Source organism: Pseudomonas sp. GD03903 (assembly GCF_029840045.1).
Classification (GTDB): domain Bacteria; phylum Pseudomonadota; class Gammaproteobacteria; order Pseudomonadales; family Pseudomonadaceae; genus Pseudomonas; species Pseudomonas pseudonitroreducens.
In genome coordinates, this window is sequence record NZ_JAOCBT010000015.1 from 1 (window position 1) to 54036 (window position 54036).

Genomic DNA, 54036 nt, shown 5'->3' on the forward strand with positions numbered 1-54036 from the left:
GCCGGCACTGCCGGGAAGGGTTTGGACTCGTTCTGCAGTGCGTCACTGCATGGAACAAAGATTAATTTCGACACCCTTGATCAACTAGACGGCAAAATTCACCTCTAGCGTTGCATTTTCAGAACGATAGAACGGATGCGCTCGCCAATCTGCGAGTCCCTGGAGCTGCAGCCCCGATCGAATACCGCGAGAGCGCCCCACTCCATGCACCACCCCAGCGCCTTTCGATTTCGCTTCCTTCAGAAATCCGCCTACCGATGGTCACGCAGGTCTTTACAAGAAATACTGTATTTACATACAGTATTTTCCACCCACCCAGTGACCAGATATGGAGGCATCCCATGCACGCCGCACCCTACGATCAGCTGTCCGCCCGCGTGACCGCCCTGCTGGCAGACCCGACCACCCTGAAAAACCTCGGCATCACCCTGCGCCGCGAACCCAGCGACGACTCCGCCGCCTGGAGCCAACTGGTCACCGATCTGCGCCAGGCCCCGAACCTCACACTGCTGCCCCTGCAGGACGGCGCGATTCGCCTGGCGTGGCATAGCTGGCTGGATTGAGCAGCAGATTCGGGCAACTGAAATATTTGTGGATTGCGTAGTAGCCGCTTGCCATATCCCCAGGCAGAATCCCGCGCAACCAACCAGGATTTCAGGGACGAAACTCCATGGCACAACCCGTCATGCAGCGGCTCCACGCGCAGGCCCGCTCACGCGGCGCAACATGGCGAAAGCCCTGTCCCCCTGCAGCCTTCCAGCCCTCCCCTGAGTTCTCCCAACGGCGCCCACTGTCGGCGCTGAACCCTCATCGATGAACGAACGACCTCGCCCCTGTGCGGGGCTTTTTCGTTAGTCGGCCGGACCTTGTTGAACCAGACGCGGCACTGGATGAATGCCGCCACCCTCAAACCTGTAGAACGGAGTCTGCCCATGCACCTGCGCACCACCTTGCTCACCCTCGGCCTGGCCCTGACCGGCAGTGCCCACGCCCTCGAACTGAATGAAGCGCAATCCCGCTATCAGGGCGCCGTCACCTGCATCGATCGCCTGTTCTATGACGGCGGCTACGACGAAGGCGATGCCCAGCGCATTGCCCTGATCAACGAGTTCCTCAGCCACAACAAACTCCCTGCGTACGACCAGGCAGCCTATGACCAGGCCCAGCAGAAAGGCACGCAGATCAACACCACGGCCTTCATGGCGGGCTATGAACTCTGCAATGAAGTGGACTACGTGACGGCGCTGGGCAAGCGTCACGGGCGGGAGCTGCCGGAGGAGTAACCGCGCCATTCGCTCCGCCGCAGAAGCCGGCGGAGCGGACCGCTCGTTGAATCTTGAAGCTCACGCGTGGCGCAGGTATGGCCTAGGTCCGGCAACCCCTCTCCCCGCCCCGGGCGAGGGACGGTTCGGTGCAGGAAGAATCCTCGGCATCAGCCAGCACGCCCTCTCCCAGAGGAATGCACCGGCACGGAGATCCCCGAAGAACAGTGGCTCCCACAAGGGAAAAATTGAAAGCCGCCAGGATGGACCACAAACTCCCCATCCCGACAGAACCTACGGCGCCCCCATCCGCGCCGTATCGGCGATGGCATTGCAGGTTTCCGGGTTGAGGCAGTAGGTGATGTAGGTCGCCTGCTTGTTACAGCCGCGCACGCCGATGGTGTACTCGGTGCGCTCCATGGCGCGGCGCACGCTGGTGACCTTGCTCGACAGCACGCTGCTGGTCACCGCCTCGCAGTTCATCTCGAACTTGGCCCGCGACTCGGTGGCCTTGATCGCCGCCTGCTGGTTGGAGGCGAGGAACTCTTCATTACTCATGCAACCGGACAACGCGGCAACCGCAGCCAGCACCGGCAGGGATATCGGTAGACGGTTCATGGTGACGCTCTCCGTGTGGTTCCCCCGGATATGGTCAGCCTCTGGAGTCTAGATCGCGGCAGGAAAATTGGCGGATGACCGGCCACCCTGCTCCCGCAAACATGCCCTTCGCTCTGCCAGCTTTTTGTAGGAGCGAGGGGGACGCCTAGTTCTTGCTCGCGAACCGCCCCACGCCGAGGCCGCCGGAAACTCCGTTCGCGAGCGAGCTCGCTCCTACAGTAGAGCCAGAGCGCCGCTACGTTCTCGCGGATGACAGGTTCTCCGCCACTCCCTACCATGCAGGCACTCAGCCATTACCCTGCAAGGATGCCCATGGAAAAGTGGAGTGACCGGCCCGAACCTGAACAGGATTCCATCGATAGAGCGATGGCTATCAGCTCAACGCTCTTCGAGAAACACGCAACACAAGTAGCCAAATTTGCTCCACCAGCTGCGGGATTCGCTCTGTTTCTTCTGTACTTCCATACGAACCATTTCTACCCAAGCTTCGACCTTCTGCAATTCATGTCCTTGCTGCTAGGCGCAGGAATGGTCGGCTTCGCCATCATCGCCATTCTATGGATTGGCCTGTTGCTCCCTGGCTTATGGATATTCAAAGGATTCGTAAACCAAAAGCGGATCAAAGAGCGTGTCGTTGACTGGATGAACGCTGACGAGCGCAGCAAACCAAGAAAAGTGCTCATCCTGATTTTCCTGCTGTACGCCGGCCCGTACTGCACCTCCACCCTGGGATTGACTCATCTGGTTCTTATCCAGTTTGGCTCGCCAATCATTACCACCGGAGGGATAAGCCTTATCACTGCCCTGCTCTTCGGAGTGTTGTTGCAACTGCTGATCGGTCTGCCGAAGTTCAGCTTCCTGCGCTATGTCTACAACAGCTGGGTGCCCATCATTGCCATGAATGGTTTGGCGCTTTCAGTGATGGTTGACTCCGCTGAGCTGATCAACAAGCTGGAGGGCAACCAACTCCAGCAGACTGCGATCTACCTGGTTACCGCAGGCGCCTGCGTGGTGGCAGCCGTCAGTGCCATGGGCTGCTTCGGTGGGCTCAAGTATTCCCTGCACTTCTCGCTGTTCTTCGCACTGATGATTGCGCTGTACAGCGGGGTGCTTGCCGGCATGCCCGAGCGAGTAATCCAGAAGCTCGGGCTGGGAAACTACCTGGCGCAAAGCATCCTCCTTGAGGCGGATTACTGCACAGGCCATGAACTGAAGGAATTGCCAATCACGGATGGTTGCACACTGAAGAACGTAAAGGTGGTGTGGTCGCTCGGCGAGACGATGACATTGAGGTTTGGCAGTGACACGGAAGCACGCCAAGTTCAGCTTCCCAGCCGCTTCGTCAAAGCCATTATTCGGAGTGAGAAATGACCCTCGTTGCTCCGCCAGTGCTCAGCTGCTAGAAAGCGGTATCGCATTCAGAATCCCGATACCGCCATGAGCGACAGTGACAAACCAAATACCCGTCTCTTCGACCTCGATCTGCTGCGCGCCATCGTCACGGTGGCCGATTGCGGCAGCTTCACCACGGCGGCGACGCGGCTGCATTCGACTCAGTCGACGGTGAGCCAGAAGATCCGCCGGCTGGAAGAGATGGCCGGGCATCGCCTGCTCGAGCGTGGCAATCGCGATGTGCTGCCCACCGATGCCGGCGATACGTTGCTCGGTTATGCGCGGCGGCTGCTGGCATTGAATGACGAGATGGTCGAGGCGCTGTCCGGGGCGACGGTGGCGCTGACGGTACGCATCGGCGTGCCGGACGACTTCGCCACCGGGCGAACGACCGAGCAGTTGGCGGCCTTCAACCGGGCCTATCCGCAGGTGAAGCTGGAAGTCACCAGCGGGCTGAGCCGCGACCTGTCCGCCAGCTACGACCGCGGCGAGCTTGACCTGGTGCTGCTCAAGCAGCGCCAGAACGCCCGCGAGGCGGTGGCCTGCTGGCCGGAGAAGACGCGTTGGGTGGACAGCGCGAAGAATGCCTGCATCGAACTGGACCCGCTGCCCATCGTGACCTTCCCGCCGCGCGGGGTGTACCGCGACGAGATGATCGCCGCGCTGGAATCCATCGGCCGGCGCTGGCATATCAGCTTCACCAGCTCCAGTCTCTCCGGCATCCAGTCGGCCATTGCCGATGGCATGGGCATCGGCCTGCTGCCGCAGCGCGCGGTGACGGCGGAACACGCGGTGCTGCCGAAGAATATCGGGCTACCCTCGGTGGACGTGTTCGAGGTGGCGATGCTGCACCGGCCAGCGGTCGACCCGATGGTGAAGGAGCTGGCGCGGGTGCTGTCGCGGGTATTGGCGCAGGATACGAAGGGCTGATCAGCATTTGAAAAACGAATACAGCGGATTCCAACATTTAATTTGTGCATGAACACGCCGCTGGATATGGTGATCCCCAGCGACGGCCAGCGCACCGACCAGCGCGCCGCTCTGCACCAATTGCTCACCACGGCGCCGCACGCGCCGGGCAGCAAGACAACAATGAGGAACCAACCCATGGCCAAATCCACCTATTACGCGCCGCACGGCGGGCACCCGGCACAGACCGAGCTGCTCACCGACCGCGCCATGTTCACCGAAGCCTATGCCGTGATCCCCAAGGGCGTGATGCGTGACATCGTCACCAGCCACCTGCCCTTCTGGGACAACATGCGCATGTGGGTCATCGCCCGCCCGCTGTCGGGCTTTGCCGAGACCTTCTCGCAGTACATCGTCGAGCTGGCGCCCCAGGGCGGCAGCGACAAGCCCGAGCAGGACGTCAACGCCGAGGCGGTGCTGTTCATCGTCGAAGGCGAGCTGAGCCTGACCCTGCAGGGTGAAGTGCACACCATGAAGCCGGGCGGCTATGCATTCATTCCGCCGGGCGCCGACTACAAGGTGCGCAACACCAGCGGCCAGCACACGCGCTTCCACTGGATTCGCAAGCACTACCAGAAAGTCGACGGCGTACCGCTGCCCGAAGCCTTCGTCACCAACGAGCAGGACATCGAGCCGAAGGTGATGCCGGATACCGAAGGCCGCTGGAGCACCACCCGCTTCGTCGACATGGCCGACATGCGCCATGACATGCACGTGAACATCGTCAACTTCGAGCCGGGCGGCGTGATTCCGTTCGCCGAGACCCACGTGATGGAACACGGCCTGTATGTGCTGGAAGGCAAGGCGGTGTATCGCCTGAACCAGGACTGGGTCGAGGTGGAAGCCGGCGACTTCATGTGGCTGCGCGCCTTCTGCCCGCAGGCCTGCTACTCCGGTGGCCCGGGTCGCTTCCGCTACCTGCTGTACAAGGATGTGAACCGCCAGATGCGCCTGACCCTGAACCAGGCTCACTGACAGCCAGGTTCAGCGGGGAGGTCTTTGCCTACCCCGCGCATCACACGAGAAACCGGCGCCCAGGCGCCGGTTTTTCTTTGGGCGATTCGCTCGGCGTCGTGACCGGGCTCGCATGGCAGGTGCCGTCCAGTCTGCTAAAACGTCTGGCTGAAGGACGTTTCGCAGTCGCCCAGGAGAAAACACATGGATGTCCGGTTCCTGTCACAGACCGAGTTCGACAAAGTCCACTTCTATCGCGCCATGACCCTGCTGCTTCTGCTGGCCATGACTGCCTTCACGTTGATCAATATCTTCAGCGGCAAGGTCGCCCTGCTTTCCGGCCTGTCTCTATTCTTGTTGGTCATGGATGCGCGCTTTGCGCTGGAGTGGTTGCGAGTGGCACGGGCTGAACCGGCTTTCATTGACAAGGGCGAGCTGGTGCTGTGCGGCAAGAACCGTCACCGGCAGATTCCGCTGGAAAGAATCCAATCGCTACGCAGCCGCCACAGCCTATTCATGGTGCGGCGCTACCGCTCCTGGTCGGAGCATCTGGCTTTCGTAGAGTTCACCCTCAAAAACGGTGAGCGTGTCTACACGCTGGCCGAGAGCCACACGTTCGAGCGCCCGGCGGCATCAGGCACGCTGGCGGCGGTCGAAACGGCCATCCTCGAGGCCAAGGTGAAGCGCCAGGCGGCCGAGCCGGGCGCCATCGGCGGCGCTCGATGAGGGCTCAGGGCGAGCCGAACATCGCCGTCCAGTAGATGCCCGCGTCGCTTTTCGGATCCGCCGCGTAGGCCGCGCCCAGTTCGCTGTATTGCGGGTTCATCAGGTTGGCGCAATGGCCCGGGCTGGCCAGCCAGCTGTCCACTACCTTCTGCGCGTTGCCCTGGCCGGCGGCGATGTTCTCGCCGATGCGCTGGCCGGCGTAGCCGTTCAGTTCCGCGCGGTCGCCGGGCGTGCTGCCGTCGCGGCCCTTGTGGTCGAAGTAGTTGTTGTTGGCCATGTCGCGGCTGTGGGCTTCGGCGATGCCGCCCAGGGTGGCGTTCCAGCTCAACGCGCCGGCCGCACCGAAGGCTTGCCCGCCGCATTGGCGGCCCTTGCCGCGCGCGGCGTTGACCGCCTGCAGCAGTTGTTGCCCTTCGGCTTCCCAGGTGCCCAGCTTGCCCTGCAACAGCGGGCGGCCGAGCAGCACGCGCCAGTCATCGCCCTCACGAACGATGCCGACATCGACGAACTGCGGGTCCAGCAGCACCTGGCAGAAACTCTCCTGCAGCGCCTTCATGGCGGCCGTCACATCGCGTGGGCCGGTAAGGCTGAGCATGCGTACGCTGCTCATCGGGTAGCCGGCCTGGTTCAGCGCGGCCTTCCACTCTCCCGCCGAGGCCGGCAGCGCCAGGCGCGAATCCGGCGACAGCGGCGGCAGCACCTGTGAGGCCTGGCCAGCGCAGGACTGCACGTCCCCGCGGTAGGCGTTGATGGCTTCGAGCAGCTGATCCTGATCGCTCGCGCTGGCGGCAGCGGCGGCACACAGGCCGAGCGACAACAGCAGGCTGCGCAGAAGGAACGACTGGCTGGGCATGGACGGCTCCGATGATCGAAAAGGGCTCAATGATGCGTGATTTATCGACGTTTGGCTGCGGCTGCCGCGTTGGAGTTCCGTTGGCGGAAAAACCCGGAAAAGGTTGCGGTTCGCCGCGCACGGAAAATTGCCAGGCGGCCTGACATGGGGCAAGGGGGCTTCGAACTGCCGTTGTATGCCGCCCGACATATCGGACAATTGAGGAACCTGAACATCGACCGAGCCATGCAGGAGGTACGCCGTGCTCAAACCGATTCGCGTCTTCTGCCTGACCTTCCTGCTGGCGGTGCTCGCCTCGCTGCTGGCCGGCTGGCACATGCTGCAGATGAAGCAGGATGCCCTGGCCTACGCCCACGCCAGTGGCAAGAACACCCTGTTGCTGGTGGAGCGCGAGTTCCACCGTGACCTGGATGTGCATGCACAGACGCTGCTGACGCTCTCCAACGTCATCACCGGCCCGACAACGCCGGACCTCTCGCAGCAGGTGCTGCAGGAACTGGTCGAAGGCCACGCTGCCGGCTCGATGCACGCCGGCACCCTGGTGGTGACCGATGCCCAGGGCCAACTGCTGGTGGACTTGAACCACGCTGGCGAGTCGAGCCGCGACCTGTCCATGCGCGACTACTTCACGATGGCGCGCGACAACCCCGGCCGGTTGTTCCTCAGCCATCCCTTCATGCCGTCCTATCCGCGCTCCTCGACCAGCACCGCGCTCAGCCGCGCGGTGATCGACAAGGATGGCCAGTTCGTCGGCGTGGTCGCCGCGATCAAGGAACTGCAGCACCTGGAGTCCTTCGTGCGCGGCCTCGACCTGGGCAAGCACGGGGTGGTCTCGATCCGCCTGCTAGACGGCACGGTGCTCGCCCAATGGCCGCCGGAGCTACCGCGTTCGAGCGAAGACGAGATCGGCACCTTCCGCGAGTTCGTCGACAGCGGCCGCAACGACTACTTCCGCCAGCAGGGCGGCACCTCGGATGCCTACTGGCGCGGCTACCGGCGCATCGGCGACTACCCGGCAGTGGTCTCGGTGGAGCTGTGTCGTGAAGCGATCCTGAACACCTGGACCGCACGTACCTGGATCACCAGCGGGCTGCTGCTGGCGATCAACGCCGCGACGCTGTTCTTCGCCTATCGCCTGACCCGACACCTGCGCCGCCGCGACGCCAAGGAGGACCGCCTGCGCAACGAAGCCGGCACCGACCCGCTGACCGGCCTGCACAACCGCCGCTGGTTCGACGCCAAGGCCCGGGCGGAGTGGCAGCGCCGCCGTGGCGGCGATGGCGCCCTGGCGGTGCTGATGATGGATATCGACCAGTTCAAGGCCTACAACGACCACTACGGTCACCCGCGCGGCGACCTTGCACTGATCAATGTCGCGCATCTGGTCGGCCAGGGCTGCCAGCGCGAAGACGATGGCGCCGCGCGCTACGGCGGCGAGGAGTTCGTGGCGATCCTGCCGGGCTGCGATACCGCTGCCGCCACCCAGGTGGCCGAGTCCATCCGGCGCGCCGTGGAGGAAACCGCGCTGCCCCACGAAAAGAGCACGCGCGGCATCGTGACCATCAGTGTCGGCGTGGCCAGCACTGCCGACACAGAGGCAGACAGCATTGAGGCGCTGATCGCCGCGGCGGACGCCAACCTCTACAAGGCCAAGGAAGGCGGACGCAACAGGGTGGTGGCCTGAGCGACCCTCAGCGCGGGCCCATCACTTCCACTTCCTGGATGGCGAAATCGCGGCTCAGGTACTCCATGCGCCGCTCGTGAAACTCGCGCATGTGCGGCAATGCAGTGTGAACGGCCAGGTGCTCGCGGCTCTGCCAGACCTCGAAGAAGGTGAACAGGCTGGGGTCCTGGGCATCGCGCAGCATGTGGTACTGCACGCAGCCGTCTTCGGCACGACTGGGTGTCAGGTAGGCACGGAACAGGTCCTCGAAATCCTGGGATCGTTCGGGGCGGGTGTGGGCCTGGAGGATGAAGGCGTACATCGGATCAGCGTTCCTGGTGAGTGGATGGATTGCCTAATCCTGACGCAAATCAATCCTTTCCATTTTTGATTCTCACGCACGGATCATTTGTCCGGAAGCGGGTTTTTCTGCCCCGGAGCTGTCGATATTCTGCGTCCATCGACTTTCTCACCCTTCAGAATTCCGGAGCCCACTCCATGAAAAAAATCCTGCTGATCAACGGCGGCAAACAGTTCGCCCACTCCGACGGCCGCTACAACGCCACCCTGCACGAAGCTGCCATCGCCCACCTGGACCACGCCGGTTTCGACGTGAAGGAAACCTTCATCGACGGCGGCTACGACATCCAGGAAGAAGTGCAGAAGATGCTCTGGGCCGATGTCATCGTGTACCAGATGCCCGGCTGGTGGATGGGTGCGCCCTGGACGGTGAAACAGTACATCGACGAAGTCTTCACCGCCGGCCACGGCAGCCTCTACGCCAACGACGGCCGCACCCGTTCCGATGCCTCGCAGAAGTACGGCAGCGGTGGCCTGCTGCACGGCAAGCAATACATGATCTCGGCCACCTGGAACGCACCGCAACAGGCCTTCGACGACCCGAGCGACTTCTTCGAGGGCAAGGGCGTGGATGCGGTGTACTTCCCCTTCCACAAGGCCAACCAGTTCCTCGGCATGAGCCCGCTGCCGACCTTCCTCTGCGTGGACGTGATGAAGCGCCCGAACATCGAAGGCGACGTGCAGCGTTACCAGCAGCACCTGAGCGAAGTGTTCGGCGGCTGAGGCAGACATTCACGTAGGAGCGGACTGCGTCCGCGATGTCTTCCCGGCGGAGCCAACGTTGGGCGGTTCGCGAGCAAGCTCGCTCCTACAGGGAGCGCTGGTGAGGGGTTCGGCGCCTGAGGCGGGTATTTGCGTAGGAGCGGACTGCGTCCGCGATGACTTCCCGGCTGCTCCGACGTCGGGCGGTTCGCGAGCAAGTTCGCGCCTACAGGGAGCGCTGGCGAAGTGTTCGGTGCCGGAGGCAAACAGTTACGCAGGGGCAACCGTCTTCTCTGGATAGCCCGTCGCTGCGTCTTCCCCCTCACCCCAACCCTCTCCCAAGGGGAGAGGGGGCAGTCCGAGTCGACTGACGCGAAGGTTTCATCCTGCACCGAACGGTCCCCTCTCCCCTTGGGAGAGGGCTAGGGTGAGGGATGGCCCAAGCGCAGAGGTATCTCGCAGGAGCGGACTGCGTCCGCGATGACTTCCCGGCTGCTCCGGTGTCGGGCGGTTCGCGAGCAAGCTCGCTCCTACAGGGAGCGCTAGCGAGGTGTTCGGCACCTGAAGCAGACATTTACGTAGGAGCGGACTCTGTCCGCGATTGGCCTCAGCCGGCACGAATCAGCCGGAGCACACCATTCGATGGGTATCGCTGCGCTCCACGCCATCCTACGAAGGCGGGCAAACCATCCGCCGCCTGGCATTGGGTTCGCCTGCGGAATCCGCTAGGCTTCGCTTTTTCCTACTGCCTGTTCAGGAGTTATCCCATGGCCCGTGCATCTGCCCGTCACATCCTGGTTTCCAGCGAAGACAAGTGCAACGAACTCAAGACCCAGATCGAGAACGGTGCGGACTTCGCCGCCGTCGCCCGCGACAACTCCACCTGCCCGTCCGGCCGCAGCGGCGGCGACCTGGGCAGCTTCCGCCCGGGCCAGATGGTCCGTGAATTCGATCAGGTCGTGTTCAGCGCGCCGCTGAACGTCGTCCAGGGTCCGGTGAAGACCCAGTTCGGCTACCACCTGGTGGAAGTGACCAGCCGCGAGGACTGATCCGCTTCGCCCGCGCCGCGCCCGAGTCAGGGAGCGGCGCTGCCCTTCCCTCCCCGCGTCACACCGGCCCGCCGCGGGCCACCAGCATCACCCCCAGCCCCACCAGAATCGAACCGCACACCCGTGGCATCACCCGCTGCCCACGCCCCTGTCCCAGCGCACCGAGCAGCAGCGAGGCGAACAGCACGGCAAGCACGTCGGCGGTGGAGAACACCAGGTTGACGATCATCCCCAGGATGAAGAACTGCAGGCCCACCGGCAGGCTCGCGGTCGGGTCGACGAACTGCGGCAGGAAGGTGAGGAAGAACAGCGCCGTCTTGGGGTTGAGTATCTCCACCACCATGCTGTCGCGCAGCACCTTCGGGCGAGCCTCCACAGAATCTCCATGGTCGGACCGGCGTCGGCCGAAGATCATCGAGCCGCCGAGCCAGATCAGGTAGGCAGCACCCGCCAGCTTCAGCGCGAGATACAGGTTCGGTGCGTGGTGCAGCAGTGCGGCGAGCCCGGCGCTGGCGGCAAAGATGTGCACGTAGCACCCCAGGTGGATGCCCAGGGCGGCATGCAGACCGGCGCGGCGGCCGTGGGCGAGGGTCTGCGAGGTCATGTAGAGAATGGCCGGGCCGGGCATGCAGGCAAAGGCCAGCGTCGCCACGGCGAACGAGGCCCAATAGGCAGGCAGTGTCATGGGGTGATCCTTCCCTTGATCGGGTATCGGCCGGCGCCTATCGAAGCGGCGCACGGTCCGTGCAGAGAAGGTTAGGGAGCGAGGCCTGCCCGGCACATACGGCAGTTGCCGTATTTTTTCCCCCAGCGTGCGGAGCTAGTCTCTAGCGGACCACTCACCGACAGGACCCGCGACATGCGCACGCAGGCAAGGCGACAGGCCGACTCAGGCGCTGGGTACGCCCAGGCGCACGGCGTAGGCCGTCAGTTCCGCGGTGCTGTGCAGATCGAGCTTGCGCATGAGGTTCTCGCGGTGCTTGCGCACGGTCAGCGGGCTGATACTGAAGTGTTCGGCGATCTCGCGCGCGCTGCGGCCCTGGGCGGCCAGGGTGAGAATCTGCCGTTCGCGTCGGGTCAGCTCCACCGCCGACAGCAGGTCGGCCTCCCCCGTCGGGCGCGCGTGCGGGCTGTCCAGCAGCATGCGCAGGCTCCGCGCCAGGTAATGCCGGCCACTGCGCAGGGCGGCGATGGCTTCGAGCAGCTCGCCGGTGTCCTCGCCCTTGCTCAGGTAGCCGTGTACGCCGGCGTCGAGCACCGAGCGCACGGTGGCGGTTTCCGTGTTGGCGGTGAGCACCAGGATCTTCAGCCGGGGGTGGCGCTGGCGCAGCTCCTGAATGAGCTGCAACCGGTTGAGGCCGGGCATGTTCAGGTCGAGCAGAAGCAGATCGGCGTGCCGCTCTGCCAGCAGGGTCGGCAGGCGCAGGCCGTCCGCCGCCTCGCCGACCACCTCGACGCCTTCCAGGGTCGTCAGCAGCAGGCGCAGACCGTCGCGTACGATGCCGTGGTCGTCGGCGATGAACACCCTCAGTTCGCGCATCCCTTCCATCACTCGTCTCCCTGAGGCACTTCGAACATGCACAACAGCCCGCAGCAGCGCGACCTGGTCGATCTCTTGTTCCGCCAGTCGTACGCCGTGCTCTTCGCCAACCTGGTGATTCCCCTGCCGGTGCTGTTCATCTTCCGCAACGCCCTGTCGCCGACGGCGATGGTGTGCTGGCTGGCGGCGCTCTACGCGCTTACGCTAGGCCGGATTGTCCTGGCACGCACGTACTTCCGGCAAGCCCCGGCGCGCGCGCAGGGACGCAACTGGCTGTGGAGCGCCACACTGCTGTCCTGGGCCAGCAGCCTGCTGTGGGGCTGGCTGGGCTGGGCCGGCTTCGTGCACGGCGACCCGCAGCTGTTCGCCTTCACCTGCATCGTGCTCACCGGCCTGGTCTGCGGCGCGGTGCCCTCGCTTTCGGCGTATCCACCGGCCTACATCGGCTCGCTGCTGGCGATGCTGCTGCCGGTGTTGCTGCTGTGCCTGGGCGGCGCCGACGAACAGCACACCACCTACAGCTTCTTCATCGTCTGCCTGGCCGGGGTCAACCTGTACTACAGCCGGGTAACCTACCGCAGCCTGTGCGAGACCATCCGCCTGCGCCAGGAGAACTCCGAACTGGTCCAGGACCTGCGCGCACAGCGCGATCGCGCCCGCGCCGCCGACCAGGCCAAGTCGCGCTTCCTTGCCGCCGCCAGCCACGACCTGCGCCAGCCGATCCACGCCCTCGGGCTGTTCGTCGGCGCCCTCTCCGCCCTCGCCGAACGCGGGCCGGTGGACGAGCGCCAGGCGCGGGATATCGCCACGCGCCTGCGGGCGATGCTCGGCAACCTGGGCGACCTGCTCAACGGCCTGCTCGACATCTCGCGCCTGGACGCGGGCGTGGTGCCGGTTGCCCGCGAGCCGATCGCGCTGCAGAAGCTGTTCGCCGACCTGCAGGAAGAATTCGCCGGCACCGCCAGCGAACGCCACCTCAGCTGGCGCGTGCGCGGCAGCCGGCTGTGGGTCGACAGCGATCCGCTGCTGCTCCGCCGCGTCCTCGACAACCTGCTCAGCAACGCCTTCCGCTATACACAGAAGGGCGGCGTACTGCTGGGCTGCCGGCGCCGCGGCGGCGAGCTGGAGATCCAGGTGATCGACACCGGTGTCGGCATCCACGCCAGCCAGCAGGAGGTGATCTTCGACGAGTTCGTCCAGCTGCATAACCCCGAACGCGACCGCAAGCAGGGGCTCGGCCTGGGCCTGGCCATCGTGCGGCACACCGCAAGGTTGCTCGGTCACGCCCTGACGCTGAGCTCTCGGCCCGGCCGTGGCACCTGTTTCAGCCTGCGCGTGCCGCTGGCCGAGGCACCGCTGCAAGCCCCGCCGATGCCGCTGCCAGAAAGCGAACGCGGGCCCGGCCTGGGGATCATGGTGGTGGAAGACGAGCTCGATGTGCTGCAGGGGCTGTGCAGCCTGCTGGAGGTCTGGGGCCATCGCGTCTACCCCGGCGCCAGCGCGCTGCTTGCCTGCCAGCGGCACATCGAGGCCAGCCACAGCGGCCGCGCCCCCGTGGACCTGATCCTCACCGATTACCGCCTGGGCGAAGGCCAGACCGGTGCCGACGCCGTGCGCCGGATTCGCAGCTACCTCTCGCGCAAGGTGCCGGCGCTGATCATTACCGGCGACACCTCCCCGGAGCGTCTCCGCGAGGCCGCCGCCAGCGGCAGCCACCTGCTGCACAAGCCGCTGGATACCGACCAGCTGCGCCACGCCATCGCCGCCAGCCAGGCGTCCGTGGAAACTGCCTGAAAAATGGCGCCAGGCCTTGCGCCATGCGGGCTAAGCCGGCCAATCCGGGGCTAAAGTCGCGGCGTGATCGGCCGATGCAATGGGTGAAACGAATCGGCAGCAGCCTTCGTGCCTCACCACTAGAGAAAGCCCACGAATGTTCAACTCGCGTCTGAAGCAGGAACTGGCCGCCCTGCGTGAAGAACTCGCCTCCGTCGAGGAGATCCGCGCCAGCCTCGATGAGGAGATGCTCGTGCTGTTCCTCGACCCCCGGGGGCGCATCGAGTCGGTGAATGCCAACTTCGAGAAGGAGCTGCTCCACCGCGGCGATCAGCTCAAGGGCCGCCCCTTGCTGGAGCTGATTCCCGACCACGTGCGCGGGCTGGACTTCCACCTCAAGGTGAAGCACGCCATCGAGCGCGGCGAGCACCTGGCCGGGGTGATCCGCCTGCTGCGCGGCGATGGCGAGGAGGCCTGGCTGCGCTCGATCCTGCAGCCGGTGCACGACAGCAGCGGTACGATCCAGCGCTTCTCGATCTACGCCAGCGACCTCACCCGCACCATCGAGAACTCCCGCGAGCACGAGAACCTGATCGAGGCACTGCAACGCTCCACCGCGGTGATCGAATTCAACCTGCAGGGCGAAGTGCTTGCCGCCAACGACCGCTTCCTCAACGCCATGGGCTACAGCCTGGCGCAGATCCAGGGCAAGCATCACCGGATGTTCTGCGAGCCCGGCGAGTACAACTCGTCGCAGTACGAAGCCTTCTGGGCCAAGCTGCGCCGCGGCGAGTTCGTTACCGGCCGCTTCAAGCGCATCGACAGCCGTGGTCATGAAGTCTGGCTGGAGGCCTCGTACAACCCGATCATCGACGCCCACGATCGCCTCTACAAAGTAGTCAAGTTCGCCACCGTGATCACCGAGCAGGTGCACCGTGAAAACGCTGTCGCCCAAGCGGCGACCATCGCCTTCGATACCTCGCAGTCAACCGACGACAGCGCCACCAAGGGCGCCGCGGTGGTCCAGCAGACAGTCGAAGTGATGCGCGAACTGGCTGACCGCATGCAGGAGGCTGCCCAGGGTATCGAGGCACTGGACCGCCAGTCCCAGGCCATCGGCGCACTGGTGCAGAGCATCCGCAGCATCGCCGACCAGACCAACCTGCTGGCGCTCAACGCCGCCATCGAAGCGGCCCGCGCGGGTGACCAGGGGCGCGGCTTCGCGGTGGTCGCCGACGAGGTGCGCCAACTGGCCTCGCGCACCAGCGCCGCCACCCTGGAAATCACCCGCGTGGTGGAGCAGAACCAGCAACTGGCCGGCGAGGCCGTGGCGATGATCGACCGCGGCAAGCAGCAGGCGGAGCTGGGGCTCCAACTGTCCGGGCAGGCCGGCACGGTGATCATCGAAATCCAGGACAGCGCCCAGCGCGTGGTCGACGCCGTGGGCCAATTCGCCAACCAGTTGTCGACCTGACGCGCTTCCCTGCGGCACATCAACACGATGTGCCGCAGCCTCCCCTAGTCTCCCGTCCGGCATTGCAGCTAGGCTCAATGCAGATGCGCCCCTCGCCATCCAAGGACGACCCCATGAGCGACACTACCCTCCCCGACGTCATCCAGTATCTGCGCCTGCTGCCCGAGCGTGGCGGCTCGGACATGTTCTTCAGCGTCGGCGCGCCGCCGCACCTCAAGGCCGAAGGCCACAGCCAGCCGACGGACGCTCGCGTGCTGCAGCCTGGCGAGGTGAAGACCCTGGCCTGGCAACTGATGTCACCGGCCCAGGCGCAGGACTTCGAGCGTGACCTGGAGATGAACCTGGCGCTGAGCGTGCCGGACGTGGGGCGGTTTCGCGCGAACATCTATTTCCAGCGCGGCGAAGTGGCCATGGTGGTGCGCCTGATCAAGCAGGTGATCCCCGACGTCACCGCCCTCGGCCTGCCGTCGATCCTCGACAAACTGGCCATGCAGGATCGCGGGCTGATCCTGGTCATCGGCGCGGCCGGTGCCGGCAAGTCGACGACCCTGGCGAGCATGCTGGACTTCCGCAACCGCCACCGCTCCGGGCACATCGTCTGCATCGAAGACCCGATCGAATTCCTCCACATGCACAAGAAATCGATCATCGACCAGCGCGAGGTCGGCCTGGACACCCACAGCTACGAGGATGCGCTGCGCAACGTACTGCGCGAGGCGCCGGACGTGATCATGCTCGGCGAGATCCGCGACGCCGCCACCATGCAGCACGCGCTGCACTATGCCGAAACCGGCCACCTGTGCGTCGCCACCCTGCACGGCACCAGTTGCCGCCACGCCATCGAGCGCATCACCCGCTTCTTCCCCGATGAAGCACGCCCGCAGGTACTCGCCGACCTGTCGCAGAACATCCTCGCCCTGGTCGGCCAGCGCCTGGTGCCCGGCACCCATCAGCGCCGCGCGGTGGCGGTGGAGCTGGTGCTGGGCACGCCGCACATTCGCGGGATCATCCAGCGCGACGAACTGCCCGAGCTCAAGGGTGCGGTGGAACGCGCGCTGGAGAGCGGCATGCAGAGCTTCGACCAGAGTCTCTACAAGCTGCTGGAGGAAGGCCGGGTGAGCGTGGCCGACGCGCTGAAGTTCGCCGATTCGCGTACCGATCTGGCGCTGAAGATCAAGCTGGAGCGCGGCATGGACGACGACAGCGTGGGGCCGGTATTCGGCAGCTGAGCGGGCCGGTTCCGAATGTGCGCAAGCAAGGCCAATCGCGGACAGAGTCCGCTCCTACGTAACCGGTCAGGACGTGCGTAGGAGCGGACTGCGTCCGCGATCGCTTTCCGGCCATACCTGGCCTCGCGGAAGACTTCACATGCCCTTCAGCAACGCCTCGATATCCACGCTCTCCGCCATCGCGCGGTTGCCCGCATCGCCGGGGTGCAGGTAGTCGCCGCTGTCGTAGGCCGGCAGCAGGCGCAGCGGGTGTCTGGGATCGCGCAGTCGCGCATCCAGGTCCACCACGGCATCGAATTCCCCGCTCTGGCGAATCCACTGGTTCACCCGCTGGCGCAGCGCTTCCTTGTTGTCCGCGTGGTAGTTCTCTATCGGCGAGCCGCTGAGGGCGCGCTCGAACGGCAGGATGGTCGCGCCGACGATGCGCACACCACGCACATGGGCCTGGGCGATCAGTTGCCGGTAGCCGGCGACCAGGTCCTGGTACTGCACCAGCGGGTTGTTCGGCGCGAAGGTGCTGCCGGGCCAGGAGATGTCGTTGATGCCCAGCAACACGATGGCCGCCCGCACTCCCGGCTCGCCCAGTGCGTCGCGCTGGAAACGCACCAGGGCGCTCTGTCCCATGCCGTCGGAGAGCAGCCGGCCGCCGGAAATGCCGGCATTGATCACTCCCACGCCACGCGATGCCAGCCGCTGCGCCAGCAGGTCCGGCCAGCGCTGGTTGCCGTCCAGGCTGGCGCCACGGCCATCGGTGATCGAGTCTCCCAGCACCGCCACCACCGGCCGTGGCTCGGGGTTTTCCACCAGCACATCGGCGAGGAACAGCCGCGCTTCCATCGTGCCTTCCACCGGCAGAAGCGCAGCGTCGAGTTGCTCGCCCGGCCCACCGTGGACGCGCTGCTTGCCGTCCCAGTGGAAGGTTTCGATGGCCGTCGGCTGCGGCAGATAGATCGACACCGCCAGTTCACCCAGCGCCGGGACGGCGAGGTCCAGCGGATCGCTCAGCAGCTCGGCACCCGGTGCAATGTACGCCGTGGGCTGGCCGGCGAAAGTCAGCCGATGGCTGGGGCCGCCCAGCCGCCCGGCCGGTGCAGCCAGTGCCACGGCCGCCCCGCCAATTGCCACCGGCTGGCTGCCATAGGCGTTGGATAGCGCAATGCGTACACGCTGGCCGCCGAGGCTGACCTTCACGGTCTGCCGCAGTGTCTGGTTGCCGATCTGCGTCGGTACGCCCAGCGGCAGCGGCACCTCATTGCCCCAGGTGCGTTGCGGGCTGGCGCTCCAGGTGGCCTGCCAATGCCCTGCATCCGCCTGCGCCAGCGGCAGGAAAAGGGCGATCAGGGCGGCGAGCAACAATCTGTTCATGGCATTCCTCGAAATCGGTGAAGGGGTTGGCCACAGACTCTGCCATTCCCATTCACGGCGGTAGACGGCATATTTGCAGACCCGTCATTCGATAAACGAATAGGACATGGATACTCTCAAGGCGTTGCACTGTTTCGTCCGCGCCGTGGAGCTGGTCAGTCTTTCCGCCGTTGCCCGCGAGTCTGGCAGCAGCCAGCCGACCGTGAGCAAGACCATGGCGGCACTGGAGCGCCAGGTCGGCGCGCAATTGCTGATCCGCAGCACGACGCGCGTGCAGCCCACCGAGCAGGGCCGCCGCTTCTATGAGTACGCCCGGAGGACGCTGGAAAGCTACGCCGAGGGCGTCAGCCAGGCCCGCGGCGAAAACGAGCAGGTGCGCGGCCGCCTGCGGGTCAGCGCGCCGGTGAGCCTGGGCGTGCTGCGCCTGAATGCGCTGCTGCTGGAGTTCATGCAGTTGCACCCGGAAGTCGAGGTCGAGTTGCTGCTCAACGACCGCTTCGTCGACCTCGCCGAGGAAGGTATCGACCTTGCCTTGCGCCTGGGCGGCGAGCTGCCGGAGCAGCTGATCGCCCGCCCGCTGGCCCGTTCGCCGCGCTATCTGGTCGCGTCCCCCGCATGGCTTTCGCGTCTGCCGGTGCTGGGCAGCCCCGAAGACCTGCCGCTGGCCGACTACCTGCGCTTCGCCTGGCTCGATGCCGGAGAGCGCCTGCTGCTGCGCCACGCCGACGGCCGCGAGCTGAACCTTGCCACCCGCAGCCGTTACACGGTGAACAGTTCCCTGGCAATCCGCGAGAGCTACTGCCTGGGTGCCGGCTTCGGCCTGACGCCGGCCTGGCTGGTGGCCGACCTGCTGGCCGACGGCAGCCTGCAACGGCTCCTGCCGGAATGGCAGGGGCCTACCCAGGAGGCCAGTCTGCTGTATCCTTCGCGCCATTTTCTGCCGGCCCGGACCCGCGCGCTGATCGACTTCCTCATCGAGCGCCTGCCGCGGCTGCCTGGTTTCGAGGCCCTCTGAGGCCCCCGGGCGGCCCTTGTGCAGTGCAGCGGCTATGCTGTTCGCCCATGAGCAGAACCGACGCGCCCACCGACCGGTCGAACCCTGACATTCGCCCCCGAGGGACTTGCATGGGCAAGCAACAAACACCGTACCTGCTGGCCGCCCTGGCCCTGCCACTGCTGCTGGGCGGCTGCTCCAGCACCGCCAGCAACCCCTGCGACGAGCCATTGAGTGGCGAAGCCTGCCGCCAGGAGCGCCTGCTCTACCAGAACGACATGCTGCAGGCGAAGCTGCTGATCGCCACCGGCGACCTGGCCAACTACGAGCTGGCCGAGGCCCTGCTTGCCCGCGCCCTGGAGCGGGACGAACGCGGCGAAGCGAGCTTCTACATGGCGCTGCTGAAGATCAAGGAAGGCCCGCAGGTGGACGAGGTGCTGCCGCTGCTGGACAAGGCTGCCGACGCCGGCCAGCCATACGCCGTGGCGCTGCTCTACAAGATCTGGTCCGAGCCCTTCCTGGTGGACCAGGCCGACCCGCAGAAGGCGCAGCAGTACCTGGACGACTACGCCAACCTGGACGTCGCCAAGAGCGGCTACCCGTCGTTCGAGAAGGCCAGCGCACTGGTCAACTCGCTGCTCAGCGAGCCGCCTGCCGTCGCCGGCCAGGCTGTGGAGCCCTAGCCCTCATCCGGCGCCGGTGAGGCCGTCGCGAAGGTCCGCTCGCCTTCGTCCTTGCCGTGGGGCAGGTGGTGTTCGATCACCGCGTTCAGCTCCGCTCCCAGCAGCAGCACCGCCGACGAGATGTAGAAATACAGCAGCAGCACGATGATCGCGCCGACACTGCCGTACATGGCGTTGTAGTCGGCGAAGTTCTTCACGTAGTAGCCAAACCCCAGCGATGCAGAAATCCACAGCACCACGGCGAGCACCGAGCCGGGCGTGATGAAGCGGAACTTCTGCTGCACGTTGGGCGTGACGTAGTAGATGATCGCCACCGCCATCATCATCAGCAGCACGATCACCGGCCAGCGCAGGATGCTCCAGAGGATCACCACGAAATCCTCCAGGCCCACCTTGGCGGCGATCCAGCCCATCACCTGGGGGCCTAGGATCATCAGCGCGGCGATCAGCATCAGCATGGCCACCAGGCCGAAGGTGTAGAACAGCGACAGCGGGATGCGCTTCCACGCCGGGCGCGCCTCGCGCACATCGTATGCGGCGTTGAGCGCGGTCATCAGCGAGCGCACCGCCGCCGAGGACGACCACAGGGCGATCACGATACCGATGGACAGCAGGCCGCCCTGGCGTTGCTGCAACTGGTCGATCACCGGATTGACCTGGTCCAGCGCCTGGCTCGGCAGCACGTAGTCGGCCTGCTGGCGGAGGAAGTCGAAGAACTCCGGCAGGTGCAGGAAGCCCAGCAGTGCGATGAGGAACAGCAGGAAGGGAAACAGCGAGAACAGCCCCTGGTACGCCAGCGCGGCGGCGTAGGTGGGCATCTCGTCGTCGAGAAATTCCTTGAGCGTCAGCCTGATCAGTTTCCAGGGCCCCAGGCTGAGCCCGCGCATGTCCATGAATCGCATCCCGCACCGTCCTCCCGATCAGCGTCCGACCCGCCGGCGGCTGCAGGATGGACCCGCGCGACACCGGCAAAGTTGCAACAAATGCACGGCGCAGAGCGCCTGCCAGCACAGACCATAGCCGCTGGGAGGGCGTCGAGGCCAGAGCGCTAAGGCGCTCAGTCGGCCAGGCGATAGACCTTGGCGAAGCGTTCCGCCTTCACCACGCCGTAGTCGCCGGGGGCGTACTGCATGACCCAGTCACCCGCCGCGCCGGTGAGCCGGTCGCCACCGGCCGAACGCAGTAGGCTGAAGGGCTGTTCCATGCGCCGGGCCAGCACCGGGCTGGGAATATTGCGGTAGGCGCCGGGCTCACCGTGGGCAAGCGCGGCATCGACGGGGCGGTATTTCGGGTCGAAGCGCTCGCGGGAGACGACCCAGCGCTCGCCCGTTGCGCCGCTGACGATCGCGTCGCCGACGGCATAGCGATTCGGGCCTTCGAGGCTCATCAGCTCGCCCGGCGCGACGGCGAAATCGACGGTGACGGTTTCATCCTTCACCACGCGTTGCGCGGCGGGATCGGTGCGGAGGTCGAGCTGGGTGAGTTCGATCATGGTGGGCGGCGAACCTGCGGAAAAGGTAGAGGAAAGACCGGCGCAAAAGCCTACCCGCAAAACCATCGCCCCGCGAGCGGCCAGCGGCTGGCGGTGCTCTACACTCACAGACCATGAGCGTGCCGCCACGGCACACCAGAGCGAACCCGGCCATGTCCTGGCTGTCGCAGCTACTGAGCCCGCACCTTTGCACCACTCCCATCAGCCGTACAGGAATCTCCCATGCCGCTTGCCCGTCTCGCCCTGCCCTTGCTGTTGCTCACCAGCCTTGTAGCCCATGCCGAAGACTCCGCCGAAGAGGCGAAATTCCTCAAGGAATCGGCGGACTATTTCGACCAGGTGACCAAGTCCAACCTGCCACGCCAGGTGGACAAGGTGACCACCCTCAACAGCGTGCAGCTCGACCCGGCGAAGAAGATGCTGTATTACCGCTACGCCATCTCCAACCTGCGCCTGGACGCGATGGACCTGGGCGCCCGCGCCAAGTTCGAGAATGGCCTGAAGAAGCAGCTTTCGGACACCACCTGCGAGCAGCCCGACCTGCTGCAGCGCTTCCGCGAGCATCACCTGAGCGTCACCCACGAGTACGCCGGCAGCGACGCCAAGCCGCTGGCCAGCATCACCATCGACCCGCAGACCCTGGACTGCGCCAAGACCTGACGGTGCACCGAAGAACCACCCATGAGCCGTGCCGATTACCATCAGGAAAACGCCCAGCGCGCCGAGGCCGAAGCCCGGCGCCTGCTGGCCGAACGCGACCGGCTCGGCGCCCGCTGGCTGCCCTGGGTGGCCGGCGAGCTGTACCGGCTGAGCCCGCCGCACTACGCCAACATGGTGCGCCGCGAACTGGAACGCCTGACCGCCGGCTGAACGGCCGCCTACAGCGGGACTATGCTGAAGCTGTCAGCTCTCGGCCCGAGGGCGTCCCCTGGAGGACAGGCTCGTGAAAGGTCTCGACGCGAAGAAACAAGCGAAGAAGAAGCCGCTGAAAACCGCGCATGAAAAACGCATGGCCAAGCGGCAGAAGAAAACCGGCAAGTCGCTGCTGGGGACTCCACAACAACCGTCCTGAGGACGTGCCCTCGTCCCGCGGATGGCCTCGGTGAGAGGCTGTCCGCTCTGCCTCCCTCGATCCATTCGGACTGTTCCCGCACTTAGCAGCGTGTAGAGCCACCACCCGACCCAGGGGCGAATAGGCTCGCGAACGAGTTAGCCGGCGGGCACGCAGGTGGGCGGGTTCGCGAGCAAGCTCGCTCCTACACAGAGCGGTGGCGCTGGGGGTCAGTCATCCACGTTCGGATCGAGCCCCGGGAACAGCACTTCGGTAAAACCGAACTTGCTGAAATCGCTGATGCGCGATGGATACAGCCGGCCGATCAGGTGGTCGCACTCATGCTGCACCACGCGGGCGTGGAAACCCTCCACTGTGCGGTCGATGGGCTGGCCCTGAGGGTCGACGCCCTGGTAGCGGATGGTCCGGTAGCGGTCCACCGCGCCACGCAGGCCGGGGACCGAGAGGCAGCCTTCCCAGCCCTCCTCCCGCTCATCGCCGATGGGCGTGATCAGCGGATTGAGCAGGATGGTCGGCGGCACTGCCGGCGCGTCCGGGTAACGCTCGCTGCGTTCGAAACCGAAGATCACCAGTTGCAGGTCAACGCCGATCTGCGGCGCGGCCAGGCCAACGCCACCGACGTGGTGCATGGTCTCGAACATGTCGTCGATCAGTTGCTGCAACTCGGCGCTGCCGATCATCGAGTCGGGCACCGGCGGGGCGATGCGCAGCAGGCGCTCGTCACCCATCTTGAGAATCTCGCGGATCATCTCGGCCTCGTTCGCCGTTGAGTGAAAGCGGCATGCTTCCAATGAGAGCTGCATCCTCGGCCCCCACGGCCGGTCTGGCAAGCCCGCGACCGCCGGGCAGGGCCCCGGACCGCACGGCGCCGCGGTGTTAGACTGATCTGCGACGACAACCATCGAACAGCGGATATTTGCCGATTTTCACGGCAGATGGCGGTCAAACCCTGGGGGATCTTCATTCCGGGGGCTGGAGGTTCGTCATGAACAGGCATTACTACATCAGCGACAACCTGGACGACCTGGAGCAGGTCGAGCAGGAGCTCTCCGAAAGCGGTATCGGCATCGAACAGATGCACGTGCTCAGCGACAGCGATGCGGAGCTGGAAGAGCACCGGCTCCACGAAGTGCCCTCGATGATGAAGAAGGACGTGGTGCACTGGGGCAAGATCGGCCTGCTGATCGGTGCGGCGCTGGCCGTGCTGGTACTGGTGGTCGGCTACCTGAGCGGCTGGACGCAGACAGCCGCCGGCTGGATTCCCCTGGTCTTCCTTGCCGCCGTGCTGCTGGGCTTCAGCCTGTGGGAAAGCAGCTTCTTCGGCCTGCAGCGCCCCAGCGGCGAGGTGCGCCGCTTCCAGGACAACCTGCAGGAAGGCCGCCACGTGTTCTTCGTCGACGTGAAACCCGAGCAGGAACCGGTACTGGACATGGTGGTGCGCCATCACCCGCGCCTGGAAATTGCCGGCTTCGGCAGCGCCATGCCGGCTTGGTGGCTCTCCGTCGAGCAGGCCTGGAATCGCTTCCGCCATATGATGTAAGCCGCGGTCAGCCTTGCGGCGGGATTGCCGCGCTCTTGCTCCGCAAGCCGATGGCCTGCGGCGGCCGGGCTTTGACTCATGTCAGCCGAGTACTGGCCCGGCAATTGGAAACTGGTATCCCCAGCGCATCCTCCGGCGCCGCAACGGCGAGCCGGATGACGTCACCGCCTGTCGCCACTGGCCACTCAACCGGCAGGCGGCTAGGGTCACTGAATCCATGACAGACGCTTGTCGCTAAGGAAACACCATGTCCGTCCCCGCCCAGGTCACCGTGCACTCGAGCGCCGGCCTCGACCGCCAGCAGTACCGCATCCGCCTGCGCTACAGCGTGGAGAACGCCGCCAGCCGCGATGCCCTGGTGAGGTTCGAACTGGATGGTGAAATCGACGGCCAGCCCTTCAGTGACGGCTTCGAGCTACCCGGCGACCTCGCCTTCAACTTCGCCGGCAGCGCCACACGCATCCTCCGCCGCCACGGTCTGCGGGTCTGCAGCGGGCCGGTGCTGCGCTTTCGCAAGGAGCATGACCGGGTGTTCGACGACCTGCGTCGTCTGCTGAGGGCCGAGCCGGGTACGCCGGTCGACCTGCAGCGCATGGGCTCGCTGGCCCCGGCCGAGCCGCGTTGCGCGGTGGCCGAGTCCATCGTCCGCGGGCGCGGCTGAGCCGTCAGGTCAGTTCGATACGGTCGTCATGGATGACGATCAGGCCCTGCTTGAACAGACCGCCGATGGCCTTCTTGAAGTTGCCCTTGCTGACGCCGAACTGCTGCGCAATCAGTTCCGGCGGGCTCTTGTCGCTGAGCGCCAGGGTACCGCCGGCCTCGCGCAGGGCGTTGAGGATCTGCTCGCTCAATGCGTCGGACAGGCCGGCGCCGGCCGGTTGCAGGCTCAGGCTGATCTTGCCGTCGGCGCGCATTTCCTTGATGTAGCCGGTCTCGCGCAGGCCATTACGCATGAACTTGAAGACTTCGTTCTTGTGGATCAGGCCCCAGTGCTTGCCGTCGATGATGGCCTTGTAGCCCAGGTCGGTGCGCTCGACGACGAGCAGGTCCACCTGCTGGCCGACCTTGTAGTTGGCCGGGACGTTGTCCAGGTAGCGATCCAGCCGCGCGGTGGCGGTGATGCGGCGGCTGCGCTCGTCGAGGTAGACGTAGACCACGCAGTAATCACCGACCTGCAGCGGGCGCTTTTCTTCCGAGTGCGGCAGGAGCAGGTCCTTGGGCAGGCCCCAGTCGAGGAACAGCCCGATGCGGTTGACTTCCACCACCTTGAGGCTGGCGAAACCGCCGACCTGCACCTTGGGCTTCTGGGTGGTGGCAATCAGGCGATCTTCGCTGTCCAGGTAAATGAACACGTTCAGCCAGTCGCCCACCTCGGTGGGTTCGTTCTTCGGCACATAGCGTTTGGGCAGCAGGATTTCGCCATGGCTCTCGCCATCCAGGTAGAGACCGAAATCGGTGTGCTTGGCCACCTGCAACGAATTGAACCGACCTATGACTGCCATGACGCTTACCTCGTGAACGGGGCGAGCATTCTACGCGCATTGGCGCAAGGATGCGCCTCAGGCCGCCGAACGCCGGCTTTTTTGTAGGACCGAGGGGGGCGCCCAGCCCTTGCTCGCGAACCCTGCTTTGCGGCAGCTCCGGAGTTAAGCAGTTCGCGAGCCAGCTCGCTCCTACAGGTTCTGCTCCGCCTGGCCGAACTGGAGTTCGGCCAGGCGTGCATATAACGGGCTGCTGACCACCAGTTCGGCGTGCCGCCCAAGCGCGACCAGGCGGCCGTGTTCGATCACCGCGATGCGGTCGGCATTGAGCACGGTGGCCAGGCGGTGGGCGATCACCAGCGTGGTGCGGTCGCGCATCAGCCCCGGCAGCGCCTGCTGGATCAGGTGTTCGCTCTCGGCATCCAGCGCGCTGGTGGCCTCGTCGAGCAACAGGATAGGCGCGTCCACCAGCAGCGCACGGGCGATCGCCAGGCGCTGGCGCTGCCCGCCGGACAATCCCAGGCCGCTCTCGCCCAGGTGCGTGCGGTAGCCCTGCGGCAGGCGCAGGATGAACTCATGGGCATGGGCGGCGCGGGCGGCAGCCTCCACTTCGGCATTGCTGGCGCCGGGGCGGCCGTAGCGGATGTTCTCCTCCACCGTGCCGAAGAACAGCGCCGGGTTCTGCGACACCAGGGCGAAGCTGCGGCGCAGGTCCACCGGATCGAGCTGGGCGATCGGCTGGCCGTCGATCAGGATGCGTCCCTGCTGCGGGTCGTAGAAGCGCAACAGCAGGTCGAACAGGGTCGACTTGCCGGCACCGGATGGGCCGACCAGGGCCAGGGTCTCACCTGGCTCCACGCGCAGGTCGATGCCATCGACGGCCCATTGCTCGGGGCGCGACGGATAGGCGAAGCGCACACCCTGCAACTCGATGCTGCCGACGATCCGTGCGGGCAGGTACAGCAGGTCGCTGGCGGGCGCATGGATTTCACTGCGCGCCCGCAGCAGCTCGGCGATGCGTTCCGCCGCGCCAGCCGCACGCTGCAGCTCCCCAATCACCTCGCTGAGCGTGCCGAAAGCCATGCCGACGATCAGGCTGTAGAACACGAAAGCGGCCAGGTCGCCGGGACTGATGCGCCCGGCGATGACGTCCATGCCGCCGACCCAGAGCATCACGCCGACGGCGCCGAGCACCAGCAGGATCACCACGCTGACCAACCAGGAACGCTGGGTGATGCGCTTGCGCGCGGTGTCGAAGGCGTCTTCCACGGTGCGGCCGAAGCGCGCGCGGTCCTGCGCCTGGTGGTTGTAGGCCTGCACCGTCTTGATCTGGCCGAGGGACTCGCCGACGTAACTGCCGACGTCCGCCACGCGATCCTGGCTGAGCCGCGAAAGGCTGCGCACGCGACGGCCGAACAGCAGGATCGGTGCGATCACCAGCGGCAACGAAGCGACCACGATGCTGGTCAGCTTGACGTTGGTGAAGAACATCAGGATCACCCCGCCCAGCAGCATCAGCACGTTGCGCAGCGCCATGGACAGCGAGGAGCCGATCACCGACTGCAGCAGCGTGGTGTCGGCGGTGAGGCGCGACTGGATTTCCGAAGCGCGGTTGTTTTCGTAGAAGCCGGGGTGCAGCTCGATCAGGTGGTCGAACACGCGCTGGCGGATATCGGCGACGAAGCGCTCGCCAATCCACGACACCAGGTAGAAGCGCACGAAGGTACCCACCGCCAGGCACAGCACCAGGGCGAAGAAGATGCCGATGGCACGGGTGAGCAGCTGTTCGGACTGGGTGATGAAGCCCTGGTCCACCAGCAGGCGGATACCCTGCCCCAGTGACAGGGTGATGGCGGCGGTGAACAGCAGCGCCAGCAAGGCGCCGAGTGCGCGCCAGCGGTAAGGCGCCAGGAACGAGCGAGCCAGGCGCAAGGCATTGCGCTGGCGGGACGACAGCAGGGACATGATGGGCTCTGAGCGGCCGGAGTGCGCAGAGGGTAGCACCGCCACTACGCACCAGGCGAAGGACTATTCAGGCCGCCGAATGGGACCGTTCGTTCCATGACCGCCCCGAAAGCTGCTCGTTTGATGTACAATGGGCGGCCAATTTGCGCAGACAGGTATGGCAGATATGACTACCAAGCCCTCCACCCGCCAGAAAGCAGCCCCCAAGGCTCCCGCCGCTACCGCAACCAGCGAAGCTCTGGAAGCCCAGATTGCCGCCTTCCTGAACTCCGGCGGTGAGATCCAGCAGATCGCCAAGGGCGTGACCGGTCAGAACTACGGCGCACCGAGCCGCCACATCAGCCTCGGCAAGAAGTAATACCTCGCAGGCAAGCCTGCCGGTCCTCGGCAGGCTGCCCGCTCGCCCCGCCTCTACCCGCCTCTACCCGCGCTTTTCACGATCGCCGCGCAATCCCGAACTTCCTTTATTGCCTGAACACCTTGCACTCGGGCAGAGTCCGCCAATAGTTAAGGACTGGGCCACGTCGCGCCCGCTGCAAGGAGCACCCCATGCTGCCCTCTCCGGAAAAGCTGCTGTCGCGCAACCTGCTCGATGTGCTGATCCGCGCCGGCCTGATCCTGTTGCTGGCCCTGTTCTGCTTCCGCATCTTCCATCCCTTCCTCGACCTCATGCTCTGGTCGGTGATCCTCGCCATCACCCTCTACCCGCTGCATCAGTTGCTCAGCGGCTGGCTGGGCGGACGGCCCAACAGCGCAGCGACGCTGATCGTGATCCTCGGCCTGGTGATCCTGCTGGTGCCGGTGGTGGTGATCGGCATGTCGATGGCCGACTCGGTGCGCGACCTGGTGCACGCCATCCAGAACCGTACCCTGCAGATCCCGCTGCCTCCGGACTCGGTACAGCAATGGCCGGTGATCGGGCAGTACGTCTATCCCTTCTGGACACGCGTCGCCACCGACTTCATGGGGGTCGTCCACCAGATGGCCCCGCACCTGCAGGGTGTCGCCAAGACCCTGGCAGGCCAGGCGGCAGGCGCTGGCATGGGCCTGATGCAGTTCCTGGCGGCGTTCGTCGTCGCCGGCATCATCATGGCCTACGGTGAGCTGGGCAGCCGGACTTCCTGCGACATCGCCATCCGCATCTCCGGCCCGGAGCGCGGACCGGGGCTGGCCGAGCTGTGTACCGGCACCATCCGCGCGGTAGCGCAGGGCGTAGTGGGCGTGGCCTTCATCCAGACCATGATCCTCGGCCTGGGCTTCGTCGTCATGGGCATCCCCGGCGCCGGCCTGCTGGCCCTGGGCGTGCTGCTGCTGGGCATCACCCAGTTGCCGGTGGTGCTGATCACCATTCCGGCGATCATCTATGTGTTCATGACCAACGACTCGCTGCTGGTCGCCATCCTGTTCACCATCTGGACCATGGCCGGCGGCCTCTCCGACAACGTGCTCAAGCCGCTGATGTTCGGCCGCGGCGGCAAGGTGCCGATGCCGGTGATCCTGATCGGCGCCCTGGGCGGCATGCTCAGCAATGGCATCATCGGCCTGTTCGTCGGCCCGGTGGTACTGGCGCTGGGCTACGAGCTGTTCATGTCCTGGGTCCACGAGCGCGAGGCGCCTGTCGCTCCGCCCATCGAGCCGCCAGCCCCCTGAACCCCCTCGCCCGCGGCTTGCACCGCGGGATTTCCCCTGCAATGGAATGCACAAGATGTCGAAACGCTGCTCCCTCACCGCCGCCCTGCTCGCCGCGGGCCTGCTGCTCTCCCCGCTGGCCTTCGCCGAAGAACCCGCCATCGTCTGGCCGGCGGTGGTCAACGCTGCTGACCAGCAGCGCCTGACGACCCTCGATGGCGAGGTCAAGCGCCTGCTCGACCAGCTCCAGCAGAGCGAAGACGAAACCACCCGCAACGAAGCACTGAATCTCTACCGTATCGTGCTGGAAGATCCCGAGCCGCTGGCCGACGCGGCGCTGACCGGCAACTGGAAATGCCGCTCGGTGCAGATCGAAACGGAAGCGCTGTACGGCTACCCGAACTTCAAGTGCTCGGTGCGGCAGACGCCCAAGGGGCTGTACCTGGAGAAGACCAGCGGTTCGCAGCGCATCAGCGGCTACCTGCAACGCCTGGACGACAAGCAGTTGGTATTCGTCGGCGGCGCTTCGGTGAACGACGACCCGCAGGTGGGCTACAGCGGCCTCGAACAGGCCGCCGCGCGCGAGACCGATGTGGTCGGCGTAGTGCGCAACTCGCATGACGGCTTCGTGCTGCTGGTGCCCGAGCAACTGGGCGGCTACAACCTGTTCCGCTTCACTCGCTGAGCCCTGCCACACCAGCAAGGGCCTAAAGCAGCGCCACCATTTCCTTGAGCGTCACCGCCCAGGTGCCCTTCGCGTTGAGGTAGCGATAACCGAAGCGCGAGCCATTGGCCTGGGTGGTGAGCACCGCGTTCCACGCCAGCCCGCGCTGCAGGTCGTGGGCCGGGTCGAGCAGGAAGAAGGCGTCGTCGCTCATCCCCACCGCCAGGCACCAGTGGCGGATGTCGCTGGCCTTGCGGCCGTGGAAGCCCAGCACCACCGGGATATTCTCCTCCAGGTGCCGCCGGGTCAGCTCGACCATCCGCGTACCGTTGCCGCGCTCGACGCGGTACTCCTTGTCGCTGATGACCTTGAGCAGTTCCAGCAGGTCGGCGCCGGTGGTACCGACGCGCACCAGCGTCTCATGCTCGTTCAGCGCCTCCATCAGCCGCCCGTAGCGGGTCCGCGAATCCACCGGCGCCAGCCCCTTGGCCTGGCGCCGCGCCAACTGGTTGCGGGCGAGCATGGCCATCACCAGGCAGTAGGGGCCGCAGGCTCCGTCCATGTCGCCCTGGCGCAGGTGCACCTTCTCCCCGCGCTTGTTGATCAGGCCGCCGCTGCCGTGCTCGTCCAGGTCCCAGCCCAGGCCGTCGATCAGGGTGATCCGCATCGCGCTTCCTCTTTGCTTGGTCTGAGATTGTGACCGGATACGGCACGGATCATTCCGCCGGCTTGCGGTTACAATGGACGCTTTCCCCTGTCTGGTTACCTGAAATGTCCGAAGCCATCCGCCTGTCCAAGCGCCTCGCCGAGCTGCTGCCCTGTTCGCGCCGCGAAGCCGAGCTGTATATCGAGGGTGGCTGGGTCACGGTGGACGGCCAGCGCGTGGAGGAACCGCAGTTCAAGGTCGACAGCCAGCGCATCGAACTGCTGCCCGGCGCCTCGCCCGAGCCGATCCCGCCGGTCACCATCCTGGTGCACAAGCCGGTCGGCCTGGGCAGCGGCAACGGCGCCAACTCCGCCCAGCAACTGCTGACGCCGGACAAGCGCTGGGCCGAGGACAACCTGCAGCAGCGCCTGTTGCGCAAGCACTTCGGCCATCAGTTCAACACCACGGTGCTGGAGACTGACGCCAGCGGCCTGCTGGTCTACACCCAGAGCCGCGGCGTGCAGCGCCGGCTGGTGGATGAGGCGGACAACATCGAGCACGAATATGTGGTCGAGGTCAGCGGGCAGATCGCCGACAACGGCCTCAAGCGCCTGTGCCGTGGCCTGGTGATCGACGGCCGCGAGCTGCCGCCACTGAAGGTCAGCTGGCAGAGCGAGAACCGCCTGCGCTTCGCCGGCAAGCAGTTCCGCCCCGGGCAGATCGCCGCCATGTGCCGGGCTGTCGGCCTGCACGCCCTGTCGATCCGCCGCCTGCGCCTGGGCGGCGTGGCCATGGGCAAGCTGCCTGCTGGCCAGTGGCGCTTCCTGCAGCCGGGCGAGAAGTTCTGAGCGTCTACGAGACCAAGGTCGCAGGCGCCCGCGAATAACCTGGGCACCTCTCTAACTCGCGGCGTCCAGCCGCTATCGATAGCGTCGATAGTCACCAGTCGACGCATTCAGTTCTCTTGATAGTCCGCGCGCGGCATCTTTGCCCCATCAACTCGCTGGCAGGAGATTCGCCGGCCCCGCAGTCGGGCCGCAGGGGCGAACGAGCTACTCGCGAGACGCCCCCAACGGATCGTCAAGAGGACACCATCATGCAAGTCATTCTCGATTTCCTGCTGCTCGTTGGCTCCCTGGTGGAGCTGCTGCTGTACGTCGCGCTCGCCAGCGTCGTGCTCGCCACCACGCTGCTGGCCGGTGGCATCGCCGTGCTGACCCTGCGCTCGCCGGGCTCGGCCGTGGTCATCCCCGACCGTCGCCCTTCGGCCAGCCGCCAGCCGCGCCCGGCGGTCAAACACCAGTTGGCCCGGCCGGTGCTGGTCGCCGTGGCGAACGAGCCGATCCTGGCGAAGACCGCGTGAAGCCGTCCTCGCCAGCGGTTCAGCCCGGGTAGCGTCCGAGCGCAGCCCCCAGGTCGCGTTCGAGTTCCCCGTCCCGCTGGCCGCCGTTGTCCATCATCCAGCGCACCCGCTCCAGCGTCCCGGGCGCGGACATGTCACCAACGAAGCGCTGCGACTCCTCCACCAGCGCCGCCTGGTCCGCCGCCGTCACCTGATCCACTACCGCCTTCACATGGGCGATGCCCGCCGCCGGGAAGGCCGCGATCCGGCGCGCCAGGGCCTCGCAGAAGCCTTCCAGTTCCGCGTCCGCCAGTGCCCGGTTGATCCAGCCGTAGCGCTCCGCGGTGTCCGCAGCGAAGTCCTCGCCCCCCAGGCAGACCTCCAGCGCCCTGCCCCGTCCAAGCATCTGCGCCAGCCTTACCGTGCCACCGGCTCCGGGCAACAAGCCGACCGCCACTTCCGGCTGACCGAGCAGCGCACGCTCGCGGGAGGCGAAGCGCATATCCAGCGCCAGGAGGAATTCGCTGCCGGCCCCACGGGCGCGGCCGCGCAGCTCGCCAATGGTCACCTGCGGCAGCCGGCTGAAACGGCTGAACAGCGCGCTGAGCGGGCTGGCCATGCCGGCCGGCAGCTTCATCGGCGGCGCGTCCAGCTGGCTGCCGAGGTCGTAATGGGCGAGGAAGAAGTCCGGGTTGGCGCTGCGGAACAGCACCACGCGGGTATCGCTGTCGCGCTCCAGCTCATCGGCCAGGTGCAGCAGGTCGATGACCATGGCGCGGTCGATCAGGTTGATCGGCGGGTGCCGGAAGCTCACCACGGCTACGCCGTCGCGGTCTTGCCGAGTGAAAGTGCGGTAGTCGCTCATTGTCGGGCCTCCATTGCGAAGGCCTGAGAATGCGCCGGGGCGGCGGGCCCGCCCCAGCACTATCGATACGCGGAATGGCCCGTCAGTGGTGGCCGATGCCCTGGTCTTCCAGGTGGTCCGCCTCGAACAGGGTTTCCAGCTCCTTGCGCGCCTCGCGGGCGGTCTGGATCACCGCGGTCTCGTCGTCGTAGACGCGGTACTGGGCCATCAGCACCGCTTCGTCGTGACGCTTGAAGCGGCGAATGCGCGCAGCCACCTGTTCCTCGTTCAAGCCCAGGCCGGTAAGCAACAGGCGGCTCATTTCCAGGCTGGAATGGAAGGTCTCGCGCACCGGCGTCGCGTCGGCATCCAGCAGGTGGTAGACGTGCTGGCGGTTGCGCGCCCGACCGATGACCTTGATGTGCGGGTAGAGCTTGCGCACCAGCCTGGCCGTCTCGATGTTGGTCTGCGGGTCGTCGGTGGCGACGACGAAGAACTCGGCCTTTTCCACCTGGGCGGCACGCAGGATTTCCGGGCGCAGCGGGTCACCGTAGAAGATCGGGATGTTGCCGTAGCTGCGAGTCAGCTCGATGGTGTCCACCGAGGTATCCAGCGCGACGAAAGGCACGCCCTGGGCACGCAGGACACGCGCGACCACCTGGCCCATCCGGCCCATGCCGGCAATCACCACGCGCGGGGCATCGTCGGGCAACTGGCGGTACTCCGGCGGCGGCTCGCGCAGCACTGCCGGCTTGGGCTTAAAGCTGCGTGCCAGGGCCAGCACCATCAGCGGCGTCATGGCCATCGACAGGGTGATGCCGAGCACCAGCAGCGAATGCATGTCGGCGTCCATCAGTCCTTGCGCCGCCGCCAGTTTGAACACCACGAAGGCGAATTCGCCGCCAGCTCCCAGCAGCACACCCAGGCGGATCGCCGAGACCTTGTCCAGGCCGCCCGCCAGGCGCCCGACGAGGAACAGCAGCGGCAGCTTGATCGCCACCAGCAGCAGGGTCAGGCCGATGACCCGGAACGGCTCGTTCTTCAGCAGGCCGAGATCGGCGCTCATGCCCACGCTGATGAAGAACAGCCCGAGCAACAGGCCCTTGAAGGGCTCGATCTGCGCTTCCAGCTCGTGGCGGTACTCGGAGTCGGCCAATAGCAGGCCGGCGAGGAAGGCGCCCAGCCCCATGGAGACGCCGGCCTCCTCCATCAACCACGCCGTACCGACCACGACCAGCAACGCGGTGGCGGTGGACAGGTCCGCCTGGCCGGTACGCGCGACAGAGCGGAACACCGGGCGCAGCAGGAAGCGCCCGCCGATCACCACCACGGCGATGCTGCCCACCACCTCGATCACATGGGCGACGTCGCCACCGGGAGCCAGGCTGTCGGCACGCGCGCCCAGCAGCGGGATCATGGCGATCAGCGGGATCGCGGCGATGTCCTGGAACAGCAGGATGGCGAACGCCAGGCGCCCGTAGGGGCTATTGAGCTCCTTGCGCTCGGCGAGGATCTGCAGGCCGAAGGCGGTGGACGACAACGCCAGGCCACCGCCGATCACCACGGCGGTATTGAGCGGCAACTCGAACACCAGCACCGCCAGGCTCGCCAGGGCCAGCGCGGTGAGCAACACCTGCGCCAGGCCTACGCCGAACACCTGCTTGCGCATCACCCACAGGCGCTTGGGCGACAGTTCCAGGCCGATGATGAACAGCAGCAGCACCACGCCCAGTTCGGAAAGACTGGCGACGCTTTCCGGATTGTCGATCAGGCCCAGCAGGTACGGCCCGATGATCACCCCGGCCAGCAGGTAGCCCAGCACGGCACCAAGTTGCAGGCGCTTTGCCAGCGGCACCATGAACACTGCGGCGATCAGGAACACCACCGTGTATTGCAGGTAATTCGTCCCATGTTCCATGTATCAAGACTCCTTGGAAGGGTTGGGGCGAAGCGAAGATCCACCCACGTCGTTCATCTCACACATCCAGCACCACACCCTCGGCCAGCAGGTGCCGCTGGAACTGCCCGGCCAGGGCATCTACCTGCTCCCAGGGCTGCTCGCAGCGCTCGTCCAGCGCCACATGGCTGCTGGCGCGCACGCGCGCTTCGAGCCCGCAGTGCGCGTAGAAGGCATTCACCGCCGCGACCATCGGCTCGCGCTGGTTCTCCATCAGGATGGCGCCGTGGGCCAGTACCACATAGCGCCCGTCGCTGGGCCGGCGGCGCCAGCGCTGGGCCGTGCCCACCAGCTTGCGGCCGCCCAGGTTGACGTTGTAGCGGCCATCGCAGAAGGCACCCTCCACTTCCCCCAGGCCCGGATCGAGACCGAGGGCGGCCAGCCAGTCGCACAAGGGCTGGCACAGGCGTAGGTACGCGGTTTCGATACGCGTCTGCTCGTTGTCGCTCGGCGGGATCGCGTAGACCAGCGCGACATTGAGCACTCCCGCGGACTGCGGCACCGGCTCGCCGCCGGTATCACGCAGGGCGATCGGCCAGCCGAGCCCGGCACAGGCGGCTTCGGCGGCGGCAAAACCTTCCAGGCGGCTCAGCCGGCGGGGCATCACCAGGGATTGTTCTTGCGGGCGCCAGAACAACAGGCCGCTGTCGCGCTCGCCGGCGAAGGTAGCGTCGAGCAGCGCACGCTCGGCATCCAGACCTTGCTGCGCCGACAGTCGTTGCACTCTTTTCATGACAGCGTCCTTGGGGTTGATGATGCGGCTGCATCGGTTGCGCAGCAGCTTGCCTGGCGCGATCCGGGGTGCGGACTATGCCCGCAGAGGGATTATCCGACAATGTTCCAGGCCAATTTGTTGCCGATCCCGGAAATTCTCGATAGTGGACTGTGACTGCCTGTCTGTCGCATCGGGTCACCTCGGGCGCGATCAATCCCGCAGTCCGGCGGCGGCGCGTCTATCCTGTTGCTGGCCAGCACTAGCGCAGGAGGCCCGAGCCCCGTGTCCAGGACGTTGCTTCAGCGGCTGCACCATGCCATTGCCGTCAACGACGCACTGGCCCTGCCGATCGCCCGGGAAAACCTCCGCCGCCTGTACTTCTCGGCTCCGCTGGCGGTGCTGTTCGATCTTATCCACATCATCGTGTTCAGGCTCAACCTGCAAGGGGCCAGCCCGGAGCACGACGGCTGGAGGATGGACATCATCCGCATCCATGCAACGGTCGCCGTGCTGTTCTCCCTGCTCGGCCTGCTGGCCTGGTTCGCCGCGCCGCCACGCCGCAGCGCCGCGCTGTGGTACATGCAACTGCTGACCCTTCTGGGCAGCACCCTGCTGCTGGGGTTCGGCGTCGCCATCACCAGTGCCGACCAGCAGGTGACCAGCAGCATCACCCCGTTCCTCATGGCGTCGGTGGCCACCGCGCTGATTCTGCTGCTGCGGCCACGGCTGGCCGTCACCCTCTACATCCTCGCATTCGCCGCCTTCGAGCTGGCGATGGCCCTGACCCAGGCCGACCCGCAACTGCGCCTGTCCAACCAGATGGGCGGGCTGACCATCTGCGGCATCGGCGTGGTGCTGTCGTTCATCCTCTGGCACAGCCATGTACGCAACCTGCGCCAGCGCGAGTTCCTCCGTCAGCAGCGGCTGGAACTGGAGGAAAAGAACCGCCAGCTGGAATACCTCGCCGGCCACGATCCGCTGACGGGACTGTTCAACCGCCGCCAGTTCGACCAGCTGGTCAGCATGGAGCTGTCGCGCGTCGCCCGCCAGCCGGCGCCGATCAGCCTGCTCATGGTGGACCTGGATCATTTCAAGTTCATCAACGACCGTTACGGCCACCCGCTGGGGGATGAGGTCATCCGCCACACCGCCAGCCTGCTGAGGAACTACACGCGCACCGGTGACAGCGTGGCGCGCCTGGGCGGCGAGGAGTTCCTGCTGCTGTTGCCCGACACCTCGCAGCCCCAGGCGCGGGTGATCGCCGAGAAGGTACGCCGCCTGCTGGAAGAAACCCCGCTGCCGATGAAGGACGGTCTGCTCTACCTCACTGCCAGCTTCGGCATCGCCAGCCTGGCGGCGGGAGTACCGGGCACCTACGAGGGACTCTACGCGGCGGCCGACAAGGCCCTGTACAAGGCCAAGGCCAGCGGGCGCAATCGGGTGGAGGTGATCGAACTGGGGACGGAGATGGGGACGTTCGACTAGCGCGTGAACTCTCGGCTACCAGGAGGCGTAGGAGCGGACTTTGTCCGCGATTGGCTGAGCCGAGCTTCCCGTTTGCCCGGAGCGGCGGCGAGACGATCGCGGACAAAGTCCGCTCCTACGAAATCCTCTTACTGCGCGTACTTGCGCGTCAGTCCCGGCGGTACGCCGCTGCTGTCGGTCTCGGTCCAGGGGCCTTGCGGGCCAACACCCCAGTACCAGCCGTTGTCCCAGTGATAGTAGGTGCGCTGGCGGTAGTAGAGGTCCTTCTGGCCCTGGATCACATAGACGCCGAGGCTGGCGTCCCAGCGCCCCTTGCCACCGGGCGGCGGGGCGAACTGGGTCGGGCGCTTGGCGGCCGGTGCAGTGCTCGGCTGCGGGGTGATGGGCGAGCTGGAGGTCTTGGCCGGCGGGATCGGCTTGCTCGGCTGCGAGGGCGGCGACGTCTGCACGGGCGGCTGCTCCGGCTGCTGCGGTTGCACCACGCAACCACCCAATACCAGCATGGCGCCCAGCGCCAGCACTCTGCCCTTCATCGCTCACCCCTCTCTTGTTCGTCTTACTTCTGGTCCGGGCTGTCGATGGTCACGCTCTGCTCGCCCGCGTTGGCAGTAGACAACGCTTCGCTGCGTCCGATCCATTCTCCGGTGATGGCATTGCCGGCACGGGAAATCCGCGCGACGAGCTGCACCTGCGGGTGCTGCGAAAGCTTGAGCTGCGGCATCATCGCATCGGCGTCGCTCAGCGAGACCTCGCTGGGCAGGTCGGAGACCTTCAGGCGCTTCACCGCCAGCGGCATCGGCGGCCCGCTCACGGCACGGGCGAAGACGAACACGCTGTCGTCCGGCTTGACCTGGCCCTTCACGGCGGCGGTCAGGTCGACCTTCACCTTCAGGGTTACGCCAGCGGTGGCAACGGCAGCCGGCGCCTCGGGCGGGGTCTGGCCCTTCTCGAGCATGCGCTGGCGCGCGCGCTCGATACCGCCGGCAATGGCATCGCGGGACGGATCGTCCTGCGGCAGCACGGTGACCAGACGGCCCCAGTAATCGATGGCGTCGGCGTACTTTTCGTCCTCGAACGCGGCAATACCGAGCAGGCCGAGGGTGGTGACCTCCTGCGGGTCCTTCTTCAGGGCTTCATCGGCCAGGCCGCGGACTTCCGGGGTGAGTGCCTTGTCACCAGCGAAATACAACGCCTGGGCCCACTGCCCGAGCACTTCCGGCTGGCGGCCGGAAAGACGCGCGGCCTGCTCGAAGGCCTTGGCGGCGTCGGCGGCGCGGTTCTGGGTCATGTAGGCGCGGCCGAGGAAGTACCAGCCCTCGGCGGAATCCGGCTGGGCCTTCAACGAACGCTCGAGGCGCGAGGTCATCTCTTCCATGGACTTGGGCGCCGTGGCGAATTCGCGGGCCAGTTCCACCTTGTCACTGGCACCCCAGTGCAGGTACAGCCCCAGGGCCAGGAACGGCAGGACCAGCGCTGCCACCAGCGGCGCGGCGCGACCAAGGCGGGTGCGACGGTCTTCACCGGCACCTTCGGTGTCGGAGAGCAGTTCGCGGGCCGCTTCGGCGCGGCCAGCTTCGAACTGCGCCGCGTCCAGGGTGCCGGCATCACGCTGGGCACCCAGCTCGGCCAGGCGCTCCTGGTACAGGGCAACGTTGAGGGCGGTGCGGTCTTCCTCGGCCTGGGCCTTGCGGCCACGCAGCAGAGGAACGAGGAGGAATGCCAGGGCGACCAGCAACAGCAGGCCGGCAGCGAGCCAGAAATCGATCATTTGTCTTGGTTATCCAGCAATTGGTCGAGACGCGCCTGCTCCTCGGCGGACAGCGTGGTGGAAGTGGCCGCAGCCGGGCGACGGCGGCGCACGACGATGGCGCCGATGACGATCACGCCCAGGCCCAGCAATGCAGCGGGGCCGAACCAGAGCAGCCAGGTGCGCTCGCTGACTTCGGGCTTGTAGCGCACGAACTCGCCGTAGCGGTCGACCATGTAGTCGACGATCTGCTGGTTGCTCTTGCCGGCCTCCATCTGGGTGTAGATCTGCTTGCGCAGGTCGGCGGCGATCGGCGCGTTGGAGTCGGCGATGTCCTGGTTCTGGCACTTGGGACAGCGCAGCTCGGTGGTCAGGTCGCGGAAACGCTCGCGCTCGGCATCATTGGCAAATTCGTAGGTATCGATTGCAGCGTGGGCGATGCCGGTCAGGCACAGACCCAATCCAAAAGAGAATGCGGCGGCGGCAAGCAGGCGCTTCATTTGCCCTCCGCTTCGTCGACCAGGCCCTGGTAGATCGGTGCCAGCTGTTCACGCCAGACCTTCTCGTCGACGGCGCCAACCAGCTTGTGGCGGATGATGCCGTCCTTGTCGATGATGTAGGTCTCCGGCGCGCCGTAGACGCCCAGGTCCAGGCCCAGGGTGCCCTGCGCATCGGCGATGTTCAGCAGGTAGGGGTTGTGCAATTCCTTGAGCCACTTCTGCGCGGCGGCGCCGTCATCCTTGTAGTTGATGCCGTAGATCACCACGCCCTTGGCGGCGAGATCGGTGAGCACCGGGTGCTCGAAGCGGCAGGTCGGGCACCAGGTGCCCCAGACGTTGACCAGTGCCGGCTTGCCCTTGATATCGGCCTCGGTGTAGGTCTTGCCCGGCTCGGTGACGCTGGGCAGGGAGAACGCCGGGAACGGCTTGCCGATCAGCGCCGAGGGCAGCTCGCTGGGGTCCAGCCACAGGCCACGGAAGAGAAACACCGCGACGACCAGGAAGATCGCCAGGGGCAACAGCAGGATCGCACGCTTCACACTCAGGCTCCCTGTCCGGCGAGGCCCAGGGCCTCGCGTACACGCGTTTTCACTTTCAGCCGGTAACGCCGGTCCAGCGCCGCCAGCACGCCGCCCAGGGCCATCAGCAGGCCGCCGAGCCAGATGAAGCGCACGAACGGCTTGATGTGCACGCGCACGGCCCAGGCGCCGTTGTCCAGCGGCTCACCCAGGGCGACATAGAGGTCGCGGGTCAGGCTGCCGTGGATGCCGGCCTCGGTCATCATCGAATTCTGCACGCTGTACAGGCGCTTCTCCGGGTGCAGCACGGCCACTTCCGAACCCTTGCGGGTGACGCGGATGGTGCCCTTGTCGGAGGTGAAGTTCGGGCCCTCGAAGTGATGCGTGCCCTCGAAGCGGAACTGGTAGCCGGCCAGCTCGACCGACTCGCCCGGCGCCATGCGCAGGTCGCGCTGGGCGCTGAACTGGCTGGTGAGCACCACGCCGATGGCGCAGATGGCAATCCCGAAGTGCGCCAGCTGCATGCCCCAGTAGCTACGGTTGAGGCCCGCGGCACCAGCGATCACGCCCTTGTGGCGAACCTTGTCGAAGAAGTCGCGCACGCCGGCCAGCACCACCCAGGCGGCGAGCATGAACACCGTCAGTACTTCCCAGTGCAGTTCGCCATACAGGAAGCTGCCGAGGCCGCCCAGCACCACGGTGCCGATCAGCACCGGGGTAAGCATGTTGCGCAGCCAGCGGGTCGGCGTGTCCTTCCAGCGCACCAGCACGCCGACCGCCAGGGCCAGCATGAGGATGGCAATCAGCGGCACGAACAGCGCGTTGAAGTACGGCGGGCCGACCGACAGCTTGGCGCCGCTGATGGCGTCGAGCACCAGCGGGTAGAGGGTACCCAGCAGGATCATCGATGCGGTGACCACCAGGATCAGGTTGTTCAGCAGCAGCAGGGTCTCGCGGGACCACAGGGCGAAGCCGACCTGGCTCTTGACCACCGGCGCGCGCAGGGCGAACAGGGTCAGTGAGCCACCGACCACCAGCAGCAGGAAGGCCAGGATGAATACGCCGCGCTCGGGGTCCGAGGCGAACGCGTGCACCGAGGTCAGTACGCCGGAGCGGACCAGGAAGGTGCCCAGCAGGCTCAGCGAGAAGGCCGCGATGGCCAGCAGCACGGTCCAGCTCTTGAATACGCCACGCTTCTCGGTCACCGCCAGCGAGTGGATCAGCGCGGTGCCGACCAGCCAGGGCATGAAGGAGGCGTTTTCCACCGGGTCCCAGAACCACCAGCCACCCCAGCCCAGCTCGTAGTAGGCCCACCAGGAGCCGAGCACGATGCCGATGCCGAGGAAGGTCCAGGCCACCAGCGTCCAGGGCCGCGACCAGCGTGCCCAGGCGGCGTCGAGGCGGCCGCCGAGCAGTGCGGCAATGGCGAAGGCGAAGGCCACCGAGAAGCCCACGTAGCCCATGTAGAGCATCGGCGGGTGGAAGATCAGGCCCGGGTCCTGCAGCAGCGGGTTGAGGTCGTTGCCGTCGGCCGGCACCTGCGGCAGCAGGCGGCTGAAGGGGTTGGAGGTGATGATCAGGAACAGCAGGAAACCGGTGCTGATCATGCCCATCACGGCCAGCACACGGGCCAGCATCACTTCCGGCAGTTGGCGGGAGAAGACCGACACGGCGAAGGTCCAGCCGCCGAGGATCAGCGCCCAGAGCAGCAGCGAACCTTCATGGGCGCCCCATACGGCGCTGAACTTGTAGAACCACGGCAGCGCGCTGTTGGAGTTGCTGGCAACGTAGGCTACCGAGAAATCATCGTGGAGGAAGGCCCAGGTCAGGCAGCCGAAGGAGAACAGCAGGAAGGCGAACTGCCCCCAGGCTGCCGGGCGCGCCAGGCTCATCCACTGGCGATCACCGCGCCAGGCGCCGACCAGCGGGAAGAACGACATCACCAGCGCCATGCACAGCGCAAGGATCAGCGAGAGGTGGCCGAGTTCGGGGACCATCGTCAGTTGCTCCCTTGTTGCGGCGCGGCGTTGCCGCTCTGGCTGGCTTCGTAGTGCTCCAGCTTGCCACTGTCCTTGAGCGCCTTGGTGACTTCCGGCGGCATGTATTTCTCGTCGTGCTTGGCCAGCACTTCATCGGCCGTCAGCACGCCGGCCTCGTTGATCTTGCCGAGGGCGACGATGCCCTGCCCTTCGCGGAACAGGTCCGGGAGGATACCGCGGTACTTCACCGTGACTTCCTTGGCGAAGTCAGTGACCACGAACTCCACGTCCAGCGAATCCGCCGAGCGCTTGAGCGAGCCCTTCTCCACCATGCCGCCGGCGCGGATGCGCGTGTCGTGCGGCGCCTCGCCGTTGGCGATCTGGGTTGGGGTGTAGAACAGGTTGATGTTTTCCTGCAGCGCCGACAGCGCCAGGCTGACGGCAACGCCGACGCCGGCGACGATGGCGAGGACGATGTACAGACGCTTCTTGCGGACCGGATTCACTTGCTGGCCTCCCGGCGCAGACGACGCGCCTCTTCTTGCAGGTAACGCCGGCGCGCCACGATCGGCGAGACGACGTTGATCGCCAAAACCACCAGGCAGATGGCGTAGGCGGACCACACGTAAGGGCCATGGTGACCCATGGCGAGGAAATCGGAGAAGGACTCGAAACTCATAGCGCGCGCTCCACCACAGCCTTGACCCAGCTCGCGCGGGCCTCGCGCTTGAGCACTTCCAGGCGCATGCGCATCATCAGCACCACGGCGAAGAAGCAGTAGAAACCGGCGACCATCATCAGCAGCGGAATCCACATCTCCGGCGGCATCGGCGGCTTCTCGGTGAGGGTGAAGGTGGCCGGCTGGTGCAGGGTGTTCCACCAGTCCACCGAGTACTTGATGATCGGGATGTTCACCACGCCGACGATAGCCAGCACCGCACAGGCCTTGGCCGCGCTGTCACGGTTGGTGATGGCCTGGCCGAGGGCGATGATGCCGAAATAGAGGAACAGCAGGATCAGCATCGAGGTCAGGCGCGCGTCCCAGACCCACCAGGCGCCCCAGGTCGGCTTGCCCCAGATGGCGCCGGTGACCAGCGCGACGAAGGTCATCCAGGCACCGATGGGCGCGGCGCACTGCACGGCGACGTCGGCGATCTTCATCTTCCAGATCAGCCCCACCGCGCCGGCCACGGCCAGCATCACGTAGCAGGACTGGGCGAGGAACGCCGCCGGCACATGGATATAGATGATCCGGAAGCTATTGCCCTGCTGGTAGTCCGGCGGCGCGAAGGCAAGGCCCCAGACGGTGCCGGCAACCATCAGCAGGATCGCGGCGGCCGCGAACCAGGGCATCCAGCGTCCGCTGATCTCGTAGAACCACTTGGGCGAGCCAAGCTTGTGAAACCAAGTCCAGTTCATCATCAGGCTCTGTAATTCAAAGCTCTAGTCTGCCGCCGGTGCCGTTTCCCAGCCCGGCGATCGTTCGTTCACTCGCCGACGCTGATCTTCAGCCCGGCGGCGATGGCAAAGGGCGTCAGCGTCAATGCTAACGCCGTCAGGCTGGCCAGCCACAACAGGTGCCCGGCGGTGGGCAGCCCCTGCAGCGACGCCTGTAGCGCTCCGCTGCCCAGGATCAGCACCGGAATGTAAAGCGGCAGGATCAGCAGGGCCAGCAGCAGGCCGCCGCGCTTGAGGCCCACGGTGAGTGCCGCGCCCACGGCGCCCAGCAGGCTCAGGATGGGTGTCCCCAGCAGCAGTGACAGCAGCAGGTCCGGCAGGCAGCGTGCCGGCAGGCCCAGCATCAGGGCGAACAACGGTGACAGCAGCACCAGGGCCAGCCCTGAAACCAGCCAGTGTGCCAGCACTTTGGCCAGGACCAGTAGTGGCAGGGGGTGCGGCGAAAGGACCCACTGTTCCAGGGAACCATCTTCGAAATCGCTGCGGAACAGGCCGTCCAGCGACAGCAGCACCGCCAGCAATGCCGCGACCCAGACCAGCCCCGGCGAGAGGTTCTTGAGCATTTCCGACTCGGGGCCGACCGCCAGCGGGAACAGCGCGATGACAATGGCAAAGAACACCAAAGGATTAGCCAGCTCCGCCGGACGGCGGAACAGCAGGCGCGCTTCGCGGGCGAGCAGCAGGGTGAAGACGTTGCTCATCGCGCTGCCACCTCCCGTGCGTGCTGCCCCAGATCGAGGGCGCGATAGCCTTTCGGCATGCGCTCCAGCGTGTGGTGGGTGGTCAGCACGACCAGGCCGCCGCGCTCGCAATGGCCAGCCAGGTGCTCTTCCAGCTGCGCCACGCCCTGCTTGTCCAGGGCGGTGAAGGGTTCATCGAGGATCCACAGCGGCGGCGCGTCGAGGTACAGGCGCGCCAGGGCTACACGGCGCTGCTGGCCGGCGGACAGGGTGTGGCAGGGAGCATCTTCGAAGCCGCGCAGGCCAACGGCTTCCAAGGCTTGCCAGATGGCGTCGCGGTTGGCCGGCTGGTGCAGGGCGCAGAGCCAGGCGAGGTTTTCCTCGGCGCTGAGCAGGCCCTTGATGCCGGCCGCGTGGCCGATCCACAGCAGCAGCCGGGCCAGTTCGTGGCGTTGTTCGGTGAGCGGCTTGCCGTTGAGCAGCACCTCACCGGCAGTCGGCTGCATCAACCCACTGAGCAGGCGCAGCAGGCTGGTCTTGCCGCTGCCGTTGGGGCCGACGATCTGTAGCATCTCGCCAGCGCCCAGTCGCAAATCGAGACGCTCGAACAGCATGCGCCAGTCCCGCTCGCAGGCGAGCGCCACGGTTTCGAGGAGGGGATGGTTCAAGGGCATCGGCAACCGTCGGGCAGAATACAGTCAGTGGTGCAAAAAAGCGGCCATACCGCCCCGGCCGCCAAGCACGGCCTCGGGCGGCGCATTATACACAGCCGTTCCTACGCCAGACGTCAGGTTTTTCGACAGGGTGTAACGTCAAATCAGCGCACCTTGAGCTGTGTCTATCCGCATCGACTGCCGTGCGCTCAGGCCGCTGGACGGTCTAAAGTGCCGGCAAGCGCCGCCGATACACTGGGCGCAATCCCGTTTTGCCTTCCGGACAGGTCCTCGATGCCGAGCGAAATTGGCGCTTCCCGCCCGCTACCGCCCATGCCCACGCCACGCAGCGCACAACGCTCGGCGGAGCTGACGCTCAAGCTCGCGCAGAGCCTGGGCGACCTGCTGCCACCAGGGGAAAAGGCCAACGCCGAAGTCCTCGCGGTGCGCGAGACGCCGGTCAATTTCCAGCTGCTGCTGCGCCTGACCATGGCCAGCGGCCAGCAGGCCCTGGTGGTCGCGGACAGCCCGCAGGTCCTGCCCAAGGGCACCACCCTGGAACTGGCATCGCTCACCCAGACCAATCTCGCCGCGACCCTGATCAACCAGCCGAGCCTCACCCAGCTCGGCCTCGGCGGTCGCCAGCCGCCGCTGGGCAGCCTGGACCTGAACCTCCTGCCAGTGGGCACCCTGCTGCAAGGCAAGGTCGACTCCAGCCAGCTGCTTCCCCAGATCAAGGCCGAGCAGGCCATCTACAAGGTGCTGGTGACGCTGCTCAATACGCCGCTGGCCGGGCGCCAGCTGAGCATCGAATCGCCCAACCCGCTGCCACTCAACAGCTTGCTCAGCGCGCGCGTGCAGGACCATAACGCCCTGCAGTTCCTGCCACTGGAGAGTCGCCTCGATCAGCTCGAACTGACCCGCCAGCTCTCCGCGCAGCAAGGCCGCCAGGGCTCGCTGGACGGCCTGTTCAGCGCGTTGCAGGGTGCCGGGCGCGGCCAGTCGATGGCGCCGGAACTGCAGCAGGCTGTGGACAAGTTACTCTCCGCCCTCCCCGACCTGCGCCAACTGAGCGATGCCAAGGGCGTTGCCCAGGCGCTACAGCACAGCGGGGCCTTCCTCGAAGCACAACTGTTGCGCGGCGCCGAGCCCCTGCCACAGGACCTCAAGGCCAATCTGCTGCGGCTGATCGCCCAACTGCTGCCGGCCGCACCGAACGGAACCGCCGCCGGCGTGCTCGGCGACCTGCCAGGCAACGCCCTCGCAGGTGCCAGCAACCTGGCGCAATCGCTACCGGCCTTTGTCCGCAACGCCCTTGGCGTGCTCGGCCAGACCGGTGGACGCACAGCGCCGCCGAGCAGTTTTCCGCTGCCCACCCGGCTGGCCCAGCAACTCGAAGAAGAAGGCGACCTGGAGTCCCTGCTCAAGCTGGCCGCGGCCGCCGTCTCGCGCTTGCAGACCCATCAACTGAGCAGCCTCGCCCAGAGCGACGTACTGCCCGACGGCACGCTGCTCAACACCTGGCAGATGGAAATCCCCATGCGCCACCAGCACCAGCTGGTGCCCTTGCAGGTGCGCATCCAGCAGGAAGAAAAACCGGCCAGCGAGCGTGACCCGCAACAGCAGGACACCCTGTGGCGGGTCGAACTGGCGTTCGATCTCGAACCGCTGGGCCCGATGCAGGTGCAGGCCACCCTCGCCCATGGCAGCATCGCCAGCCAGATGTGGGCGGAACACGCCAGCACAGCCAGCCTGGTCGACCGCGAACTGGGCACCCTGCGCCAGCGCCTGAATGACGCCGGCCTGACCGTCGGCGAATTGTCCTGCAGCCAGGGCAAGCCGCCCCAGGGGCCACGCACCTCAGTGGAGCAGCGCTGGGTGGATGAGACCGCATGAAGAAGATGAAGCAGCCGCCGCGCCAGGTCATCGCCCTGAACTACGACGGCCAGAACGCCCCGACGCTGACCGCCAAGGGCGACGACGAACTGGCCGAGACCATCCTCGCCATTGCCCGTCACCACGAGGTGCCGATCTACGAGAACGCCGAACTGGTGCGCCTGCTGGCACGGCTGGAGCTGGGCGAGGCGATCCCGGAGGCGCTCTATCGCACCATCGCGGAAATCATCGCCTTCGCCTGGTACCTCAAGGGCAAGAGCCCACTGAACAACCGCCCTGACGCAGCGGATGGCGATGCGCCACTGCTGCTGGAAGGGCCGGCATCCCGGCCCAACTGAGACGAATCAGCGGCAGCACTCACTGCCCAACCGGTACGGCGGGTGGTCCCCGACGGGTGCGTACTCGTGGAACTCGCGCACCGACTTGCGGATCGGCTGCGCGTCCTCGCTGTGGTAGAGCACCATGCTGCTGGTCACCTCGCGCAGCTGTGCCAGCGATATCGGCTTGTCCAGCACATCCAGCACCGGCACGCGATTAGCCCAGGCCCACTGCATCAGGCCGCGCCTTTCCTCGGCACTGTAGTTCCCCACCAGCAGGAACTGGCGGAAGGTGTTGCTCTGGCTCAGCGCCTTCAGGCTCAGCAGCTCATTGGGGCCCGGGCGGAAATCGTCATGGATGAACAGGCTGTAGCGCTGCCGGTTGGCAAGCGCCTTGCGCACCTCATCCAGATTCAGGCACAGGCTCAGGTGGTAGAACTCCAGGCGATTGAGCAGCACGCTGTAGTTCAGTAGCCGGCCTGGGTGCGAGCACAGCACCATGGCCCGTCGGGAAATGGTCGCCATATCGATGGCCTCGGGAAAATGTAGAAGAGGCCAATTTAGCGACGATTTGCCGCCATTCTTATCAGACGAGTCCTAATTGCCGGTAGTGGCATTCCTACAACCCAGAAATCCCGACAGGCGGCAAGAGCGGCAAAAACCGCGAGACCAGGCTCTGGCGCGGGCTCAGTCCCGCGCCTTGCCCTGGTGCAGGCGGGCGACCAGTTCGGCTTCGGCCTGGGACAGGCCGCAGCTCTGGGTCAGGTCTTCCGGGCTGGCGCCCATGCCGACCAGGCGGGCGGCCTGGCTGAAGGAGAGGCTGGTGGGGTCGCGCTGCTCGATGCGCACCAGGCGCTCGGGCAGCGGCGCGACCTGTTTGTTCAGCTCGCGCAGTTCTTCGCCCATGCGGATATTGATCTGCTGGTACGACTCGATGCGCTTGCCCTGCTCCTTCAGACGCTGTTCGAGCACGGCCAGCTGCTTGGCCACCTGCACCGACTCGGCCTCCTGGGCGCGCTGCCGGCCGGACAGCCAGATGCACGCCACGGCGAGGCCCACGCAGGCGATACCGAGCACAACCAGAGCGATCAGCACCTCAGATGCTCTCCAGCTCCGACCACTCTTCCTCGGTCATCATCTTGTCCAGTTCGACCAGGATCAGCAGCTCGCCGTTCTTGTTGCAGACGCCCTGGATGAACTTGGCCGACTCTTCGTTACCGACGTTCGGCGCGGTCTCGATCTCGGACTGGCGCAGGTAGACGACCTCGGCGACGCTGTCGACCAGGATGCCCACCACCTGCTTGTCGGCTTCGATGATGACGATGCGGGTGTTGTCCGAGACCGGCGCCGGGTCCAGGCCGAAGCGCTGGCGGGTGTCGATCACGGTGACCACGTTGCCGCGCAGGTTGATGATGCCCAACACGTAGCTCGGGGCACCGGGGACCGGCGCGATCTCGGTGTAGCGCAGCACTTCCTGGACCTGCATCACGTTGATGCCATAGGTCTCGTTGTCCAGGCGGAAGGTGACCCACTGCAGAATCGGATCTTCGGCACCTTGCGCTGACGTTTTCTTCATATCCCCTCGCCTCTTCTGGTTCCACGCCGCCTGCGGCGTGGAGGTTGTCTTTCAAATCAGGTTGGCACCCAGCCTCAGGGCTGCAGGCGCTTGGCGGCGCCGCTGGCGATCAGTTCGGCCAGGGCCGAGACGTCGAGCAGCGCGCACATCTGGTCGATCACCGTGCCGGCCAGCCACGGGCGTTGCTGGCGCTGGCTGCGCCACTTCACTTCGGACGGGTCCAGGCGCACCGAGCGGCTGACCTGGTGCACCGCCAGCCCCCACTCGTAGCCCTGCACGGAAATCACGTACTGCAGCCCCTCGCGGTAGTCGTCGCGGTAGCGCTCGGGCATCACCCAGCGCGCGGTGTCGAGTACCTTCAGGTTGCCGTTCTGCCCCGGCAGGATGCCGAGGAACCAGTCCGGCTGGCCGAACAGCGGGGTCAGGTCGTGCCCCGCCAGTGGATAGATCGAGCCCAGGCACACCAGCGGCACCGCCAGGGTCAGCCCGGCGACGTCGAACAGCAGGCACTCGAAGGGCTCGGCGGCCCAGACCGGGCGACCATCGTCGAGCAGCTTCAGCGGCGCGGCGGGCATCTCCGCGCTGCCGGGCTGGTGCAGGTCGATGACCTGGCCCATCTGTACCGCAGGTTCGTCGGCAACGGGGGCTTCAATGGCCGGCGCCAGCGCTTCGGGCTGGCGCAGCTCGGCCACCGCTGCCGGCGCACGGGCGGCCACGCTCAGGCGCGCATCGCGGACCTGCTCTTCGAGCACGGCCGCTTCGAATTCGTCGAGGCTGACGCTGGCTTCCGGCGCCTGCACCACCGCCGCCTGAGGTTCGGCAGTGAGTGGCGCGACGGGCTCGCTGAGCACCAGCGCGACCGGAGCTATCGGCGCCGGAGCAACAGGCGCGGCAATGGGCTGCGCCACCGGTTCCGGGGCGAAGTCTTCAAAAGTGGCCTCCTGCAGCAGCGCGTCCAGGTAGGACTGCAGCGCGAGCTGGGGGCGAGTGGCGGTAGCGGAACGACTCATGATTGATGACCGCGCAAGGTGACTGTCCAGCCTATCGGCAGCGGGCGCACAGGACTTGAACGCATCCGTCGGATTCTTTTGCTCGGGCCTGCGTTCTTCAGCAGCGACATGCTCAGGCTACCTGGCTGGCCGGCACATGGGCCAGCAGATGCTTGAGCAGCGCACGGTAGGCGATCACCCCGCGGCTGTTGCCGTCGTTGCGCGACGGCACCATACCCAGGCGGCTGGCGTCGCGCAGCTTGGTGTCGACCGGGATGAACGCCTGCCAGAGGGTGTCCGGGTAGGTATCGCGCAACACCCGCAGGGTGCCCAGGGAAGCCTGGGTACGGCGGTCGAACAGGGTCGGCACGATGGTGAACGGCAGGGCCTGCTTGCGCGAGCGATTGACCATCTTCAGCGTGTTGACCATGCGCTCCAGGCCCTTGAGGGCAAGGAATTCGGTCTGCACCGGGATCACCAGGTGCTGGCTGGCCGCCATCGCGTTGACCATCAGCACACCCAGCAACGGCGGGCTGTCGATGATCGCGTAGTCGAATTCGTTCCACAGCTGCGCCAGGCTCTTGGCGATCACCAGGCCCAGGCCATTCTGCCCGGGCGACTGGCGCTCCAGGGTAGCCAGCGCGGTACTCGAGGGCAGCAGGCGGATGTTTTCGTGGCTGGTGGGCAGCAGCAGTGATTCGGGCAGCCCCTCGGGGACGTTGCCCTGGTGCAGGAACAGGTCGAATACGCTGTGCTCCAGGGTGTCCGGGTCATGCCCGAAGTAGCTGGTCATCGAGCCGTGGGGGTCCAGGTCGACGATCAGCACGCGCTTGCCGGCGTCCGCCAGCAGGCCCGCCAAGGCGATGGAGGATGTGGTCTTGCCGACGCCACCTTTCTGGTTGGCTACCGCCCAGACTTTCATAGTGCGCGCTCCCCGGTGGCACAGCATCGGCTCAGGATCGTAGTCATGGTTCTCATTGCCCTGTGGCCGATGACGAAGAATTGACGGCGCCACTGCCGGGCGCCTCACTGGCAATCACTGGTGCAGGTTGCGTGCCAGCATGTCGCAATGCCGGGTCCGGCTGTGCCTTGCCACTGCCCGCCCCGCTGATGCTGCGGCGCACCTCCAGGTTGCGGGAGATCACCAGCACCACCCGGCGGTTACGTGCGCGGCCATCCGCCGTGGCATTGTCCGCCACTGGCTGGAATTCGCCATAGCCCACCGCTGCCAGCCGACCAGCGTCGAGGCCGTCCTGGGCGAGCATGCGCACGATGCTGGCGGCGCGGGCGGCCGACAGTTCCCAGTTGGTCGGGTACTGCGAATTGTGGATCGGCACGTTGTCGGTGAAACCCTCGACGTGCACCGGGTTGCGGTAAGGCGCCAGAATCCTGGCGACTTTCTCGATGATCTCGAAGGCAGCGTCGTTGGGGATTGCATCGCCGCTGGGGAACAGCAGGCTGGAATTGAGGGTGATCTCGATCCAGAACTCGTTGCCGCGCACCGACAGCTGATCGGTGGCGATCAGGTCGCCGAAGGCCTGGCGCACGCTGTCGGTGATCTGCTGCAGGGTATCGGGGTTGCCCTGGGCCTGGCCGTCGTCCTGCGGTTCGTTCAGCGACTGGTCCGGCTGCTGGGTGCGCGGGCGCTCCTCGCCGACCGGTATCGGGCGGATCGAGCGGTCCGGCTGGTTGAACACACCGGTCAGGGTTTCCGAGAGAATCTTGTACTTGCCCTCGTTGATCGAGGAGATCGAGTACATCACCACGAAGAAAGCGAACAGCAGGGTGATGAAGTCCGCGTAGGACACCAGCCAGCGTTCGTGATTCTCGTGTTCCTCATGGCGTCTGCGGCGAGGCATGCGCATCCCTCCCCCTCAGCCGACGAAGCCTTGCAGCTTCAGCTCGATGGAGCGTGGATTTTCGCCCTCGGCGATGGACAGCAGCCCTTCCATGAGCATCTCGCGATAGCACGACTGGCGCAGCACGATGCTCTTGAGCTTATTACCGATCGGCAACAGCAGCAGGTTGGCCAGGCCGACGCCATAGATGGTAGCGACGAAGGCCACAGCAATGCCGTTGCCCAGTTGGCTGGGGTCGGCGAGGTTACCCATCACGTGGATCAGGCCCATCACCGCGCCAATGATGCCGATGGTCGGCGAGTAGCCGCCCATGGCCTCGAATACCTTGGCGGCGGCCAGGTCGCGGCTTTCCTGGTTGAACAGGTCGACTTCGAGGATGCTGCGGATGGCTTCGGGCTCGGTGCCGTCCACCAGTAGTTGCAGGCCCTTGCGCGCATAGGGGTCGCGCTCGGCATCGGCAACGGTTTCCAGGCCCAGCAGGCCCTCCTTGCGCGCCGTCATGCTCCAGCCGACCACATGGTTGATGCCGCCGACCAGATCCACCCTGGGTGGCAGGACCATCCAGCGCAGCATGGTCAGCGCGCGCTTGAGCACCGCCACCGGGGTCTGCAGCAGGGCTGCGGCCAGCGTACCGCCGACCACGATCAGCGCCGCCGGGCCGTTGGCCAGGGCACCGACGTGCCCGCCCTCGAGGAAGTTGCCACCGATGATGGCAACCAGCGCGAGGATCAGGCCAACCAGGCTGAGGACATCCATCAGCCGCAGGCCTCGGTCAGGTGGCGGCCGATGTCGTCGAGGCTGTACACCGCATCGGCCAGGCCGGCCTTGGCGATGGCCATGGGCATGCCGTAGATCACGCAGCTGGCTTCGTCCTGCGCCCACACCTGGGCACCGCCCTGCTTGAGCATGCGCGCGCCTTCGCGGCCGTCGGCGCCCATGCCGGTGAGAACCACCGCCAGCACCTTGTCGCCATAGGCCTTGGACGCGGAGCCGAAGGTTACGTCGACGCAGGGCTTGTAGTTCAGTCGCTCATCGCCGGGGAGAATGCGGATCGCGCCACGGGCGTCGACCATCATCTGCTTGCCGCCGGGAGCCAGCAGCGCCACGCCGGGGCGCAGCAGGTCGCCATCCTCGGCTTCCTTGACGGTGATCTTGCAGAGCTTGTCCAGGCGCTCGGCGAAGGCCTTGGTGAAGGCCGCCGGCATGTGCTGGATCAGCACCAGCGGCGCGGGGAAATTGGCAGGCAGCTGGGTCAGCACCCGCTGCAGCGCCACCGGCCCACCGGTCGAAGTGCCGATGGCCACCAGCCGGTAGGGCTTACGCTTTGGGGCGGCGGAACTCGCCGGAGCCGGAGCGGCCGGCGCGTGGCTACCACCCGACGAAGCGGAAGCGATCGGGCGCGCCGTGCCGGCGGCAGGAGTCGAAGCCGGCGCGGCCGGGCTCGAGGAGTACGACGAGTACGCGGCGAAGCGACGGTTGCTCTTGGCGATGGTGTGGACCTTCTCGCACAGCAACTGGCGGACCTTGTCCGGGTTGCGCGAGATGTCCTCGAAATTCTTCGGCAGGTAATCGACGGCGCCGGCATCCAGCGCGTCCAGGGTCACCCGCGCGCCCTCGTGGGTCAGCGAGGAGAACATCAGGACCGGCGTCGGGCAGCGCTGCATGATGGTCCGCACGGCGGTGATGCCGTCCATCAGCGGCATCTCGTAGTCCATGGTGATCACGTCGGGCTTGAGTGCCAGCGCCTGATCGATCGCCTCGCGGCCGTTGGTCGCCGTACCGACCACCTGGATCTGCGGATCAGCCGAAAGAATCTCCGACACGCGGCGGCGGAAGAACCCCGAATCGTCCACCACCAGGACTTTGACAGCCATAGACACTCCTGAAAAAAACTTCTTCCATCACGGGCGCGGACCTCGCGGCCCGCGCACGGCGGTCAGATACGACGGGCGTAGCGCTTGAGCATGCTCGGCACGTCGAGGATCAGCGCGATGCGCCCGTCCCCGGTAATCGTCGCCCCGGCCATGCCCGGCGTGCCCTGCAGCATCTTGCCCAGCGGCTTGATCACCACCTCTTCCTGGCCCACCAACTGGTCGACCACGAAGCCGATGCGCTGGGTGCCGACGGAGAGGATCACCACGTGGCCCTCGCCCGGCTCGTCATACTGCGCGCCCGGCACCAGCCAGCGCTTGAGGTAGAACAGCGGCAGGGCCTTGTCGCGGACGATCACCACTTCCTGGCCGTCGACCACGTTGGTGTTCGACAGGTCGAGGTGGAAGATCTCGTTGACGTTGACCAGCGGGAAGGCGAAGGCCTGGTTGCCCAGCATCACCATCAGGGTCGGCATGATCGCCAGGGTCAGCGGGACCTTGATGACGATCTTCGAGCCCTGGCCCTTGGCCGAGAAGATGTTGATGATGCCGTTGAGCTGGGAAATCTTGGTCTTCACCACGTCCATGCCGACACCGCGGCCGGAGACGTCGGAGATCTCGGTCTTGGTCGAGAAGCCCGGGGCGAAGATCAGGTTGTAGCAGTCGGACTCGGACAGGCGATCCGCCGCGTCCTTGTCCAGCAGGCCCTTTTCCACGGCCTTGGCGCGCAGTACGTCGGGGTCCATGCCTTTGCCGTCATCGGAGATCGACAGCAGGATATGGTCGCCCTCCTGCTCGGCGGATAGCACCACCTTGCCCGAGCGGGACTTGCCAGCGGCCTCACGCTCGTCCGGGCTTTCGATGCCATGGTCGACCGCATTGCGCACCAGGTGCACCAGCGGATCGGCCAGGGCCTCGACGAGGTTCTTGTCGAGGTCGGTTTCTTCACCGATCAACTCGAGGTTGATCTCTTTCTTCAGGTTGCGCGCCAGGTCGCGGACCTGCCGCGGGAAGCGCCCGAAGACCTTCTTGATCGGCTGCATGCGGGTCTTCATGACCGACGACTGCAGGTCGGCGGTGACCACGTCGAGGTTGGAAACGGCCTTGGCCATCGCCTCGTCGCCGCTGTTCAGGCCCAGGCGCACCAGGCGGTTACGCACCAGCACCAGCTCGCCGACCATGTTCATGATCTCGTCCAGGCGGGCGGTGTCCACGCGCACGGTGGTTTCCGCTTCGTTGGCCGGCTTCTCCACGGCGGCGGCGGCAGCAGGCTTGGCCGGCGCCGGCTTGGCGGCAGCGGCTGGCGCCGGAGCGGCAGCGGGCTTGGGCGCAGGCGCGGCGGCGGCAGGCTTGGCGGCCGCGACCGGCTCTTCCTTGGCGCCGGTGAACTGGCCCTTGCCATGCAACTCGTCGAGCAGCTTCTCGAATTCGTCGTCGGTGATGTTGTCGTCGCCGCTGGCAGCCGGAGCTTCCTCGGCTTTCGGCTCGGCGGCAGCGGCGGCTTCTTCCTTCGCACCGGTGAACTGGCCCTTGCCGTGCAACTGGTCAAGCAACG

Annotated in this window: 61 protein-coding genes (1 of these 61 only partly in view); 27 read left to right on the forward strand and 34 right to left on the reverse strand. The window is 66.0% G+C overall.

Going from position 1 to position 54036, the window contains the following annotated elements; translation table 11 throughout:
- Positions 1–341: 341 nt before the first annotated feature.
- Together N5C91_RS21345 and N5C91_RS21350 are read left to right on the forward strand one after the other, a co-directional pair.
- Positions 342–563, forward strand: a complete 222-nt coding sequence (locus N5C91_RS21345; RefSeq protein ID WP_236174010.1) for a DUF1654 domain-containing protein — start codon at positions 342–344, stop codon at positions 561–563.
- A 369-nt stretch (positions 564–932) separates the two neighbouring features.
- Positions 933–1283 (forward strand): hypothetical protein, encoded by a 351-nt coding sequence (locus N5C91_RS21350; protein WP_236174009.1) that lies wholly within the window; start codon positions 933–935, stop codon positions 1281–1283.
- 273 nt (positions 1284–1556) lie between these two features.
- On the opposite strand, the gene N5C91_RS21355 is transcribed toward N5C91_RS21350, so the two are convergent.
- Positions 1557–1880 carry a hypothetical protein gene (locus N5C91_RS21355; protein WP_236174008.1) on the reverse strand — a complete coding sequence of 108 codons (324 nt, stop codon included), beginning with the start codon at positions 1878–1880 and terminating at the stop codon, positions 1557–1559.
- A gap of 312 nt (positions 1881–2192) precedes the next feature.
- Here N5C91_RS21355 and N5C91_RS21360 point away from each other — a divergent pair, with 312 nt between their 5' ends.
- The 4 genes from N5C91_RS21360 to N5C91_RS21375 all read left to right on the forward strand — a co-directional run bounded on the left by N5C91_RS21360 (position 2193) and on the right by N5C91_RS21375 (position 5921).
- On the forward strand, positions 2193–3251 hold the full coding sequence (locus N5C91_RS21360; protein WP_279831851.1) for a hypothetical protein: 1059 nt from the start codon (positions 2193–2195) through the stop codon (positions 3249–3251).
- Between the two features lie 66 nt (positions 3252–3317).
- Positions 3318–4202 carry a LysR family transcriptional regulator gene (locus N5C91_RS21365; protein ID WP_236174007.1) on the forward strand — a complete coding sequence of 295 codons (885 nt, stop codon included), beginning with the start codon at positions 3318–3320 and terminating at the stop codon, positions 4200–4202.
- Positions 4203–4379: 177 nt separating this feature from the next.
- Entirely contained in the window at positions 4380–5216 is an 837-nt protein-coding gene (locus N5C91_RS21370) for a bifunctional allantoicase/(S)-ureidoglycine aminohydrolase (RefSeq protein WP_024763113.1), read from the forward strand.
- A gap of 183 nt (positions 5217–5399) precedes the next feature.
- Positions 5400–5921 (forward strand): hypothetical protein, encoded by a 522-nt coding sequence (locus N5C91_RS21375; protein WP_279831855.1) that lies wholly within the window; start codon positions 5400–5402, stop codon positions 5919–5921.
- A gap of 4 nt (positions 5922–5925) precedes the next feature.
- Here the strand turns inward: N5C91_RS21375 and N5C91_RS21380 are convergent, their stop codons facing one another.
- Complete coding sequence (locus N5C91_RS21380) at positions 5926–6774, reverse strand: CAP domain-containing protein (RefSeq protein WP_236174005.1); 849 nt, start codon at positions 6772–6774, stop codon at positions 5926–5928.
- Between the two features lie 241 nt (positions 6775–7015).
- Here N5C91_RS21380 and N5C91_RS21385 point away from each other — a divergent pair, with 241 nt between their 5' ends.
- Positions 7016–8458 carry a diguanylate cyclase gene (locus N5C91_RS21385; protein WP_279831856.1) on the forward strand — a complete coding sequence of 481 codons (1443 nt, stop codon included), beginning with the start codon at positions 7016–7018 and terminating at the stop codon, positions 8456–8458.
- A gap of 7 nt (positions 8459–8465) precedes the next feature.
- On the opposite strand, the gene N5C91_RS21390 is transcribed toward N5C91_RS21385, so the two are convergent.
- Positions 8466–8759, reverse strand: a complete 294-nt coding sequence (locus tag N5C91_RS21390) for a putative quinol monooxygenase (protein WP_279831857.1) — start codon at positions 8757–8759, stop codon at positions 8466–8468.
- Positions 8760–8935: 176 nt separating this feature from the next.
- Between N5C91_RS21390 and N5C91_RS21395 the strand changes: the two genes are divergently transcribed.
- Positions 8936–9520 (forward strand): NAD(P)H-dependent oxidoreductase, encoded by a 585-nt coding sequence (locus N5C91_RS21395; protein WP_279831858.1) that lies wholly within the window; start codon positions 8936–8938, stop codon positions 9518–9520.
- Between the two features lie 746 nt (positions 9521–10266).
- Positions 10267–10548 carry a peptidylprolyl isomerase gene (locus N5C91_RS21400; protein ID WP_024763107.1) on the forward strand — a complete coding sequence of 94 codons (282 nt, stop codon included), beginning with the start codon at positions 10267–10269 and terminating at the stop codon, positions 10546–10548.
- Positions 10549–10606: 58 nt separating this feature from the next.
- Here the strand turns inward: N5C91_RS21400 and N5C91_RS21405 are convergent, their stop codons facing one another.
- Positions 10607–11233 carry a LysE family translocator gene (locus N5C91_RS21405; RefSeq protein ID WP_279831860.1) on the reverse strand — a complete coding sequence of 209 codons (627 nt, stop codon included), beginning with the start codon at positions 11231–11233 and terminating at the stop codon, positions 10607–10609.
- Between the two features lie 204 nt (positions 11234–11437).
- Positions 11438–12097, reverse strand: coding sequence for a response regulator transcription factor (locus tag N5C91_RS21410; protein WP_279831862.1), 660 nt, complete (start codon positions 12095–12097; stop codon positions 11438–11440).
- 27 nt (positions 12098–12124) lie between these two features.
- On the opposite strand from N5C91_RS21410, the gene N5C91_RS21415 reads away from it, so the two are divergent.
- The 3 genes from N5C91_RS21415 (at position 12125) to N5C91_RS21425 (ending at position 16564) form a co-directional block, all read left to right on the forward strand.
- The gene (locus N5C91_RS21415; protein ID WP_279831863.1) at positions 12125–13882 is read left to right on the forward strand and encodes an ATP-binding protein; all 1758 of its coding nucleotides are present in this window, start codon (positions 12125–12127) and stop codon (positions 13880–13882) included.
- Between the two features lie 136 nt (positions 13883–14018).
- A complete protein-coding gene (locus tag N5C91_RS21420) occupies positions 14019–15335 on the forward strand; it encodes a methyl-accepting chemotaxis protein (protein WP_279831864.1) in 1317 nt (438 codons plus the stop codon).
- A 113-nt stretch (positions 15336–15448) separates the two neighbouring features.
- Positions 15449–16564 (forward strand): PilT/PilU family type 4a pilus ATPase, encoded by a 1116-nt coding sequence (locus N5C91_RS21425; protein WP_279831865.1) that lies wholly within the window; start codon positions 15449–15451, stop codon positions 16562–16564.
- 135 nt (positions 16565–16699) lie between these two features.
- Here N5C91_RS21425 and N5C91_RS21430 read toward each other — a convergent pair whose 3' ends face one another.
- A complete protein-coding gene (locus tag N5C91_RS21430; protein WP_279831866.1) occupies positions 16700–17929 on the reverse strand; it encodes an SGNH/GDSL hydrolase family protein in 1230 nt (409 codons plus the stop codon).
- 106 nt (positions 17930–18035) lie between these two features.
- Here N5C91_RS21430 and N5C91_RS21435 point away from each other — a divergent pair, with 106 nt between their 5' ends.
- Together N5C91_RS21435 and N5C91_RS21440 are read left to right on the forward strand one after the other, a co-directional pair.
- The gene (locus N5C91_RS21435) at positions 18036–18944 is read left to right on the forward strand and encodes a LysR family transcriptional regulator (protein WP_279831867.1); all 909 of its coding nucleotides are present in this window, start codon (positions 18036–18038) and stop codon (positions 18942–18944) included.
- Between the two features lie 110 nt (positions 18945–19054).
- Positions 19055–19606, forward strand: coding sequence for a hypothetical protein (locus N5C91_RS21440; RefSeq protein ID WP_279831870.1), 552 nt, complete (start codon positions 19055–19057; stop codon positions 19604–19606).
- Here the strand turns inward: N5C91_RS21440 and N5C91_RS21445 are convergent.
- Both N5C91_RS21445 and N5C91_RS21450 read right to left on the reverse strand, forming a co-directional pair.
- Positions 19603–20508, reverse strand: a complete 906-nt coding sequence (locus N5C91_RS21445) for a YihY/virulence factor BrkB family protein (RefSeq protein WP_236173994.1) — start codon at positions 20506–20508, stop codon at positions 19603–19605. The two genes, N5C91_RS21440 and N5C91_RS21445, sit on opposite strands and share 4 nt — an antisense overlap.
- 155 nt (positions 20509–20663) lie before the next feature.
- Entirely contained in the window at positions 20664–21098 is a 435-nt protein-coding gene (locus N5C91_RS21450; RefSeq protein ID WP_236173993.1) for a PGDYG domain-containing protein, read from the reverse strand.
- A gap of 222 nt (positions 21099–21320) precedes the next feature.
- On the opposite strand from N5C91_RS21450, the gene N5C91_RS21455 reads away from it, so the two are divergent.
- The 3 genes from N5C91_RS21455 to N5C91_RS21465 all read left to right on the forward strand — a co-directional run bounded on the left by N5C91_RS21455 (position 21321) and on the right by N5C91_RS21465 (position 22170).
- The gene (locus N5C91_RS21455) at positions 21321–21758 is read left to right on the forward strand and encodes a hypothetical protein (protein WP_236173992.1); all 438 of its coding nucleotides are present in this window, start codon (positions 21321–21323) and stop codon (positions 21756–21758) included.
- A 21-nt stretch (positions 21759–21779) separates the two neighbouring features.
- Positions 21780–21968, forward strand: a complete 189-nt coding sequence (locus N5C91_RS21460; protein ID WP_236173991.1) for a hypothetical protein — start codon at positions 21780–21782, stop codon at positions 21966–21968.
- 73 nt (positions 21969–22041) lie between these two features.
- A complete protein-coding gene (locus N5C91_RS21465) occupies positions 22042–22170 on the forward strand; it encodes a hypothetical protein (protein ID WP_017516671.1) in 129 nt (42 codons plus the stop codon).
- A gap of 209 nt (positions 22171–22379) precedes the next feature.
- Here the strand turns inward: N5C91_RS21465 and def are convergent, their stop codons facing one another.
- Entirely contained in the window at positions 22380–22919 is a 540-nt protein-coding gene (def, locus tag N5C91_RS21470) for a peptide deformylase (protein WP_236173990.1), read from the reverse strand.
- A 236-nt stretch (positions 22920–23155) separates the two neighbouring features.
- On the opposite strand from def, the gene N5C91_RS21475 reads away from it, so the two are divergent.
- Positions 23156–23710, forward strand: a complete 555-nt coding sequence (locus N5C91_RS21475; RefSeq protein ID WP_279831875.1) for a magnesium transporter — start codon at positions 23156–23158, stop codon at positions 23708–23710.
- Between the two features lie 247 nt (positions 23711–23957).
- A complete protein-coding gene (locus tag N5C91_RS21480; RefSeq protein WP_236173988.1) occupies positions 23958–24371 on the forward strand; it encodes a DUF5064 family protein in 414 nt (137 codons plus the stop codon).
- A 4-nt stretch (positions 24372–24375) separates the two neighbouring features.
- On the opposite strand, the gene N5C91_RS21485 is transcribed toward N5C91_RS21480, so the two are convergent.
- Together N5C91_RS21485 and N5C91_RS21490 are read right to left on the reverse strand one after the other, a co-directional pair.
- Positions 24376–25212: a S1-like domain-containing RNA-binding protein gene (locus N5C91_RS21485; RefSeq protein ID WP_236173987.1), complete on the reverse strand. Its 837-nt coding sequence runs from the start codon at positions 25210–25212 to the stop codon at positions 24376–24378.
- Positions 25213–25383: 171 nt separating this feature from the next.
- Positions 25384–27159 carry an ABC transporter transmembrane domain-containing protein gene (locus N5C91_RS21490; protein WP_279831978.1) on the reverse strand — a complete coding sequence of 592 codons (1776 nt, stop codon included), beginning with the start codon at positions 27157–27159 and terminating at the stop codon, positions 25384–25386.
- 154 nt (positions 27160–27313) lie between these two features.
- On the opposite strand from N5C91_RS21490, the gene N5C91_RS21495 reads away from it, so the two are divergent.
- From N5C91_RS21495 to N5C91_RS21505, 3 genes are all read left to right on the forward strand, one after another.
- A complete protein-coding gene (locus tag N5C91_RS21495) occupies positions 27314–27514 on the forward strand; it encodes a hypothetical protein (protein ID WP_024765957.1) in 201 nt (66 codons plus the stop codon).
- A gap of 191 nt (positions 27515–27705) precedes the next feature.
- Positions 27706–28806: an AI-2E family transporter gene (locus tag N5C91_RS21500; RefSeq protein ID WP_236173986.1), complete on the forward strand. Its 1101-nt coding sequence runs from the start codon at positions 27706–27708 to the stop codon at positions 28804–28806.
- A 55-nt stretch (positions 28807–28861) separates the two neighbouring features.
- A complete protein-coding gene (locus N5C91_RS21505) occupies positions 28862–29470 on the forward strand; it encodes a DUF4893 domain-containing protein (protein WP_236173985.1) in 609 nt (202 codons plus the stop codon).
- Positions 29471–29492: 22 nt separating this feature from the next.
- Here N5C91_RS21505 and N5C91_RS21510 read toward each other — a convergent pair whose 3' ends face one another.
- Entirely contained in the window at positions 29493–30116 is a 624-nt protein-coding gene (locus tag N5C91_RS21510; RefSeq protein WP_279831878.1) for a hypothetical protein, read from the reverse strand.
- 104 nt (positions 30117–30220) lie between these two features.
- Between N5C91_RS21510 and N5C91_RS21515 the strand changes: the two genes are divergently transcribed.
- Both N5C91_RS21515 and N5C91_RS21520 read left to right on the forward strand, forming a co-directional pair.
- Complete coding sequence (locus N5C91_RS21515; protein ID WP_236173982.1) at positions 30221–30943, forward strand: RNA pseudouridine synthase; 723 nt, start codon at positions 30221–30223, stop codon at positions 30941–30943.
- 248 nt (positions 30944–31191) lie between these two features.
- Positions 31192–31458: a hypothetical protein gene (locus N5C91_RS21520; protein WP_236173980.1), complete on the forward strand. Its 267-nt coding sequence runs from the start codon at positions 31192–31194 to the stop codon at positions 31456–31458.
- 19 nt (positions 31459–31477) lie between these two features.
- On the opposite strand, the gene N5C91_RS21525 is transcribed toward N5C91_RS21520, so the two are convergent.
- The 3 genes from N5C91_RS21525 to N5C91_RS21535 form a co-directional block, all read right to left on the reverse strand.
- Positions 31478–32302, reverse strand: coding sequence for an enoyl-CoA hydratase/isomerase family protein (locus N5C91_RS21525; RefSeq protein ID WP_279831880.1), 825 nt, complete (start codon positions 32300–32302; stop codon positions 31478–31480).
- Between the two features lie 82 nt (positions 32303–32384).
- Positions 32385–34199, reverse strand: a complete 1815-nt coding sequence (locus N5C91_RS21530) for a monovalent cation:proton antiporter-2 (CPA2) family protein (protein ID WP_279831881.1) — start codon at positions 34197–34199, stop codon at positions 32385–32387.
- 58 nt (positions 34200–34257) lie between these two features.
- Complete coding sequence (locus N5C91_RS21535; protein WP_279831883.1) at positions 34258–34971, reverse strand: lipoate--protein ligase family protein; 714 nt, start codon at positions 34969–34971, stop codon at positions 34258–34260.
- A gap of 264 nt (positions 34972–35235) precedes the next feature.
- On the opposite strand from N5C91_RS21535, the gene N5C91_RS21540 reads away from it, so the two are divergent.
- Entirely contained in the window at positions 35236–36438 is a 1203-nt protein-coding gene (locus N5C91_RS21540; protein ID WP_236201159.1) for a GGDEF domain-containing protein, read from the forward strand.
- A 128-nt stretch (positions 36439–36566) separates the two neighbouring features.
- Here N5C91_RS21540 and N5C91_RS21545 read toward each other — a convergent pair whose 3' ends face one another.
- The 10 genes from N5C91_RS21545 to ccmA form a co-directional block, all read right to left on the reverse strand.
- On the reverse strand, positions 36567–36971 hold the full coding sequence (locus N5C91_RS21545) for a hypothetical protein (protein WP_236173970.1): 405 nt from the start codon (positions 36969–36971) through the stop codon (positions 36567–36569).
- Between the two features lie 23 nt (positions 36972–36994).
- Positions 36995–38206, reverse strand: coding sequence for a c-type cytochrome biogenesis protein CcmI (gene ccmI / locus N5C91_RS21550; protein WP_236173968.1), 1212 nt, complete (start codon positions 38204–38206; stop codon positions 36995–36997).
- The gene (locus N5C91_RS21555; protein ID WP_236173966.1) at positions 38203–38685 is read right to left on the reverse strand and encodes a cytochrome c-type biogenesis protein; all 483 of its coding nucleotides are present in this window, start codon (positions 38683–38685) and stop codon (positions 38203–38205) included. Before N5C91_RS21555 ends, ccmI begins: the two co-directional genes overlap by 4 nt.
- Positions 38682–39224, reverse strand: a complete 543-nt coding sequence (gene dsbE / locus N5C91_RS21560; RefSeq protein ID WP_017520316.1) for a thiol:disulfide interchange protein DsbE — start codon at positions 39222–39224, stop codon at positions 38682–38684. Before dsbE ends, N5C91_RS21555 begins: the two co-directional genes overlap by 4 nt.
- A gap of 2 nt (positions 39225–39226) precedes the next feature.
- Positions 39227–41200, reverse strand: a complete 1974-nt coding sequence (locus N5C91_RS21565; protein WP_236173964.1) for a heme lyase CcmF/NrfE family subunit — start codon at positions 41198–41200, stop codon at positions 39227–39229.
- 2 nt (positions 41201–41202) lie between these two features.
- Entirely contained in the window at positions 41203–41688 is a 486-nt protein-coding gene (gene ccmE, locus N5C91_RS21570) for a cytochrome c maturation protein CcmE (RefSeq protein WP_045212029.1), read from the reverse strand.
- On the reverse strand, positions 41685–41861 hold the full coding sequence (gene ccmD, locus N5C91_RS21575; RefSeq protein ID WP_081519307.1) for a heme exporter protein CcmD: 177 nt from the start codon (positions 41859–41861) through the stop codon (positions 41685–41687). Before ccmD ends, ccmE begins: the two co-directional genes overlap by 4 nt.
- The gene (locus tag N5C91_RS21580; protein WP_236173963.1) at positions 41858–42604 is read right to left on the reverse strand and encodes a heme ABC transporter permease; all 747 of its coding nucleotides are present in this window, start codon (positions 42602–42604) and stop codon (positions 41858–41860) included. The genes ccmD and N5C91_RS21580 overlap by 4 nt, the downstream gene beginning before the upstream one ends.
- 65 nt (positions 42605–42669) lie before the next feature.
- Positions 42670–43341 carry a heme exporter protein CcmB gene (ccmB, locus tag N5C91_RS21585; RefSeq protein ID WP_017520311.1) on the reverse strand — a complete coding sequence of 224 codons (672 nt, stop codon included), beginning with the start codon at positions 43339–43341 and terminating at the stop codon, positions 42670–42672.
- Positions 43338–43994: a cytochrome c biogenesis heme-transporting ATPase CcmA gene (ccmA, locus tag N5C91_RS21590; RefSeq protein WP_279831891.1), complete on the reverse strand. Its 657-nt coding sequence runs from the start codon at positions 43992–43994 to the stop codon at positions 43338–43340. The genes ccmB and ccmA overlap by 4 nt, the downstream gene beginning before the upstream one ends.
- Before the next feature lie 273 nt (positions 43995–44267).
- Here ccmA and N5C91_RS21595 point away from each other — a divergent pair, with 273 nt between their 5' ends.
- Positions 44268–45869, forward strand: coding sequence for a flagellar hook-length control protein FliK (locus N5C91_RS21595; protein WP_279831893.1), 1602 nt, complete (start codon positions 44268–44270; stop codon positions 45867–45869).
- On the forward strand, positions 45866–46207 hold the full coding sequence (locus tag N5C91_RS21600; RefSeq protein ID WP_279831895.1) for an EscU/YscU/HrcU family type III secretion system export apparatus switch protein: 342 nt from the start codon (positions 45866–45868) through the stop codon (positions 46205–46207). The genes N5C91_RS21595 and N5C91_RS21600 overlap by 4 nt, the downstream gene beginning before the upstream one ends.
- A 6-nt stretch (positions 46208–46213) precedes the next feature.
- Here the strand turns inward: N5C91_RS21600 and N5C91_RS21605 are convergent, their stop codons facing one another.
- The 9 genes from N5C91_RS21605 to N5C91_RS21645 form a co-directional block, all read right to left on the reverse strand.
- Entirely contained in the window at positions 46214–46711 is a 498-nt protein-coding gene (locus tag N5C91_RS21605) for a hypothetical protein (protein ID WP_236173958.1), read from the reverse strand.
- 162 nt (positions 46712–46873) lie between these two features.
- Positions 46874–47281 (reverse strand): DUF2802 domain-containing protein, encoded by a 408-nt coding sequence (locus N5C91_RS21610; RefSeq protein WP_236173957.1) that lies wholly within the window; start codon positions 47279–47281, stop codon positions 46874–46876.
- 1 nt (position 47282) lies between these two features.
- Positions 47283–47762, reverse strand: a complete 480-nt coding sequence (locus N5C91_RS21615) for a chemotaxis protein CheW (RefSeq protein ID WP_015476565.1) — start codon at positions 47760–47762, stop codon at positions 47283–47285.
- 74 nt (positions 47763–47836) lie between these two features.
- Positions 47837–48772 carry a CheW domain-containing protein gene (locus N5C91_RS21620; protein WP_279831897.1) on the reverse strand — a complete coding sequence of 312 codons (936 nt, stop codon included), beginning with the start codon at positions 48770–48772 and terminating at the stop codon, positions 47837–47839.
- A gap of 112 nt (positions 48773–48884) precedes the next feature.
- Positions 48885–49673 (reverse strand): ParA family protein, encoded by a 789-nt coding sequence (locus tag N5C91_RS21625; RefSeq protein ID WP_081519303.1) that lies wholly within the window; start codon positions 49671–49673, stop codon positions 48885–48887.
- Between the two features lie 52 nt (positions 49674–49725).
- On the reverse strand, positions 49726–50610 hold the full coding sequence (gene motD, locus N5C91_RS21630) for a flagellar motor protein MotD (RefSeq protein ID WP_236173955.1): 885 nt from the start codon (positions 50608–50610) through the stop codon (positions 49726–49728).
- A 15-nt stretch (positions 50611–50625) separates the two neighbouring features.
- Entirely contained in the window at positions 50626–51366 is a 741-nt protein-coding gene (locus tag N5C91_RS21635) for a flagellar motor protein (protein WP_236173954.1), read from the reverse strand.
- Positions 51366–52484 (reverse strand): chemotaxis response regulator protein-glutamate methylesterase, encoded by a 1119-nt coding sequence (locus N5C91_RS21640; protein WP_236201153.1) that lies wholly within the window; start codon positions 52482–52484, stop codon positions 51366–51368. The genes N5C91_RS21635 and N5C91_RS21640 overlap by 1 nt, the downstream gene beginning before the upstream one ends.
- Positions 52485–52546: 62 nt before the next feature.
- Positions 52547–54036 carry the 3' portion of a chemotaxis protein CheA gene (locus N5C91_RS21645; protein ID WP_279831899.1) on the reverse strand. Its footprint extends 721 nt past the window's final position, so the window shows 1490 of its 2211 coding nt (coding positions 722–2211); its start codon lies beyond the right edge, outside the window — the gene reads right to left on this strand; its stop codon occupies positions 52547–52549.

Bases quoted from the DNA above. Each gene is read 5' to 3' on its own strand.
- N5C91_RS21345 (WP_236174010.1), top strand. From the start codon at position 342: ATGCACGCCGCACCCTACGATCAGCTGTCCGCCCGCGTGACCGCCCTG.
- N5C91_RS21350 (WP_236174009.1), top strand. From the start codon at position 933: ATGCACCTGCGCACCACCTTGCTCACCCTCGGCCTGGCCCTGACCGGC.
- N5C91_RS21355 (WP_236174008.1), bottom strand. From the start codon at position 1,880: ATGAACCGTCTACCGATATCCCTGCCGGTGCTGGCTGCGGTTGCCGCG.
- N5C91_RS21360 (WP_279831851.1), top strand. From the start codon at position 2,193: ATGGAAAAGTGGAGTGACCGGCCCGAACCTGAACAGGATTCCATCGAT.
- N5C91_RS21365 (WP_236174007.1), top strand. From the start codon at position 3,318: ATGAGCGACAGTGACAAACCAAATACCCGTCTCTTCGACCTCGATCTG.
- N5C91_RS21370 (WP_024763113.1), top strand. From the start codon at position 4,380: ATGGCCAAATCCACCTATTACGCGCCGCACGGCGGGCACCCGGCACAG.
- N5C91_RS21375 (WP_279831855.1), top strand. From the start codon at position 5,400: ATGGATGTCCGGTTCCTGTCACAGACCGAGTTCGACAAAGTCCACTTC.
- N5C91_RS21380 (WP_236174005.1), bottom strand. From the start codon at position 6,774: ATGCCCAGCCAGTCGTTCCTTCTGCGCAGCCTGCTGTTGTCGCTCGGC.
- N5C91_RS21390 (WP_279831857.1), bottom strand. From the start codon at position 8,759: ATGTACGCCTTCATCCTCCAGGCCCACACCCGCCCCGAACGATCCCAG.
- N5C91_RS21395 (WP_279831858.1), top strand. From the start codon at position 8,936: ATGAAAAAAATCCTGCTGATCAACGGCGGCAAACAGTTCGCCCACTCC.
- N5C91_RS21400 (WP_024763107.1), top strand. From the start codon at position 10,267: ATGGCCCGTGCATCTGCCCGTCACATCCTGGTTTCCAGCGAAGACAAG.
- N5C91_RS21405 (WP_279831860.1), bottom strand. From the start codon at position 11,233: ATGACACTGCCTGCCTATTGGGCCTCGTTCGCCGTGGCGACGCTGGCC.
- N5C91_RS21410 (WP_279831862.1), bottom strand. From the start codon at position 12,097: ATGGAAGGGATGCGCGAACTGAGGGTGTTCATCGCCGACGACCACGGC.
- N5C91_RS21415 (WP_279831863.1), top strand. From the start codon at position 12,125: ATGCACAACAGCCCGCAGCAGCGCGACCTGGTCGATCTCTTGTTCCGC.
- N5C91_RS21420 (WP_279831864.1), top strand. From the start codon at position 14,019: ATGTTCAACTCGCGTCTGAAGCAGGAACTGGCCGCCCTGCGTGAAGAA.
- N5C91_RS21425 (WP_279831865.1), top strand. From the start codon at position 15,449: ATGAGCGACACTACCCTCCCCGACGTCATCCAGTATCTGCGCCTGCTG.
- N5C91_RS21430 (WP_279831866.1), bottom strand. From the start codon at position 17,929: ATGAACAGATTGTTGCTCGCCGCCCTGATCGCCCTTTTCCTGCCGCTG.
- N5C91_RS21435 (WP_279831867.1), top strand. From the start codon at position 18,036: ATGGATACTCTCAAGGCGTTGCACTGTTTCGTCCGCGCCGTGGAGCTG.
- N5C91_RS21440 (WP_279831870.1), top strand. From the start codon at position 19,055: ATGGGCAAGCAACAAACACCGTACCTGCTGGCCGCCCTGGCCCTGCCA.
- N5C91_RS21445 (WP_236173994.1), bottom strand. From the start codon at position 20,508: ATGCGATTCATGGACATGCGCGGGCTCAGCCTGGGGCCCTGGAAACTG.
- N5C91_RS21450 (WP_236173993.1), bottom strand. From the start codon at position 21,098: ATGATCGAACTCACCCAGCTCGACCTCCGCACCGATCCCGCCGCGCAA.
- N5C91_RS21455 (WP_236173992.1), top strand. From the start codon at position 21,321: ATGCCGCTTGCCCGTCTCGCCCTGCCCTTGCTGTTGCTCACCAGCCTT.
- N5C91_RS21460 (WP_236173991.1), top strand. From the start codon at position 21,780: ATGAGCCGTGCCGATTACCATCAGGAAAACGCCCAGCGCGCCGAGGCC.
- def (WP_236173990.1), bottom strand. From the start codon at position 22,919: ATGATCCGCGAGATTCTCAAGATGGGTGACGAGCGCCTGCTGCGCATC.
- N5C91_RS21475 (WP_279831875.1), top strand. From the start codon at position 23,156: ATGAACAGGCATTACTACATCAGCGACAACCTGGACGACCTGGAGCAG.
- N5C91_RS21480 (WP_236173988.1), top strand. From the start codon at position 23,958: ATGTCCGTCCCCGCCCAGGTCACCGTGCACTCGAGCGCCGGCCTCGAC.
- N5C91_RS21485 (WP_236173987.1), bottom strand. From the start codon at position 25,212: ATGGCAGTCATAGGTCGGTTCAATTCGTTGCAGGTGGCCAAGCACACC.
- N5C91_RS21495 (WP_024765957.1), top strand. From the start codon at position 27,314: ATGGCAGATATGACTACCAAGCCCTCCACCCGCCAGAAAGCAGCCCCC.
- N5C91_RS21500 (WP_236173986.1), top strand. From the start codon at position 27,706: ATGCTGCCCTCTCCGGAAAAGCTGCTGTCGCGCAACCTGCTCGATGTG.
- N5C91_RS21505 (WP_236173985.1), top strand. From the start codon at position 28,862: ATGTCGAAACGCTGCTCCCTCACCGCCGCCCTGCTCGCCGCGGGCCTG.
- N5C91_RS21510 (WP_279831878.1), bottom strand. From the start codon at position 30,116: ATGCGGATCACCCTGATCGACGGCCTGGGCTGGGACCTGGACGAGCAC.
- N5C91_RS21515 (WP_236173982.1), top strand. From the start codon at position 30,221: ATGTCCGAAGCCATCCGCCTGTCCAAGCGCCTCGCCGAGCTGCTGCCC.
- N5C91_RS21520 (WP_236173980.1), top strand. From the start codon at position 31,192: ATGCAAGTCATTCTCGATTTCCTGCTGCTCGTTGGCTCCCTGGTGGAG.
- N5C91_RS21525 (WP_279831880.1), bottom strand. From the start codon at position 32,302: ATGAGCGACTACCGCACTTTCACTCGGCAAGACCGCGACGGCGTAGCC.
- N5C91_RS21530 (WP_279831881.1), bottom strand. From the start codon at position 34,199: ATGGAACATGGGACGAATTACCTGCAATACACGGTGGTGTTCCTGATC.
- N5C91_RS21535 (WP_279831883.1), bottom strand. From the start codon at position 34,971: ATGAAAAGAGTGCAACGACTGTCGGCGCAGCAAGGTCTGGATGCCGAG.
- N5C91_RS21545 (WP_236173970.1), bottom strand. From the start codon at position 36,971: ATGAAGGGCAGAGTGCTGGCGCTGGGCGCCATGCTGGTATTGGGTGGT.
- ccmI (WP_236173968.1), bottom strand. From the start codon at position 38,206: ATGATCGATTTCTGGCTCGCTGCCGGCCTGCTGTTGCTGGTCGCCCTG.
- N5C91_RS21555 (WP_236173966.1), bottom strand. From the start codon at position 38,685: ATGAAGCGCCTGCTTGCCGCCGCCGCATTCTCTTTTGGATTGGGTCTG.
- N5C91_RS21565 (WP_236173964.1), bottom strand. From the start codon at position 41,200: ATGGTCCCCGAACTCGGCCACCTCTCGCTGATCCTTGCGCTGTGCATG.
- ccmD (WP_081519307.1), bottom strand. From the start codon at position 41,861: ATGAGTTTCGAGTCCTTCTCCGATTTCCTCGCCATGGGTCACCATGGC.
- N5C91_RS21580 (WP_236173963.1), bottom strand. From the start codon at position 42,604: ATGATGAACTGGACTTGGTTTCACAAGCTTGGCTCGCCCAAGTGGTTC.
- ccmB (WP_017520311.1), bottom strand. From the start codon at position 43,341: ATGAGCAACGTCTTCACCCTGCTGCTCGCCCGCGAAGCGCGCCTGCTG.
- ccmA (WP_279831891.1), bottom strand. From the start codon at position 43,994: ATGCCCTTGAACCATCCCCTCCTCGAAACCGTGGCGCTCGCCTGCGAG.
- N5C91_RS21595 (WP_279831893.1), top strand. From the start codon at position 44,268: ATGCCGAGCGAAATTGGCGCTTCCCGCCCGCTACCGCCCATGCCCACG.
- N5C91_RS21600 (WP_279831895.1), top strand. From the start codon at position 45,866: ATGAAGAAGATGAAGCAGCCGCCGCGCCAGGTCATCGCCCTGAACTAC.
- N5C91_RS21605 (WP_236173958.1), bottom strand. From the start codon at position 46,711: ATGGCGACCATTTCCCGACGGGCCATGGTGCTGTGCTCGCACCCAGGC.
- N5C91_RS21615 (WP_015476565.1), bottom strand. From the start codon at position 47,762: ATGAAGAAAACGTCAGCGCAAGGTGCCGAAGATCCGATTCTGCAGTGG.
- N5C91_RS21620 (WP_279831897.1), bottom strand. From the start codon at position 48,772: ATGAGTCGTTCCGCTACCGCCACTCGCCCCCAGCTCGCGCTGCAGTCC.
- N5C91_RS21625 (WP_081519303.1), bottom strand. From the start codon at position 49,673: ATGAAAGTCTGGGCGGTAGCCAACCAGAAAGGTGGCGTCGGCAAGACC.
- motD (WP_236173955.1), bottom strand. From the start codon at position 50,610: ATGCCTCGCCGCAGACGCCATGAGGAACACGAGAATCACGAACGCTGG.
- N5C91_RS21635 (WP_236173954.1), bottom strand. From the start codon at position 51,366: ATGGATGTCCTCAGCCTGGTTGGCCTGATCCTCGCGCTGGTTGCCATC.
- N5C91_RS21640 (WP_236201153.1), bottom strand. From the start codon at position 52,484: ATGGCTGTCAAAGTCCTGGTGGTGGACGATTCGGGGTTCTTCCGCCGC.